The following is a 57,671-nucleotide window of genomic DNA, read 5'->3' as shown; positions in this document are numbered from 1 at the left end:
GTCGATCGCGCGCCGGCGATTGGCCCGTTCGGTCGTTGCTTGCTGCTCGATATCGGCAACGGCATCGCGCTGCGCCTCTAGCGTCTCTTGCCGCGCATCCTGAATCTGCGCGCGAGCTTCGATCACGCCAGTCCGCTGCTGTTCGTCAGCGCGCGCCGATTGTTCCCGCGCCTGCGCTTGCGCGTCGGCCACCGCCTCAGCCCGCTGCTGATCGCGTTCGGCGCTCGCTTCATCCACCTGCGTGCGCGCTTCAGCCAGACTCGCCTCCATCGCCGCCTGTTGCTGCTGATCGAAGGCGGTCTGCACCTCCGGCGGCAGGCCCAGCTCAAGGTACGCTTGCGGTTCGGCAGGCATTGCCGGCGCGGTGATCGCCGGTTGGGCCAGTTCACCCACCGGGTACGCTTCAGCGAGCGCGATCGGTTGGGCCTGTTCCGGCCCCGGCCCATTGATCACCGCCTGCGCCGCCTCGTCGCGCATCTGGCGCGACTGCGCGACGCCTTCGGTGATCTGTTCGTCGAGTTGCGCCGGGTCAGCCCCCTCGGTTAGCGGCACGCGCGGCGGCGCGCCGGGAGAGGTGATGATTTCACTGTCGCGGGTGTTCACCTCGCGCAGACGTTCGGCGAGATTAGCGGCGCGATCGTCGCTCTCGCCGCTCATCAACCGCGAAACATCAGCAGTGACGCGATCGTTGGCCGTGTAGCGACCGGGATCAGGGGTTGGCGGCAGTGCAACCCGCGGCACTGCGCCTGCAACATCGAGATCGAGCGGGCGGGCATCTGGCGAAACGACGGCCAGCGGCGGCGGCGTTTCAACCTGTGCCGTGAGTTGAGCATGCAGATCGGGCAGTCCGGCGCTAAACGCCGTCTGTTCCGCCTTCGCCAGCCGATCCGTCTCGCTGCCCAGCGTCGCGGCGTGCTGCGCTTTCACCGTCGGCGGCGCAGCAGCGAAGGCGGCCATGAAGGCTTCCGGCCCTTCGGCAGCGGTAAGCGCCGCTGCGGCTTGCGCTTGCGCGGCTTGTTGCGCAGCGACATCGGCTGCGCTCACGCCGGGAGCCGGTGGCGGCGGCAACTCGAACGGCGGTTGATCCGGTTCGATAGCCGGTGGCGGCAAGCTGGCCGGCGCAGGCTGCGATTCGGGGGTTGGCGGTGCAACGGTTTGCGCCGGTGGGGCCGGTTCGCGTTCGGCGATGCGGCGGAAGGTCGCCGCCGCCGGTTCATCGGTTGGTGGGGCCGGGGTGGTAGCGCGGCGCAAGGCGACGGCTGCCGGCGGCAAGGTCGTGGTCACGGCCAAGGGAGGGGTGAGCGGGGTAGAAACGCGCTGCGCCTGCGCGGCCAGCGTTGTCGCCTCGCGCTCGGCAGGTGCGGTGGCGGGGACAATCGGCGTCTCGTGCCGCACAGCGCCATCCTCCGGTCGTCCCACTCCCTCACCCGCAATCGCTGCTTCGGCGGGTTGTGGGCCAGTGGCTCGCGTTCCCCCCTTCATCTGCAACACATGCACCACCTCGTGCGCGACCAACTCCAGCGGCGGGTGCGGATCGGCGAGGAAGATTGCACCCTGATGGGTGAGCGCCTCGGCCTGCAAGAGGGCCAGCGCCGCTTGCGCCGGCGGCCCGGCGTAGACGGCGATCTGGTCAAGCTGGTGGCCAAAGCGCGCTGCGAGGGCATCCCGGTGCGGCAGCGCAATCGCTGGTTGCGCGGCGGCTTGCGCGAGCAAGGCCGCCACATCGGCAGCGCGAGCCGGCGCCGGTGGACGGCGAGCCGGTGCAGGAGCGCGGGTTGGTTTGCGCACGGCGATGTTGATCTGCATGGGAACCTCTCAACCTCACAACCACTACTGCCACCCCCGGTAGAGCGCCAACGCGATCTGCTGGCCGATCCGCTCAGGCCGCATCCCCGGCCCTAACCGGAACGCGCCGCCGTCAAGCGTCTCGATTGCGCCGGCGCTGCTCAAGCCCGCCGGTATGCCCTCTTCCGCCAGCAACCGGCTCAACTCAGCGACCAGCGCCGCTCTGACGCGCTCGCGGTCAATGGCCCCAAAGCCGATCAAGGCGATTTCCGCAATCTCTATCTCAATCGCAACCTCCATCGCACACCCCATCAGCAGCCGTCGCTAACACCCCCACCCTCGCAATTCTGTCTCGGTCAGCGGTTTGTCCAATTTGGCGTATTCGCTGTGCGCCGCGCTCAAGATATGGCGCATCCCGACCGGTTCGCCGGCATCAGCGGCAAGAAAAGCGGCATTCAAGGCGATGCTGCGAATGTTGCCGCCAGCCAGATTCAACTGCGCTAGCCGCACCCAATCCAACCCGGCCAGCGGCGTGGCAGGCGGGAAGACCCGCTGCCAGATACGCCGGCGTTGCGCCGCGTCAGGGAATGGGAAGTTGACAATAAAGCGGATACGGCGCAGGAAGGCGGTGTCAATCGCTTGCTTCATGTTGGTAGTGAGAATAGCCAAACCGCGGTACGCTTCCATCCGCTGCAAGAGGTAGCTCACTTCGAGGTTGGCGTACCGGTCGTGACTATCTTTCACTTCGCTGCGCCGGCCAAACAGCGCATCGGCTTCGTCGAACAACAGAATCGCGCCCCCGCCTTCGGCAGCGTCGAAGATGCGGCGCAGATTCTTTTCGGTCTCGCCGATGTATTTGCTCACCACCGCGCTCAGGTCAATCCGGTAGAGATCGAGCCGCAGCTCGTTGGCTAATACCTCGGCAGCCAACGTCTTGCCGGTGCCGCTCGGCCCCGCAAAGAGGGCGCTAATCCCCAACCCGCGTTCACCGCGCTGGCCAAAGCCCCACTGCTCGTACACCCGCGCCCGTTGGCGCACGTGCGCTACCATCTGGCGCAGCGTTGCCATGTGCTCGTCCGGTAACACCAGATCGTCCCAACCCGCCGCCGTCTCAATCCGCTGGGCCAACCCATCGAGGCGGAGGCGAGCCTGCCCGCGGCAGGCTTCCCACCAATCGGCGGCAGAATCGGTCGTGACCGCCAAGCCGGCAGCGCGGATGGCGTTGGCATTGAGGGTGAACTGGGCCAGCAGCGGTTCGAGTTGGCCTTTGAGGGCCAGACTGCGTTCACCCAATATTTGTTGCCAGAGCGACCGTTGCTCGGTACGATCGGGTTGCGGCACATCAACCCGCACGATCAGCCGGTCGCCGGACGGCAGCGGATCGGCGCTCGCCAGCAACACCATGCCCTGTACCCGTTCCAGCCACCCAAGCCACGCCCGCGACGTGTCGCCGTCGTCCACCGCGATCAGCGCCAGCGCGCCGCTCAACGCCGCTTCTCGCTCCCACAGGCGGGCCAACAACTCTTGCTCAGCGGGGCCGGCGGGCACATCTTCGGCCCGCAGCAGGTACACTGCCCGCCCCAGTCGCTCGCCAATCGCGGCGGCAATCGCCTGCCGGCTGAACGAATCGCTGCCGCAGATCTGCACCGGCGGCGCAGGTTGCTCTTCCCACAGCGCCGCAATCCGCTCCACGAGTTGCCGGTGCGAGGCCGGCAGCGCCACTGCCGGATCGAGCAGGCGCACCAGCGGTTGCAAGCGCCGGTCGAGCGTCGCCACACCGAGCAGGTAGTGCAGCACCCGCTCGTCGATCCGTAGCGGCGCAGTCGCAAGCGGCTCACCCTCGGCCAGCTCAATCAACCGCCAGTGGCGCAGCGGCGCCGTCGGCGTCACCGCGCTCCAGTGGGCAGCGGGCAGCACCGCCAGCGCCAACCCGATGGTTGGACGGAAGCGGTGCGGATCACCCTGCGCTGTGGCACAGAGCGTTGCCAAACCGCTATCGAGTTCCACCCCCGCGCAGAGCAGCAGCAGTTCAGTCTCGAAATCGGTCAAGCCAAAGATGATGCGCAACCGCTCGACCGCCGGCAGCGCAGGCAAGGCAGCGCGGGCAGCGGCAAGGGCCTGCCCGGCCTCGCGCAACCCAGCTTCGTCGCGCTCGCCGGCCAAGCGCCGCTTGATCACGTCAAGCGCCGCACTCAGATAACGCTGGTTTGCTGTCACCCAATCGATTGCCGTGGCCGTGCTCATGGGATGATCACCGTTGGCCCGCTAAACCCGCTTCCACTTACGTCAAGTTGACTTTCAGCTCCGTCTACCTGCACCCGCACCAGATAGGTTCCCGCCGGCACAATGTCCGTCGTGAGCGTGAGCGTCGCATCAGTATCGTTGGGTGGAGGCGCCGGCGCGCGCGCCGGCAGCGGTAACGCGAACGAGCGCGGTGGCCGGTTGGCCGGCGGCGGCGTCTCGTCGAGCAAGAGCGTCACCCGCTGCTGTTTACCCACCGGCGGCGTGAGGGCAAGGGTGAGGGTGACATTGCCGTTGCCATCACGCGGGCCGGCAGTGGCGCTGACCATTGGCGACAAGATGAACGCTGCCACATTTGATTCGACCCCACGGTGCGGAGTAGGTGGCGTGCCGAGGCGCAGCCGGTGAACCACCTGCACCACCTGCACGCCGGCCCGTAAGCTTGCCGGCAGCGCGACAATGATCTGCGTGCCGGTCATCTGATCCGGCGGTACCGCCACTTCAGTCTCGCCAAGCCGGATCACGACATCATCACCACGCAACTGCTGGCCGCGGATCACGAGCCGGTAACCGGGCAAGATCGGCTGCTGGAAGTTCACCGGATCGTTTGCGGTGCGTTGTGAGCCGAGTTGGGTGATGCGCGGCTGGCTGAGCGGCAGCACATAGAGATTGCGCCGGCGCACCGGCAGCGCCTGCCGGGTAGGCCGCCGGCTCTCGATCAAGACCACCGATGCTTGGTAGGCCACGGTAGGCCGGTACGGCGATTGCATGCTTGACCAGATGTGCGAGACCTGTTCGAGGCTCAGCGGTTCGGGAGTGATCTTGATCTGTTCGATCTGATCGGCGAGATCGGCAGCCACCAGACTGGCGCGGGCCGATCCCGGCAAGGCCACGCCGCTGACCGGCGCAGGCGGGGCCAGCGCAATGCGGATAGCATCGCGGGATAGCACCGGCGTCTCGTGCAAGAGCTGCATCGCATACCCTAGCAGCAGTTCGGCCAGATAGTCTTGGTCGGTGTAGGCGGTCAACAAATAGTGCAGATCGAGCGCCAGCGGCGGATCACTGATGAGTTCGCCGCGTCCCGAACGCGACGGCAAGCCATGGTTGCGCCAGCCGGGGTTGTAGCTCACGTGGTAGAGAAAGAGGTTGAGTTGGCCGCTATTGGGGGTAAAGGCGGCGAGGGCCTGCGCCGGCGCCAAGACGCTCACCGTCACATCACCGAGCGCGCCGGTGAGGTCGTGATCGATCAGACCGTCTTGCAGCAGATCGCGCAACACGGCGGTAACAGCGGCAATCGCCAGCGCATTGCTCATCGCGTTCCTCCCTCCCGCCGGCGCAGATACTCGTCAAGGCTGAGCCTCGGAGCCGGCGGTTGCGGACGGGGGCGCGATGACGGTGGTGGCGGCGGCACGGCGCGTACCTCCACCCGCCCGATGGTCACAGTGATGCGTGGCGGATGCGGTGGCGCTGCCGGTTCGCGCGGCGGCGGGGCCACCGGTTCGCGTGGCATAACCGGCGCCGGCGCAGAGAAGGGCCGGATCGCCGGCACTCCCGGTTCGCGCGGTGCATCCGGCACGCTAGCCGGCTGGAACGAAACGGCAGACGCCGGCGACACGGCGGCAACATCCGCCAGCCGCGGTGGATCAATGGCGTTGGCTGGCGCCGGCAACCCGCGCGGCTCGACGAAACCCGCCAGACTCGCCGGCGCAGTGCGCTCGCTGTTCGCCTCGCTCACGCCACGATCAGGCGAGATACGCTCCGGCGCAGCAGGCGGCATCGTCGATGGACGCCGCAGCTCGCTGGCGGTGGTTGGTGGTTGCCCCCACGCCGCCAGCGGGGCTACTGGCAACGGCGGAATTTGCCGGCGTTCAACCGGCGGGATCGCGCTAGCCAGCGGTGCGGGAGATGGCTCCACCCACACCGGCGGCGACCCCGGCGCAGCCTGATCACCCACCTGCACCGGCGGCGACCCCAGCGTGACCTGATCACCCACCTGCACCGGCGGCGACCCCGGCGCAGCCTGATCACCCATCTGCACCGGCGGCACGGCCACCTCACCGCCGAAGGGCGCAACCAGCTCGAACCGGGCCGGCAATCGCGGTTGCACCGCCCCAGCCAGCTCGCCAAAACTGCGCGCCAGCAGATTAGCCAGCGGATCGTTCATCGTTCACCATCTGCAAATACAAGGCGCGCCGTTGCGGGCTCAGCGCCAGAATCTCGCTCTCGCGCCAGCCGTAGGCGCGCGCCAGCGTATGCACATCGCGCAACAACCGCCGTGCCCACCGCTCCAATTCTTGCCAGACAAATCCCGCGACATCGAAGGGCGCGGCCCACGAGTGGCTGCAATCGGGACAAGCCAGCTCGATCCGCAGATCGAGCAGCGGATCGGCGTTCGCCATCGCGGTCGCGACCGCTGCCAATGCCTCATCGGACAGCATCGCCGGCGCATCGATCAAACAGCGTTCGATCAGGCGGCGAGTGGCAGCCGGGCCGGGTGGCAACCCCAGCAGATCGGCGCTGGCCGGCAGGCGAAAGGCAAGTTGTTGGCCGCCAACGTCAAGTGATTGCACCACCGTTGCCGGCGCTAACGCGCGCAGAGCTGTCGTCGCCAACGAAAACTCTAATCGGGTGGCGCAGGCCGGGCAGACCGCGACACACTCCATCTGCGCGCCAAACAGCCATTCCCGCACCAGTAACAGCAAACCATCGCGCGCGCCAACCGGCAACTCGGCGACGGCTATCTCTGGAAACAACGGCGCCAACAACGCCAGCACCCGCGCGAGCGGCGGTTGCGCCGCGCCTGCCTCCCAAATGTCGAGCAACGTCGCTGCGGAAATGGCCATCGTTCACCTCATGAACGCAACAGCGCCACATGCGGTATGGGCACTGAATCAGTGCGCCCCTTCCCTGCTTACTGCGGTTCAGTGAAGCTCGGCTCGTCCGGTTCGCCAAGGGCGTAATCGCGTTCCCAACCCTCATTCTCCAGCTTGATGCTCTGGATGGCGACCGCATTGGCGTTGGCGTCGAGCTCAGGCAGAGCCTGATACTCCGATACCCAACAGCGATAGACCCGGTAGGCGATAGCCAATTGGCCGGCCTCGTTGTAGACCTCGATAATGATGTCTTTGCGAAAATCCTTCAGCGAGACCTCGGCCCCTAGTCCAGAACCGTAATTCCAGACCTTATTCGCCCACTTCTCAAATTCGGTGTCGTGCGTCACACCCCGCTCAAGCGTGATCGGTTCATACTTGGTGCGGCCCGGCGACTTGCGCACATTGCTCGCATCACCGCCCTCCCGATGCTCGACCACCTCGGTGGTACGCTTCAACGCCGACACCTTGCTAATCCCGGCCACGTACCGGCCATCCCACTTGATCCGGAACTTAAAGTTCTTGTAGGGATCGAACCGCTGCGCATTGACGCTAAACTGAGCCATACGCTATTCCCCTTGTATGGGTGCAACGCTGTTGTGCCCTCTTTGCCCATCGTACAGGCCCAACGTGTTGCGCCCTCGCTTGCCTTACTCCACCTGCCCGGCCAACTGCTGAATCTTGATAATCACAAACTCAGCCGGCTTGAGCGGCGCAAAGCCAACCACGATGTTTACCACTCCCATATTGATATCTGTCTGGGTTGTTGTCTCGCGGTCACACTTCACCAGATAGGCTTCGCGCGGCGAACGGCCCTGAAACGCGCCTTGCCGGAAGAGGGTCTGCATAAACGCACCCACATTTAGCCGGATCTGTGACCACAGCGGCTCATCGTTCGGCTCAAACACCACCCATTGCAGACTGCGGTAGAGCGTCTCTTCAATAAACAACGCCAACCGGCGCACCGGGATGTACTTCCATTCCGAAGCCAACTGGTCAGCGCCGCGATAGGTGCGCGCTCCCCAGACCACATTGCCGCTCACCGGGAAGGTGCGCAGACAATTGACGCCGAGCGGGTTGAGTTGGCCTTGTTCCCGGTCGGTCAAATTGACCGCCAACGCCCGCACGCCAAACAGCGTCGCGTCCTGCCCCGCCGGAGCCTTCCACACCCCGCGCTGGGCATCGGTGCGAGCAAAGACGCCAGCCACCGCACCGCAAGGCGCAAACTCTTCCAGCCGGTTCTCGCGCAACGGGTCGGGAATCTGCACCCGCGGAAAATAGATCGCCGCATGATCGTCACGCGCCACCGCTGCGCTAAACGTGCCGATCCTCCCCACCGCCGCAGCGATGCTCCGCCAGCTCGATGGCGCATCGATAATCAAAAACGCCCGCTCGTCGCGACAAAAACGCAGCGCTGCCGTCCACACCGATTCGGTCACATCGGTATCACGGGTAAAGGGCGGAATGCAGAGCAAATTAAAGAGATCGGCCTTGCGCAACGCATACATGCCGGTCTTTGCATCGAAATCACCTGTATACTGGGTTTGGGTCAATGCGCTTCCATCCGTGCCATTCGTGGCCGGCGCCGCATCGGCCACGACGGCTGGCCGCACCGTGGGAAAGGCGCCGGGATGCGGATCAGGCACGCGCAACAACAGCGACTCTTGGGCCAGCACCGTACCGACATAGCGCGGCGCCACCGGATTGATCGACACATTGCGAAACGTCTCGCGCCGCGCCGCCTGCACCGGATTCGTCCCCGGAATAATCTCGACGACGGTCAGATTAAACTCATCGGGTTGCAATGGTTCGCGGGTCGCGTGGTCAATGCTGATCCGCAAATGATTGCCCCATGCGCCTTCGTTGCTGGCCTCCAGCGTCAGATTATCGGTTCCGCTCGCTGGCGAAAGGGTGAAACGGGCCGCAGTCGCGCCATTGATCAGGCGCACAATCAAGGCATCAGTGCCGCCGTTGAGGAAGAAATGCTGCACCGCATAACTCATCGTGCTCGCTTCCCACAACCCGCCAAAGAGCCGCTCGTAATCGCCAAAGTTTTGGATCCGCACCGGATCATGCACCGGCCCGCGCCGCGCCCGCCCGACAAAAGCGGTAATCGACGTCGCCACCCCGGTGATCGTGCGCACACCGCTCGGCACCTCCTCAATGTAGACACCCGGATACGACAAAGTGACCGGCATACTGTTGCTCCTTGCGATAGCCCGAAAGGTATCGTTCGTCCGGCGCCATGGATGATGGCAGCGCAACCCGATTGTGAGGACGGATCATGCCGCCGTTGGCAATGGCAGCCTACGCTGCATCGCGCCCGATCAGCACTTCAACCGTCACCGGTTGCGCCGTTGGATTGGAAAAAGCAAAATCGAGATTGGCCGTGCCCAGCAACGCTACTGCCCCAGCGCCAATCAGCAGATGAGGGCCGTCGAGTGTGATTGCGCTGCCGCCATCGACGGTATAGGTCAATGGCGGCGTTGCATCATACCGGCTCGCCGAAATCAAGACAAAACGCACCGTACCACCGCCCGACGGCGCGGCGAAATTGGCTTGGCCCGGCGTAGCGCCGCTAGCCGCCGCGATCTGCACTTGGCCTTTCAAATAGACATCAACCGGCAGCGTCTGGGATTCGGTCTTCCGCGGCCCTCCGGCCACAGCCACGCTCAGCGTCCACTGAATACTTTCCGGCATACGCAACCCTCCTCGCACACACGTCACGGCGGACCATAAGGCATCGGCGGGCACTGCCTGAAATGTATCAGGCGGATATCAATTTGGCTGAAGCGTGACCGAGAAAAGGAGAAGGAAGGAGGATGGTGAGAGTGTTGTATCAGCAGCGAACTTTCTCGGTGGGTAAGATCGCTCTTACATTATAGCTATGCTGTCAAGATATCAAACTTCAGTACGTGCGCCTTATTTCAAAGAACGTCACCTCAGCGACTATTTTGCACCAAGGTGCTGTCATTGCGAGCCACAGAAGGGCAATGCTGCGCATTGCCTAGCGCGGCGAAGCAATCTCCCGCGAGCACGGGAGCGATACGCTCAGACATGCTTGCCGCTGAAGCAGGAGATTGCTGCGGGCGCTGCGCGCCCTCGCCATGACATGAAGTGAGCGCGCCCCTCACTATAACAGCCGGGCTGCGTCAACCCGCTCGCTCGCCCCTCACCCCCTACCCCGCTCCCGCCGTCAGATTGAGAGGCAGACAGCACATCTGATTGAGTACAACGGTTGATCGCTGTGCAATGCCTCAACGCCTAGTGCTACACTCCCCTCTCCCGCGCCAGTGGGAGAGGGTCTGGGGGTGAGGGCGAAATGGCGCTTCCCAACACCATCAGCCGTATCTGTGCTCATCCGTGCTGTCCGCCCTTGAACGCCGTCAGGTGGGAGAGGGACCGGGGGGTGAGGGCACCAGCCCGCGCAGCGGGCTTCGTAAGCCTAGCCCGGCCCTTCAGGGCCGGGTTACCTGCACGGCGGATCCATAAGTTGCAACGTTCAACATCTCGCAATATAAGCTCCTAAATGTTACGTCTATAAACGAAGCTCTACCGATGACGATTGTGCAAAGCTACAACATATATTTCCGAATATTATCCGATCTCGTCTAATCTTGCTTGATCCCACGCCTGCATCGCCCCATGTGCCCAACAGTGGTTCACCACCTGACAGTTGAACAGGGAACTTTCACTCTGCCGGTTTTGTGAGAAAAACCACAATTTTATTCAAAATTGTGCGTTTCATCACAATTATTTATTGATGAATCAGACGCTCTATCCAACCAAATTTGTACTTTTTTGCCCAGTATTGCTGTGCAGCGAATGGACAAAATGTGGTATGATAGAAATCGGAGGTTTCAACCTTCGAGGCAATCACTAATCGTACAAATTCGATCACGTTTTCAAAAGGAGCAATCAGCAATGCCCCGCCGACACGCTGTCCGGCCGGCTAATCTGCCGGCTATCGAGCCGACAACTGCTGCGGAGGAAGCAACGACGCTGCCCGCAACCGACGATCCGATGGCCGTACTACGCTACGAGCCGCTCCCCGATCTCGACCCGGAACAGGCGCGCCGGCTGCTCTCCACCCCTGCTGAGCAGCCTGTGGCCGAGACGAAGAAGCTGCCGGCTCGTCTTCGCCCCAAGACCACCAAGCACAAAGGGATTACCCGCATCGATCACCCGGCTAAGCGCACCTTTGGCTATTTTGTGCGCGTGACGTGGAACAAGCAGCGCCGGAGCAAGTTTTTCTCGGATTCGGTGTATGGCGACCGGCTGGCCGCTTTGGCTGCCGCTATCGAGTGGCGCAACGCCACCGAGCGCGAGTTAGGCAAGCCGCGCACCGAGCGGCAAGTGATTGGCGTTTCCCGCACCAGCACTGGTATTGTTGGCGTGCGCCGCACCATCAAGGATGGCCGCGAGGTCTACGAGGCGACGTGGCGCGACGGCAACCGCATCCGCCGCACCTCGTACTCGATCGCCAAGCACGGCGAGCGCCGCGCCCTCGCCCTTGCCCGCCGCGCCCGCGAGAAGTATGAGCGGATGCGCCAGCGCACCCCCACCGGCGACTGATCGCGCGCGTCTTTGTTGATTGCTTCCCAGACCCCTGCGCCTTGCACTGGCGCAGGGGTTCTGTTTACGCCGATAACTGTTACTAGAATGCAACCAATTTAATGGGTGACAAATCGTAAATTTGTCTTATAATAATGAACAGATCAAGCGCAACCGGAAGGAGAGAGCCGTGCGTTCTGAGGTTGAACTTGCCAGTGCTACCCACGGCATCGGTGAAGATGCGAGCGTTGATGTTGGCAATCGTCTGCGCGCCCTGCGCGAGCAGCGCCGGATGTCGATCCGCGCGCTGGCCGAAGCGAGCGGGTTGGCCGTGAATACGCTCAGCCTGATCGAAAATGGCCGCACCTCGCCGAGCGTCAGCACGCTTCAGCGCCTCGCTATGACGCTGCAAGTGCCGATTAGCGCCTTTTTTACGCCTGATGTGCCCCAACAGCGCGTTGTCTTCACCCCTGCCGGTCAGGCGACAGCGACCCTCTTCCCGCACGGCGCGCTCACCGATTTAGCACCCGGTTTGGCCAACCGTACCCTCGAACCGCTGTTGCTCACCCTCGATCCCGGCGCCGGCAGCGGTCCTGAGTCAATCGTCCATACCGGTCAAGAATTTGTGTTTGGGTTGAGCGGCAACATCCTTTACACCGTCGCCGATCATACCTACACCATCGGCCCCGGTGATAGCCTGTTGTTCGAGGCGGTGTTGCCCCACCGCTGGCACAATCCCGGCCATGCCCCGGCCCAAGCGTTGTTGGTCTTGTGTCCGCTCGAATTACCGCGCAGCGCTCTCGAGCGCCATGGTCGTGTTTAAGCGAAGGAGTTGGTGGTATGCAGATCCGAACCTTGCATCTAAGTGAAGATGGCGTGAGCCGCACTGATGACGCGATCGCCTTGATCCGCCATGCACCCGGCCAGATTACGCTCAACGACCGAGAGGTGTTGGCGATCCGCCCGCTTGACCGCTGCACGCTGGCGCTTGAACTGCTCGGCGAAACGCGCTATCTAGCTTCAGCCGATTACTGGCACGCCCTCTTCGGCCAGCGCACTGCCGAAGCGCGCGAAGCTGGCTGTCTGCTCGGCCATCTCGATAGCCTTGCGATCGCCGCCAATCGCGTGCTCGAAACGGTCGCCAGCCTCGATCAGCTCCCACCTGAGGCGCGCGTCGCGCTTGACAACCTGCGCACTGCGCTGAACGACCTGAAGGTGACGATGCCGCGGTGAAGAAGATGGCAAATGAGCCGGTAGTACGGCTGTGGCTAAGCCGCACTACTGGCTTGTTATGATCCGGTGCGCCTGCTCGCCCCCGGAGCGCGAGCCGCTGGCCCGCCTGCCCGCTCACCGCACGGGGCGCGGGCCGCTGGCCCGCCGGCCCGCTCACCGCACGGAGCGCGGGCCGCTGGCCCGCCTTTTCTCTCTCGGCCCGGAGCACGGGCCGCTGACCCGCCGGCCCGCTCACCGCACGGGGCGCGGGCCGCTGGCCCGCCTTTTCTCTCTCGGCCCGGAGCGCGGGCCACCGGCCCGCCTTTTCTCTCTCGGCGCGGAGCGCGGGCCACCGGCCCGCCTTTTCTCTCTCGGCGCGGAGCGCGGGCCACCGGCCCGCCTTTTCTCTCTCGGCCCGGAGCGCGGGCCGCTGGCCCGCCTTTTCTCTCTCGGCCCGGAGCGCGAGCCGCTGGCCCGCCTTTTCTCTCTCGGCGCGGAGCGCGGGCCGCTGGCCTGCTCGCCGGACAGGAGCCGCCCAGCCGTGTGGCTTTACCAGAGGGCTACTCTGGGATCAGTGGCGGCGGCAGCAAGCCTGATACCTCTAACCCGATTTTCCAGCGCGCCAGCACGGCCAGCAACAGCAACGCCACCAGAAATCCGGCGATTCCCGGCAAGGCTAATTGCCGCACGTGCCGCACTCGCCCGCTCAGACCGGCAAAGGCGCTGATCGGCAGCGCCACGGCAAAGGTCATCACCCCCGTCACCCCAATCACGCTGAGCAAGACCAGCGGCCATGCCAACACCGCTTGGTTGGCGGCGATCGCTGCCACCACAAGGCCCAACGCGCCGATCACGATCCCCAGATCGCGCCAGCTCCCGACGGGCGCTTGCTCGGCAGCCAGCAGATCGGGCGATAGAAAGGTATGATTAGCGACCAATAACAGCCCTATCGCCAACGCCGCACCAAACCCCAACCCAGTCACAAGGCGCAGATCGTCGCGCGGCGGGTACGCCGGCGGAAAACCCAGCTCGGCAACGGTTGAATTCAACCCATCAATCCCCATCACTGCCATCAGGCCAATCAGCGTCAAGCCGATCGGCAGCGGCGGCAACCTCCCGGCCCGCATCCTCCCCAACGCGGCCATCACTCCCAGCGTCACCATCAGCCCGAGATAGATGCCGCTATCGCGAGCGCAGAGCGGAAACTGCACTCCACCAGCGATCAGATTATGGCTCTGCGCGCAGATGCCATGAACTGCAAAGAAGAGCCGTCGCTCCCAATCCAATGCCGTTGCAATCGCCGGGAGCAACGCGAACAGGATGATCAAACCAAGCCCGACCACCGGCCCACGCCAATCGAGTCTACGCTGTACTGTTGTGGTTGGAGCCATAACGCCCTCTTGCCCTCATCTCTCCAACTCGATAATCGCTGCGCTCGCTTGGCCATTGGCCACCGTCAACCGCGCCACCGACAACCCCGCCCCCCGCGGCGCGCCAGCAGTGCCCGGATTGAGAAAGAGCACCCCATTGTACATTTCGTACAATGGCCGGTGGCTGTGGCCGAAAATATAGACCCGCGGCACCCGGCCATCAGCCGTCTTCGGTAACGATTGCACAAGATGGCGGGGCTGGCCGCCAATGTGGGTCAGATAGATCATAACTCCCTCGCGCTCGATCCAGCGGTGCGCCGGATAAGTGCGGGCCAGCGCCGTGCCCTCATCGGTGTTGCCATGAATAGCCAATACCGGCGCAATAGTCGCGAGCCGGTCGAGAATGGCTTCATGGCCGATATCGCCGGCGTGTAAGATCAGCTCAACCCCGGCTAATGCCGTCAGCACCGCTGGCGCCAGCCGGCCATGCGTATCCGAAACGACGCCGATCTCCATAGTTTCCCTCACATGTGGTAGCCGGTACGCCTTGCGTGCGTCGAGCGCCAGTATGCTCGCTCTCACACCACGCGGATCGCGCGCATGTTGCCACCCTCTCCCAACGGCCCGCGCCTAACCCGCCGGTTGCCAACGGCTCAGTTCCGCCACTAATTCAGCCACTCCCGCCTCGATCCGGCGAAACGCCTCAGCGGCGGGCAAGAAGGGTACGTCGGGCGTTTGCCAGTACCGGATCCGATCCTCCCACCCCGGAAAGCGTTGCTGCATCAACGGGCGATGCTCGCGCTCATCCAAGGCAATCGCGACGGTTGCGCGCCGCAGATCGGGTTCGGTCAAGGCTATTGGCAACCGGATTTCGGAAGGCGGCGGAAAGCCGCGTTGTTGTAATTGCACCAGAACGTTGGGCCAGATCGGCCCCTGATTGGAAGCCGAGAGCCGCAACCCGCGTGAGTCGGCTTGCCAACCCGGTACCCGCATGGCGTTGAACAGCAGCTCGGCGTAGCGGCTGCGGTAGTAGTTGCCGGTGCAGATAAAGAGAACCGTGCGCATTGGTTGCCTTTGCCTCGTGCATGATTGCGAGCGCGAGTCTGAAAACGCATTGACGATTGTTTATGCAACCCACACTTGTATCGTCACCACGCTATGACTCCTCCGCCCCAGCCGCCAACCGGTACTGCCCATATTCGCGCTCGCACGGCGGCCCATCAGTAGCATACAACGTTTGGGCCGTCACATCCATGATGATCGAAGCGACCGATTCGTAATATTCATCGGGCGGATCGGCAGGATCAATATGGAAACAGACCGAATAGGGATGGCGATCATGGTCGCGCAATGCCGCTTGCACGCTCGCCAGCGATTGCGGACGCGGCGCCAGCAGCGCTTGCAAGCGCGCTTGCCGCCATTGCGAATGCGGCACCCGCTCGATCGCGCGTTCGACGATGCCCAAGGCCGCCGGGTCGTTGAAATGGTTCGCGTGGATCAGGCAACCGCCGGCGCACCCGCTCACGGCCACCGTTTCCGGCGCCGCCTCGATATTGATCACCTGATCGGGCGTTTGGGCAATGAGGAAATTGGCCGAACCGGCCCGCGCTTCCGCTGTGATCACCGCCTGCGCCTCGGCAAGGGTGCGCGCGCGCAAGATTTCATAACAGCGCACGTGAAACGGTCGCCGCAAGCTGGCCCAATCGTCAGCCGTACTGCTGAGTCCGTTAATCAACAACGCCAACCCCGCCGAGTTTAGACCGATCTTGCCGCCGAAAATACCGGCTTCGGTAAAGGCCAGTGTGCGCAGGCCATCAGGTTCAACCGTCGCCACAATTGCGCCGCGCACACCGGTGATCCAATCCCAGTTTTCGCCTACCAGCAGATGGCCATCACTTGTCTCAGCGGGCAAGAGGGCAAACGCCGTACATCCGTCAGGCTTGGCGGGCGGACGATCATACTCGCGGAAATATTGGTAGAACAGTTCGTAGCGCACATTCAACGCCGCAATCGCCGCTAGCTCTATCCCGGCGCCATCGGCAATCCCGCGCATCCCGGCGGCATACGCCGGATTTTGCCCGGCAATCGCGTCCGCATACCGCAGAGCGCGCCGCCATACTTCAGCGAGCGGCATACGCAATTCGCGCTCAAAGCGTGCGGTATAAATACGCAGGTTGGCGGCAATCGCCTCGCGCAAGACGCGCCCGTGCCGCCAACCCTGTGTGTAGGCATCGCCTGCCAACTCAACCAACGGCAACCCGTTCACGTCACCTCCTCGGTCTGTTCACGCCGGCGCAGCACGATCCACACCGGCCCGCGTTGAAAGCCTAACCGTTGATTAATCTGCCACATCGGCTGATTGGTGCTGTCGTTGTCGGTACGAATCCCGGTCACACCCATCGCTTGGGCATACGCGATCGTACACAATTTTAGCGCCAGCGCAATCCCGCGCCCGCGGTAGTCGCGCCGCACCGCCGTAAAGCCCACTTCTAGATCGGTCTCGTTATCGATCGTCTCAAGGGTGCTAATCCCGACCACTTGCCCATCAGCCATCGCCGCAAAACTACCTTCCCACACCGCGCCATTGTCAGGCTGATAGAACTTCATCCATTGCTCGTAGGCGGGAATGGCTACTGGAAAGGCCGATGGAATATCACGAGTGGTTTGCTGTTCAAATGCGTACAACTTGCGCCAGAAGCCGGCATCGGCAGCGGCGAGAGCAGCAAAGCTATGAATTTCAATCTGCTGCGCTGTCACCCGCTCGATCGCGCCGCTGAAGGGAGCGGGATCAAAGCTCGCCACCTCCAGCCGCGAGAGCCACACCCGCCGGTCTTCCTGAAAACCGCGCCGCACCGCAAAGGCGAAGCCGGCCTGCCAATCTTCGCGCACTTTTGCCAATACGTGACGCGGCTGCAACGCCTGCCACGCCTGCCGCACATGCTGCCAGAGCGCCGCGCCTAACCCGCGCCCTTGATACGCCGGATGCACGTAGACCAACGTCTCAATATGGTATGAATCGGCGCACCACGTCGGCTGATAATATTCGGCATAGCCTGCCGCGACGCCATCAAGCTCGCCGATCGCCCGGTAGAGCGCCAATTGCGGGTTGTGCAACTCATCACGCACTCGCCACTCGGTTGCATTGAGCGGTGCGTCTGGCACGAGCGCGCCGTACACCGTCGCCATCGCATGATAATCGGTTTCATCCCACCGAAAGGGTCGAATCGTCATCATAAAACAAGTATTACCCGTCATCAGAGGGACATTGCGCTGCAATGTCCCTCCCGTTTCCCTTACCCCACATCCTTCACAAATTCGATCCACGCCGGTTGCTTCACGAACCCCAATGCTTCGTTGATGCTCAACATAGCCCGGTTGGTGGTCGCGTTATAGGTGCGCACCTCGCGGTAGCCGGCGGCTTTGGCGAAGTTCAACGCATGCACCTTCAGCGCCAGCGCCAACCCGCGCCGCCGGTAATGCCGGCGCGTGGCGGTAATGCCAGTCATCAACACATCCGGCTCAGCATGCTTCCAGAGCTGGCTCACCGCCGCGATCTCATCACCGTCGAGCGCCAAGAAATAGCCTTCCGGGTAGAGGTGCGGATCGTCAAACACCGTCCGCTCCCACGTCGCCATATCAACCGGCGTGAACGGTTCGGGTTGCGGCACATCGGCCCGCATCTCGATCATCGCCTCGTAAAGGCGCTGGCGGGCATCGGGCAGGCGCGCTAGCCACTCGTTGAGGTTGCAGATTGTAAACCCCTGCCCAACGGCGCGCGCCAGCCCATCGGCAAACGGAGCCGGGTCAAACGCGCGCAGATCGAGCCGAGACTCCCACGTGCGCATCTCTTCGCGGAAGCCGCGATCGGTGAGAAAGCGTACGCTGCGCGCCTGATCTTCGCGGCAGTTGCTCCGCACCTGCAACGGCTGATGCCGGTCGGCCAGCTCGCGCATCAGCTCATCATAACAATAGCTGCCGATCCCCCGCCCTTGCCATTCCGGCAGCACTGCAATGCTGATAAAGAATTTGCGCGGGTGGTACATCCATGCGGCATGAAAATATTCAGCCGCCGCCACCACCGTCTCACCCACCTCTGCCAGCCACCGCGCTATCACGCAATGGGCAGGACGGATCGCATCCCAATGTTGGATCTCTTCCGCTGTTTCGTGGCTATCAGGAAAAGCCGCATTGGCAATCGCTGCCAGCGCAGCGTAATCGGCTGCCGAACCAGCGAACGGTCGCAGACGCACCGATTCTGCAATATTACTGAGCATATCCAGTCCTCCGGGGTAAAGCTGCGCCGTGTTTATCGTAACCGATCCAACCGGCGCCCGCCATCAGCCCAGAGGCGCAATTGCCCCCGCTAACACCATGGTATGATAATACGTAGAGCCGCACGGCCGTGGAGCCGCACGGCTGTAGAGCCGCACGGCCGTGCGGCTCTAACCCATGGTTCACCAATAAGGATCTATCATGCCCATTCGCGCCCTGATCTTCGATTTCGACGGCCTGATGGTCGATACCGAAACCCCAGCCTTGCAGAGCTGGCAAGAAATATATGCCGAATACGGCGTTACCTTGAACGTTCACGATTGGGCGGCGACGTTGGGGGCAAACGCCGGCTTTGACGCTCATACCCATTTAGTCAGCTTGCTCCGTGAGCGCGATCCCTTACTGGCCGAGCGCGTCATCGCCGAGCGCGACACGATTCTGGCCCGCCGGCAAGCGCGCAAAGATGAGCTCAGCGCCGATCAGCCGCTCTTGCCCGGCGTCGCCGAGTTGCTAGCCGAAGCGCGCGCCGCCGGCTTGCCGTGCGCTGTCGCTAGCAGCAGCAGCCGGCGTTGGGTTGAAGGCTGGCTGCGGCGGCTCGAGGTGTACCACGCCTTTGCGACGGTCGTGACCGCCGATGATGTGGTCGCCACCAAACCGGCGCCCGATCTGTTTCTAACCGCCGCGGCCCGGTTGGGCCTGCCACCTGCCGGCTGTCTCGTGCTGGAAGATTCGCCGAACGGCATCCGCGCTGCCCGCGCCGCCGGCTGCCCGGTGGTCGCCATCCCCGGCGCAATTTCGAGGCAGGTGCCGTTGCCGCCTGCCGATCTCACCTTGCCGAGCCTCGCTCATACCAGTCTTGCTGCGCTGCGCCAACGGTTTGGGTAGGTAGCGAGCCGCGAGCGGTAAGAGCGGGTTGCCAGAGAGATTATAAGGGCGGGTTTGAAACCCGCCCTTACTACTCGATATGGTGTCGCGTTGATCCCGCTCTGCCTACGGCAACGGCCCGGCCTGCGGCGGCCAGCCGCGGGCCACATAATCGCCCATTGTAATCACAAACAGAATGATCAACCAGACAAACGCGCCGGCAGCGTAGACCTGCGTCATCCGGCTACTGATCTTGACGTGCATAAAATAGAGCACAATCAAGACCGTCTTGGCAATCGCGATCGACATGGCAATCGTTACCGCCAGCCATCCCGGTATCTCAAGCAGGTTTTTCTCAACCCACCACGCGGCGACGGTCAACACCATCAACACCATCAGCGCCGCAAAGACGCGGTAATAGGTTCCCCGCGAAATATGGGTATGCTTCTCGCCGTGGTGATGCGCATGAGCATGTGCGTGCTGTTCAGCCATCGCGCCCTCCTAAACCAGATAGAACAGTGGGAAGAGAAATACCCAGATGATATCGATCAAGTGCCAATAGAGACCGCCAATCTCAACCGGCGTAAAGTAGGTTGGCGAGAAGCGGTCACGCAAGGCCATCACCAAGATCGTCGTCATCACCCCTAAACCGATGATCATGTGGATCGCGTGCAAGCCGGTTGCGCTGAAGTAAAGCAAGAAAAAGAGCTGGTGGCCGGATTGCGTCGCCGTCTTTGCCGCGCCGTGCCCGCCGCTCGTTGAGCCATGCTCATCAGGGAACATAAACCCGCGGCCCGGCACCAAACACTCGTGGCTCTCGTGCAGGTCGCTGCCGGTAATCCAACTAATCGGATCCTTCGCGCCGGCGCAATGAGCAAACTTCTCGCTGTACTCGTACCCCTTAATCACAAGGAAGGTCACACCCAGCACGATGGTCAGCACCAGCATCGTGATCAGGCGCCGCTTCCTCCCCTCTTCGGCGGCATTCACCGCCAGCGCCACCGTCAACGAACTCACTAGCAGCACCACCGTATTGACGGTCGCAAGCGGCGTATTGAGCAGCGCCGCCGATTCTTCCCACGCCTCCGGGAAGGCCCAGCGGTAAGCGATGTAGGCCATAAAGATGCCGCCGAAGAGCATGATTTCAGTGACGAGAAAGGCCCACATACCCAGCGTGGCCGCCTCTTTCTGCTGCTCCGGCGTCTCGAACTGGTGTTGCAGTTCGGGGCCGTGCGTATGCGCATGCGCTTCTTCGTGTGTGATGGTTGCCAACGCTCTCTCCTCTGCGTCCAATTGCGATGTATGTTCTCTGACCAATTGACAAATGTATGCGAATGCGGAGCGACGTTACGCGAGAACGTCGCTCCCTGCCATCATCAGCACGATTTACAACGGCGAGCCGGGCCGCCACGCCGCCGCATCGCGCTCAGCCGCCTCTGGCGGATAGGCATACGCTTCTTCGGTCACAATCGGCGTCTTGTCGAAATTGAACGTCGGCGGCGGCGACGAGGTCTTCCATTCGAGACCAGTCGCGCCCCACGGATTATCGCCGGCAATCGCTCCCTTGCGCAACGAAATGCCAAGGTAGATCAGCGGCACGATGAAACCGATCGCCAAAATGCTCGCCCCGGCGGTGCTCATCACGTGCAGGATCTGGAACTCGGGCGGATAGACGTGGTAGCGGCGCGGCATGCCCAGATAGCCAAGGATGAACTGCGGGAAGAAGGTCATGTTAAAGCCAACGAAGATGATGAGCGCCGCAATGCTGCCCCACGTCTCGTTGTACATCCGGCCAGTCATCTTGGGCCACCAGAAATGAATGCCGCCCAAATACGCCATAATCGTGCCACCGACCATCACGTAGTGGAAGTGGGCCACTACAAAGTAGGTGTCGGTCACGTGCAGGTCAACCGCGGTCACGCCAAGGAAGATGCCGGTCAACCCGCCGATCACGAACAGACCGATAAAGCCGAGCGCATAAAGCATCGGCGTGCGATAGCTGATCGAACCCTTGTAGAGCGTTGCTGTCCAGTTAAACACCTTAATCGCTGACGGAATCGCCACCAGCATCGTAATGAACGAGAAGACTAAGCCAGCGTAGACCGACTGGCTGCTGACGAACATGTGGTGGCCCCAGACGAGGAAGCCCAAAATCGCGATCGCAATGCTCGAAAAGGCGATGAACTCGTAGCCGAAAATACGCTTGCGCGAGAAGGTGCTAATCAGTTCGCTAATTACACCCATCGCCGGCAAGATCATAATGTAGACCGCCGGGTGCGAATAGAACCAGAAGAGATGCTGGAAGAGCAGCGGGTCGCCGCCGAGCGCCGGGTCGTAAATCCCCACGCCCCACAACCGCTCGACCACAACCAGCAGCAGCGCAATGCCCAACACCGGCGTCGCCAGAATCTGGATGATGCTAGTTGCGTAGTTGGCCCAGATAAAGAGTGGCAGCCGGAACCACGTCAAGCCGGGGGCGCGCATCTTGTGGATGGTGACGATAAAATTCAAACCGGTCAGAATGGACGAAAAGCCCATAATAAAGGCGCCGGTGATCGTCATCACCACATTCGAGTTAGAGTAGGTCGAGCTAAACGGCGTGTAGAACGTCCAGCCGGTATCGACGCCGCCAAAGACGGCAGCGATCAAAGCAAACAGGCCGCCGATCATATAGAGATACCAGCTCAGCAGATTCAGGCGCGGGAAGGCCAGATCACGCGCGCCGAGCATCAGCGGCACCAAAAAGTTGCCCAACACCGCCGGGATTGACGGGATCAGGAAGAAGAAGACCATGATCACGCCGTGCAAGGTGAAGGCCCGGTTGTAGACATCCGACGACATCAGATCGCCTTGCGGCGTGATCAACTCGACTCGCACCAGCGTCGCGGCTAACCCGCCGAGCAGGAAGAAGAAGTTGATCGACAACAGGTAGAGGATCGCGATCCGCTTGTGATCGACCGTCAACAACCACGACTTCAACCAATCGGTGAAGGTGCGTGAGTTGTCGCGAATATAGCTGCTCTGTGGAAGCGAAAGCGTGCTCATAGGCTCAGTTCCCCGTGTCGGCAAGCGACTTAATATAGGCGATCAGTTGGTTGAGCTGGTCTTCGGTAATCTGCCCCTGATACGATGGCATCACTGCGGCGTAGCCGGCCACGACCTTTGCGTTCGGATTGAGGATCGATTCGCGCAGATAATTCTCATCAGCCACCACCGTCGAACCATCGGCCATCTTTTCAGTCGCCCCATAGAGACCCTGCAAGCTCGGCCCGACGCCACCACCGGCCATCGCGTGGCAGCCAAGACAACCGAGGCTGGTGAACAGGCGCGCGCCGGCAGCCGCCATCGGATCGCCGATCGTTGGCGCAACCACCGGCTGGCCGGTATCGATCGTACCGTCGGGCAACACCACCGGGCCGGGGGTCGCCAGCCAGCGCTCGTAGTCGGCCAACGGCAACGCTACCACCCGCCCGATCATCAGCGAGTGCTCGGTGCCGCAATACTCGGCGCAGAAGAGATGATACTCGCCGGGTTTGGTCGCCTCAAACCACATGATTGTATAGCGACCGGGCAGCACATCTTGCTTGACGCGGAAGGCCGGCACGTAGAAGCTGTGAATGACATCTTGCGAGGTCATAATCAACTTCACCGGCTGGCCAACCGGGACGTGCAACTCGTTATTTTCCCGCTTGCCATTCGGATGTTGCACGTGCCACATCCACTGCTTGCCGATCACGTACACATCAAGCGTGCGGGTTGGCGGCGTGCGCATCTGCACATAGAGAAACGCGCCCCAGAAGAAGACCACCATCACTAAGCCCAGCGGGATCAGCGTCCATGTTAGTTCGAGTTTCAAGTTCGAGTCAACTGGATTGCTGCGATCAACCTTCTGGCTGCGATGATAGCGAACGATCAGATAGAGAATGACAAACGGCAGCACCCCGGCAAAGATCAGGCTCAGGGCCACCAGAAAGAAGTAGAGTTGGTCAACCTGTGTCGCAAAGGTTGACGCCTGATCAGGAAACAACGGAAAATCGCGCATACCTCGTCCTATCTGGGGGCAAAACCGCCCCGGTCGCTACTGCCGCTAGGCCGGCGCCGCCTCACGCGGCGGCGGTAGATTGCCGCCGGGAGTCGAGCGGCTTAACATGACAATCATCGTGATAATCCCAATGACCGTGAGCGCCCCGGCGATGCGCAAGATCGTCATAATCGCCGGCGTATAGCTGCCGGAAGCGGGGTCATACTGGTAGCAGAGCAGCAAGAACTGGTCAATCGGATTGCCCACCTTGCCGGCTGAAGCCTCAACGATGCCTAACCGCACGTCCGACACGTTAAACTCAATCCCAAAGAAATAGCGCGCGGTTTTACCTTCCGGCGTCAGCACGACCATCCCGGCAGCGTGGGCATATTGATCGATCGTCTCGTCGTAGAAATACTTGAATCCGATCGCGTCTGCTACCCGCCGGATCTGCTCTTCGCTGCCGGTCAGAAAGTGCCAGCCGCTCTCAGCGCCGGGCCGGGCATAACGCTGCATCGTCAACGCTTTCACGTTCGCCGCCAACATCGGCGTCTCAAGCGGGTCGATACTAATATTCACCACCTGAAAATCGCGTCCCGCCGTAAGCGTTACCTGTTGCAGCGCCGCCAACACCCCTTCGCGCACGAACGAGCAGAGCATAGGGCATTCGTAGTAGTTCATCACCAGAATGACCGGCTGGCCAGCGGTAAAGAACTGGCCGAGCCGCACCTCAGCCCCCTGCTCGTCAACGAATATGGCATCGAGCGGCACCTGCGAACCCATGCGCTGCTCAAAGCCAACGTTATCAGATGGGTTCGTCTTGCCACCCTGCGCCAACGCCGTCGCCGGCGCTACCAGCAGAACAGCGAGCCACCCAATCAGCGCGAACGAAAACCAGTGTCGCATACTTCCTGCTCTCTAGTGATGCAGCGGGCTATTTCACCGCATCGAGGCCATGTTCGAGCAAGAGTTCCATTGCCCGCTCGATCGGAATATGCGCCCGTCCGGCCCGCTCATTGACCCAGCCATAACTTTCGAGCCGCTCGGTCGCTTCGGCAATGATCCGATCACCGTCAACCCGTGGATTTTGCTCAAGCCGTGGCGCCGGCGGCAATTGCAGTTGCGTTACCTCGTCATTCGAGAGGGTATTGCTCTGATCGGCCACCGGCCCCACCCAAACCACCAACAACACCATCGCTAGCACAAACGCCAACACCATGGTGCCGGCAACCATGACGACCCCCCAAATCACCGGCTGGGCGCGTGCGTCGCTAACTTCGTGATTGAGGGCCAAACTCTCAGCAGAAGGGCCTTCACTCTGCGCATGCGCGTGACTCATGATCAACTCTCCTCTAGCGGTGGCACACGAAGCAGTTGGTCAACCGGCCATCGGTGGGGATTTGATACTCGATCACCAGTTGCTGCCGTTGGGCCAGCGACAACGCATTCACATCCCACTCCATATTGAAGACCTCTTCACGCGGACGAATGTAATCTTCCGGCGCGCGATGGCATCCCAAGCACCATCCCATATAGAGTGGTTGGGCCTTGGCCGCTAACTGTTGCTGGTCGATCCGGCCATGGCACGAGCTACAGCCGATCCCTTTCGCCACATGCACCGAATGGTTGAAATAGACAAAATCGGGTAGGTCGTAAATCCGGTTCCACACCACCGGCTCGCCAGTCTGGTAGCTGGTGCGCACCACCTCTAGCAACGGGCTAGTCGTCCACACTTGCGAGTGGCACGACATACAGGTCTCGGTCGCCGGAAAACCGGCCGTTGCCGCCTTCTCGACGGTCGCATGGCAATAGCGACAATCGATCTTCAGCTCACTGACGTGATGCTTGTGGCTAAACGGCACCGGCTGGGCCGGGGCAATCCCGACATCGGTATACCACGGCGAGAGATAAAACCCGACCATGGCGGCAACGATGCCGACCACCAGCATCACAAGGCCGAAGAGGCTGGCCAGAAAGATCGCGTTGGCATTACGCGGAAAGATTTGGGCAGACATAGGTTGCGTCTCTCGCTCTCTAGCCTAGCGGCCGGCTCTCACTTGTTGCAGCTCAGCCTCGGTCAACAAGGTGACATCGGCATTTTGGCTCAATTGCAGGGCGCGCACATACGCCGCGATTGCCCAGCGATCTTCGGGCGGGATGCGCGCTGCATAGCTGTACATCTTGCCAATGCCGTTGGTGATCACATCAAAGAAATAGCCGATCTGCACCGTGCGCAACCGGTCGTTATGCAGACTCGTCACCGTCATAGGGCCGCGATAGGCAATCACGCCATTCCCATCACCGACCAAGCCGTGGCACGGCGCGCAGAAGGCGTTATAGCGCGACTGGCCGTGGGCCAGCAGGGCGGCATCGAGCTTGATTTCCGGCGGCAATTGATCGGCCAACTGCCCTTCGATCCGCCCGGTCATTAACGGCGAATTGGGATTGTAGCTATTCAACGGCACCGTATTGGCCGGTGGCGGCTGCATTGCCCGGCCATCAGGAAAGAACGAACTCACATCGTTCGGCTTATATTTCGGCTGGTCGTACATATCAACGTGACAGGCGACCAGCAGCAGGCAGAGCGGCAGCCACGCCAGCCGCGCGATACGGGTGAAGATCGATCTGCGAACAGATTGCACCATACGCTACTACTCATTTCTAGCGCCGGCCACACAAACCGGCCTGCTGCTACCCTTCGCCATGGCCGCCCGCAAGCGCCTCATCGGGATTGCGCACCCGGGCCAGATAGCTCGTGCGCGGCTTGAGATTCAGCTCATCGAAGACGGTATAGTTGTGCGGCTGCTGCTTGATCTGGGCCACCCGGCTATTTGGATCGTTGATATTGCCAAAGATGATCGCCTCAGTTGGGCAGACCTGTTGGCAAGCCGTGACGACCTCGCCATCGCGAATGGGGCGGTTGCCTTCCACTTTGGCTCTGATCCGCGCGGCGCTGATCCGCTGCACGCAGTAGCTGCACTTCTCCATCACACCCCGGTTGCGCACCGTCACTTCCGGGTTGCGCATCAGCTTCAGGCTCTCGCTGGTCAAGTCGCTGTACTGCAAGAAGTTAAACCGGCGCACCTTGAAGGGGCAGTTGTTCGAGCAGTATTTGGTACCGACACAGCGGTTATAGACCATATTGTTGATGCCTTCGGCGTCATGCACCGTCGCCGCGACCGGGCAGACCAATTCGCACGGCGCCTGCTCGCAGTGGGCGCAGGTCATCGGCATCATGTAGGCTTCGGGGTTGTCGAGATCGCTCCCGGCATAATAGCGGTCGATCCGGATCCAGTGCATCTCGCGACCACGCGAAACCTGCTCCTTACCAACAACCGGAATATTATTCTCAGCTTGGCAGGCGATCACGCAGGCATTGCAGCCGATACAGGCCGAGAGATCGATCACCATGCCCCACTGGTTGCCGGTGCTGTAATCAAACCCCGGCAGCAGCGACTGGTACTTCGGCTTCTGCTCAGGCGAACCGTATTTCTCGGTGTAGACCTCTTTGGCAATGTACTTGGGGTCTTCCTTAAAGCGGGCAAATTCCCCGGCCCGCACCACATCACGCCCTTCCAATGTCCAGTGACTTTGGGTGCTGACCAGCAGATAGCGCTCGTTCACAGCAGTTGCACTCACGCCGGCCACTAACCAAGGATCAGCGCTCTGGCGCAGGCGATAGACATTGAACCCAGCGCCTTCGGCCACCTGCCCGCCATGGGTGCGGCCATACCCCAGCGTCACCGTGATCGTATCGTCGGCATGGCCGGGCACGATCCAGATCGGCAGCCGCAACGTCCCCACTGGCGTATTGACATCGATCATGCGGCCATTCTCGCCGGCCAACCGCTCAAGCGCCTGATCGCGTGCGCGGCCGGGAGCAGCGAGGCTGGCCGGATCAAAGGGCAAGTTCAGCAAGCGAATGGCGGTGCGCGGGCTGACTAGCGCGGCGTTATCCCACGTCAGTTTGGTCATCGGGCGAGGCAGCTCTTGCAGCCAGCCGTTATTGGCAAAGCGGCCATCCCAGATCGCCGGATCGGGGCGGAAGATCAGCTCTAGCCCAGCCGAAGGCGTCGGCGCTTGCAGACGCAGACCGGGTTGCAAGGTGACTGCCACCGGCGCGAAGCGCGAACCATCGATCACGCCAGTGCTGAGCGCCCGCTTGAAGAAATCGTCGAACGCAGCGCTCTCAAGCCCGGTTTGCTGCTGCCAATAGCCACGCACGATATCGTAATCGGTTGTGCCGATCGACCCATTCAACACTGCCAGCAGCTCGTGGGCGGTACGCGCGCCATAGAGCGGCATAATCAGCGGCTGAATAATGCTAGCTGTCCCATCGTAGGCGCGCGCGTCCGACCACGACTCGAGCGGATGGGCGAGCGGAATAAACCACGTCGCCAGCGCCGCCGTCTCGTCTTCGTAGGGATTGAGCACGACGATCTGCTTGGCCAGCCGCATCGCTTCGGCAAACCCAAGATCGGCCGGCGCAGTAAAGGCCGGATTGCTATCAATAATCACCAGCAACTCAACGCTACCGGCGCGCAAATCGTTCACCAAGGCAGCCAAATCTTGCGGATCAGACGGCTGGGCAACCGGCTCGGTATACTCAACGGTCGTGCCAACAGCGCCAAGCTGCACATTGATCGCGTGGGCAATCGCATGCACCACCGGCGGTTGGGCTTCACCCACCACCACCACCGCCCGATTGCCAGCGCGGCGCAGATCAGCGGCGACGGCAGCAACCCACTGCTGCTGCGCCTCGTTGAGGCCAGTGGCCGGTGCAACAGCCGCCACCCCCAACTCGTTGGCCACCGCCGCGGCCAATTGGCCGATCAAGCCGGCCTGTACCGCCAGCCGGTGATCGGCCAACGCGCCGGTCGGCGAAAAGACCGGCTCGGCGGCGTACAACCGGCTCATTGATTCGGTGTTGGCGCGGACGCGGCGGCGCTGCATGAGATCGCGGGCGTAGCGCACGCGGCCCGGCCCCTCGCTGACGAAATCGGCATCGAGCGCCACGACCACATCAGCCTCGGCAAAGTTGTAGCGCGGCTCGTAGGGCGCGCCGAAGGCCAATGCCGCACCCGCATAGGTATTGCTGCGTCCGACCGGATCGTACTGCACCCAGCGCGCCGCCGGGAAATTCGTCAGCAATTCAGCAATCTGAGCGCGCAACGTCGGCGAGGTGATAGCCGGCGTCAGCAACCGCATCCCTTGGCCTTGCAAGGCGCGCTGCACCTGCAACGTCTCGGTAATGGCAGTCACGAAACTCTGCCACGTACTCAGCAAGCCGCTCCGGCGCACCGTTTCAGGCCGGTCGGGATCGTACAACGCCAACAACTCAGCCTGAGCAAAGACATCAGTCGCACCAAGGCTGGCCGGGTGGGCCGGATTGCCCTCGATCTTAACCGGACGCCCCTCGCGGCTCTTGACCGTCACACCAAGAGCAAATCCGTCGAGCGTCACAGCGGTGGCGTAATAGTTGGGAATACCGGGAATCTGATCGCGCGGCGCGCGCGCGAAGGGGGCCACCTTCTCTTGCGGTTGCTTGATGGCGAACGTACAACCCGACAAACCGGCAAGCGCCAGCGATGCCCCCATCAGCTTGAGGAAGGTGCGGCGCGACACCGGATCAGCCAGCTCGCTCGCGCCCTGTGGAAATTCGCGCGCGACTAGCTCACGGAAGGCAGGGGTGTCGACCAGTTGGTCGAGCGAACGCCAGAACTGCTTGCCGCGCGCCTGTTGCAATTGGGCGCGCACAGCCTCGATCTCAGGCGCGGCAGGGTGAAGATTGATCTCACTCATTGGCGTGGCCAGACTAGATACGGGGCGGATCCAATAACCCGCACGCAAACTTGTGAATTTGGGCACACTTTATCGCGTTCGATTATAGCAGAAGAACGGCTCGTCAATGCTGCCAGCCTTATACTTCTTGCATCTACGTTTCGTATCTGTCAGGAATAACAAGCGTTTATCCCCTGTTATCCCGGCAGCTTACCGCAGCATTGAGCACTGCTCTCAAATGGGATGATTCGGCGTCATGACCAGTACAGGCGCGATATTTGTGCCGATTGGTGCAATTATAGTAGCATAGGTCAAAGCGAACGCGCAACATGAACAAGCCCTGTGCAGCATACATTCGGCTGCACAGGGCTGTTAAAAATCACTTGCTTAAATTGTCAGGCAGGGGTTTCAACTTTTCGATACGCGGCATCGAGCAATTCGATAATATACCGCACCTCGACCTGCTTGCCGCGCCGGCGTAGTTCGCCGGCCAATTGCAACGCGCAACCGGGGTTGGCCGTGGCGATAATTTCAGCACCGGTGGTCAGCGCATTGTCGATCTTGCGCGCGCCAAGACTCATCGCCATCTCAGGCTGGGTGACGTTGTAGATACCGGCGCTGCCGCAGCACAACGACGACTCAGGCATCTCTTTCAAGGTCAAGCCGGGGATGGCGGTCAGCAATGCCCGTGGTTGGGCGCTGATGCGCTGGGCATGCACAAGGTGGCACGGCTCTTGATAGGTGACGGTGAGATTAAGCCGGCCCAAAGCGGCCCGGTTCAGCTCAATGCCGGCCAGAAATTCGTGTACATCCTTGACTTTGGCGCTGAAGCGTTCGGCTCGCTCGCGCCACGCCGGATCGTCGTGCAAGAGATGGCCGTACTCTTTGAGCGTGCTGCCGCAGCCGGCGGCATTGACGATAATCGCATCTACTCCCAAGCCTTCAAACGCGGCGATGTTCTGCCGGGCCAGCTCGCGCCCGCCGTCGAGATCGCCGCCGTGGGTGTGCAACGCGCCGCAGCAGCCTTGATCAGGCGGGATGATCACTTCGCAGCCATTCTTACGCAACACGTGAATCGTGGCTTCGTGGACATGCGCGAACGCCGTGCTCATAATACAGCCGGTGAGCAGCGCGACACTGTAGCGCCGTTCGCCTTCCGCCGGCAACATCTGCCCCTGCGGCACGGCAAAGCGGTCGCTGATCGGCGGCAGCATCGCTTCGGTATCGGCCAACCCCAACAGCTTGAGGAGGCCGCTCTTGCGGGCCAGCCACTGCGCGCCGCTGCGCTGGTAGAGGCGCATCATGGCCGAAAAGAGGCGGAAGACCTCCATCCGCTTAAACAATACCCCAAAGACCGCGCCGCGCAAAGCACGCTGCCAGAGCGGGCGCGGCGGCAGTTTCGGCTCCGGCGCACCGGGAGTCGCCGGCGGGCCGGCCTTGCCAGCGCGGGCCTGCTCGATTTGGGCCCGGCTCGCTTCAAGGATTGCACCGTACTGCACCCCCGACGGGCAAACCGCTTCGCAGGCCCGGCAGTTGAGACAAAGGCTCATCTGCTCTTGAAAGACCTCGCTGGCAAGGCTGATGCGACCTTCATCAACCGCCTTCATCAGATAGATCCGGCCCCGCGGCGAAGCCATCTCAAGACCGGTCTCGCGGTAGGTCGGGCACGACGAGAGGCACAACCCGCAGTGAACGCAGGTGTTGATAATGTCAGAGCTGGGTTTATCTTTGGCGCTAAAGCCGATCACGAGCGGAATGACCGGCTGCGATGCGGGTGACGAAGGTTGAGTCACTGTCACAGGCGCTTCTCCTCTGGATTATGAAGGCTGATTGGTAAACCAAAACGCGGCTGGATGCATCCGGCCATAAGGATCAATCGCAACTTTGAGCGCGCGCATCCGGTCAAGCGCCGCCGGCGGCTGGCCCCACACCGGCGCCTGCGGGACGAGCGCAGGCGGGGAGGCGAGCAGGTGAGTATGCGGAAACGCAGCGACCAACTCGGCGTGATAGGCAGCCACCTGCGCCGGATCGCCGGCAACTTGCAGGTAGATGATGCCGTTCAGAGCATGAGCGGTGACGGCAACCGCCACCTGCCGGCGCTGAGCCGCTTGCTCGATGGTGTGGAGCGCGGCGGCAAAACGGGCCGGCCAGACGCTCAGACGCAGCAGTGCCTGATCGGCAACCGGCGCATAACGGCTGACGGTCTGCTGCCAGAAGGCGGCCTCATCGGCGGCGCGGACAACCGACACCGCGCCGCCCCGCTGCTGGGCTAGCGCCGTCGCCTCGCGCAGATGGCGCTCGACCGCTGCCGGATGGCCTTCGGCCCGCATCGCAACCATCACGCCATTGCGATCGGCCAGATATTCAACCGCCGTAGGCAACAGCCGCGAGGCGGCCAGTGCGTCGAGCAGGGTGCATGCCGTCGCCGCATCAGGCATCTGCGCCAGCAAGGTGGCGCTGGCCGGCGGCTGGGGAAAGAGCCGCAGCGCCACCGCCGTGATCAGGCCGAGCGTACCGGCACTGCCCACGTAGAGTTTCACCAGATCATAGCCAGTGACATTCTTGACCACCTGCGCGCCAAGCCGCACCAGCTCGCCATCGGGTTCGAGCACCTCGAGCGCCAGCACCCAATCCCGGAACGAACCGTACCCCAAGCGGCGCGGGCCATCAGTCGCCGTCGCCACCAGACTGCCAATACTGCGCTGTGGATCGGCAATATCGAGCGGCAGCATCTGGTTATGCGGCGCCAGCAACGCCTGCAACTCGGCCAGCGTGGTACCGGCGGCCACCTTGATCGTCAGATCGTCCGGCTCGTAGAGCAGCGGCCCGTGCCAGCGCAAGGTAGAAACCGTCACCGCGTCTGGTGAACGCGCCGCCGTGCCACCAGTCGGGATCACCGCTACCCCAGCGTGATGGCAAGCATTGATCAACTCGGCAGCGGCAGCCGGCGTTTCCGGCGCAACGAATGTACCGGGAGCCGGCGCAGCGGCGGCGCGGGCCGGATCATGCTGTTGCAAGCGAGCCGCGCGCGCAGCAGCTAACTCGGCGGGGGTCGTGTCAGCCGGAAAGATCTTGGCCGGGTTAAAACAGCCGGTCGGATTAAAGACCTGATGGATCGTGGCGTGCAACTGCAACTCAGCGGGCGAGAAGAAGCGCGGCAGATACTCGCACTTCTCCAGTCCGATGCCGTGCTCACCGCTCACGACCCCACCATGTTCAATGCTCAGTTCCAGCACGCTCGCCGCCAGATCGTGCGCCCGCCGGCGCTGATCAGGGTCACGCGGATCATAGAGCACGAGCGGGTGCAAATTACCATCGCCGGTATGGGCAACGTTGCACACCTCAAGCCGGTACTCAGCGCGCAACCGCTCGACCTGCTCCATCATCAGCGGCAATTTGGTGCGCGGCACCACCGTATCAACCAGATAGTACGCCGGAGCAAGGCGACCGATCGCGCCAGCCACCGACTTCCGCGCTGTCCAAACCCGGGCCTGCGTGGCCGGATCGCGGGCCGGACGCAGATCGAAGGCGCCGTGCGCGCGGCAGATGGCGATAATCTGATCGAGCTGATCGTCAAGACCATCATTGACGCCATCGACTTCGATAATCAGCGCGGTGGTGCCAGTTGTTTCAGGCAGACCCAGTTCATAGGCTTGATTGACGGCCCGGATTGCGTTGTGATCCATCAATTCGAGCGACGTCGGCAGCGAACCAGCAGCGATCACGGCGCTTACCGCCGCCGCCGCCGCCACCACCGACGGGAAGAGGGCCAGCACTACCCGCACCGATTCGGGCAACGGCGTGAGGCGGACGATTGCCGCCGTCACAACGCCGAGCGTGCCTTCGCTCCCAGCAATGAGACCGGTCACATCATAGCCAACCGGATCAAGCACGCCATCACCAGTCCAATAGCGTTGGCCGGTATGATCAACCACCTCGACGGCCAACACGTGATTGCTGGTTACGCCATACTTGAGGCAATGGGGGCCGCCGGCGTTGGTGGCGATATTGCCGCCGATGGTGCTAGCGCGTTGGGAAGAGGGGTCAGGCGCAAACTGGTAGCCACGCGGGGCAAGATAGGCATTGAGATCAGAGTTTACTACACCGGGTTGCACCACTGCCAACCGCGAACGCAGATCGACCGATAGGGTTTTATCCATGCGCGCAGTGCTGATCATCACGCCGCCACGCAACGGCACTGCACCACCGGCAATGCCAGTGCCAGCACCGCGGGCCACGATCGGCATCCCGGCGCGGGCAGCCAAGCGCACTGCCTCAGCAGCCTGCTCGGCGGTGGCCGGCAGCACCACCACATCCGGCGGATGCGAGACCAGCATACTGCCATCGGAGTCATACGTCAGCAGCGCTTCGGGAACGGCGACAACGGCATCGGCCCCCAGCGCAGCGCGGAGATCATCGATCAAGGTTGCCGGTGTAGCAACAGACACTATAAATACTCCTTATGCTCAGCTTGTGTACCCCTATGCGATCGTTTTGGCCCCACCCAATGGGCGGGTTGTGCGCCCGACCCTTCAGGGCCGGGCTAGGGTTAAGAAGCCCGCGGCGCGGGCTGAAGGTGCGATGAGTTGTGTACGTGCTCGCGTGCATAGCCCGGCGCGGTAGCCGGGTTTGCGGCCCGGCCCTGAAGGGGCCGGGCTTGCCTGACGAAGCCCGCTGCGCGGGCTGGGTATGCCATTAGGTGGTTATGTTCAGGCGACCTGACCAACAACAAACCGGCCCGGATTGAGCAGATCGGCCGGATCAAACTCCTGCTTGATCCGGCGCATCAGATCAAGGTTCGCGATATGCGTGCCGAAGGCCGGCAGTTCAGCGATCAAGGCCGGCGGCGCGGCGAGCAGCATCGTCTGCGGCGCGGCTTTGAGCAGGGCAGCGTGCCACTCGCGCAAGGCTTCCGCGGAGCCGCGCACCCGCAGATAGGCCACACCGTTCAGCGCGCGCGCCGTGACTTGCAGCGGCAGATTGGCGCGTTGGGCCGCCGCGCGCGCCGCCGCGATCGCATTGCTCAAATCGGCGGGCAAGCAGGTCACGCGCACCACCACTTCATCAGCGGCGAGCGTTGCTGTCTGCGGCGCATCATTGATCGCGTTCCAGAGCTGTTCATGGGCAGCGTCGCGCAGCGGTTCGGCGCTAACGCCGGCCTGCTGCGCAAACGCGGTGACATCGCGCACATGGCGTTCAACCGCCGCCGGCAAGCCCTCGCTGCGCACCGCCACAGCACACGGCGCACCGGCGACATCAAACCCCTCAAGATACTCGACGGCCACCGGAACCAGTTGGCTCGCGGCAATCGCATTGATCAATTTCCACAGCGGGGCCGGCGTCGCGGCGCGGCAGAGGATGCTGGCAGCGGCCCGTGGCTGCGGAATCAGCTTGAAATTGGCCGAGGCAATGATCGCCAACGTGCCGAAGCTGCCAAGGTAGAGCTTCATCATATCGAAGCCGCTGACATTCTTGACCACCATGCCGCCAGCTTTCGAGATGCGTCCGGTCGCTTCAACCACACGAATGCCGATCAGCAAGTCACGCGCCGAGCCATACCCCAACCGGCGCGGGCCATCCATTGCCGTGGCGAGCAAACCGCCAATCGTTGCCTGAGCCGGCAACGGGCAATCGAACGGCAACATCTGGCCGTTAGCGGCTAAAGCGGCGCTCAATGCGCCCAAAGTCATCCCCGCCTCGACCGAAATAGTCAAATCGTCAGGGGTATAGTCAAGAATACGGTTCAGACGGCTCGTTTCCACCACCACAAACGGGCGCGCCGGCGGACGGCCCCACGTCTGCTGAGTGCCGCCACCCCACGGCACGATCGCCACCGGTTCAGCCGCGAGACGGGCCACCGTCTGGGCCAACTCTTCGAGTGAACCGGGAGCGACTGCCAGCAGGGGTGTTTGGCCATAGATGTGGCGATCGACGGGATGCTCACGGACGTACTGCTCACCGCTTATCGCTGTTAGATCGGCGCGCAACAGTGCGAGATTCATGGGCTTAACTCGACTTCAAAGCACTCCACGCCACCCCCGACCGGCGCAAGGCGGCCAACTCGCCGCAACCGCGCCCCTTGGGGAACACTTTACCGGGATTAAACAGATCGTGCGGGTCGAAACTCTGGTGCAGACCGGCCATCGCCGCGAGATCATCCGTCGTAAAGAGCAAGGTCATGTAATCTTGCTTCTCGACGCCGATACCGTGTTCGCCGCTGATGACGCCGCCGAAATCGATACTCACCTTCATCACGCCAGTGGCGGCTTCGAGCGCGCGCTGATTCTGCGAGCGATCGCGGCGATCAAAGAGGATAATCGGATGCAAGTTGCCATCGCCGGCGTGGAACACATTTGCGATCGGCAAGCGGAACTCGCGCGAAATCCGGCCCACTTCATCCATGGTCTGCGGCAGTTTGGTGCGCGGCACCACCGTATCAACCAGATAGTAGGTCGGCGCAAGGCGGCCCATCGCGCCGAAGGCATTCTTGCGCGCCGCCCAAACCTGATTCTGCTCGGCCAAAGTGCGAGCCGGGCGGACATCGATCGCGCCGTTGCGCCAACAGATCGCGGTCACATCGTGCAGCAGCTCGTCGAGCCCATCTTCGACGCCATCAACCTCGATCAGCAACGCAGCGCCGGCGGCTTCGGGCAGCCCTAACTTGTACATATCATTGACGGCCTTAATCGCCAGCCGATCCATAATCTCGAGCGCCGCCGGCAACAACCCGCTCGCGATCACTTGGGAGACCGTGTTGGAAGCGCCGGCAATATCGGGGAAGAGCGCCAACACCACCCGCACCGCTTCGGGCAGCCGGGTCAAGCGCAACCACGCCGCCGTGACGAAACCGATCGTCCCTTCCGAGCCGGTGATCACGCCGGTCAAATCGTAGCCGGGGGTATGCGCACTGCCGTCACCCGTCCACACAATCGAGCCATCAGGCAGCACGACCTGCACGGCCAGCACGTGGCTGGCAGTAATGCCATACTTCAGACAGTGCGGGCCGCCGGAGTTGTTGGCGATATTGCCGCCGACAGTGCAGGCTTTTTGCGACGAGGGATCAGGGGCGAATTGGTAGCCAAACGGCTTGAGATACTGTGACAACTCCCAATTAATCACGCCGGGTTGGCACAGCACGCGACCATTGGCGGTATCAACCTGCAAAATCTTATCCATGCGGGCGGTAGAAATAACAATGCCGCCCTGCATCGGGGTTGCGCCACCCGATAGACCAGTGCCGGCGCCCCGCGGCACGATTGGCATACCGGCGCGAGCGGCTAGCCGGACAATCGCTGCCACTTGCTCGGCGCTGGTTGGCAACGCTACCACATGCGGCTCGTGGGTATCCATCACGCAACCGTCGGCATCGTAAGTCAGCAACGCATCGGGTGTGGCAACCACGCCGCGCGGGCCAAGAATGCGCTCAAGCTCTGCGATCAGTTCAGCACGGTTCATTCCGTACTCCTGCGGCTAGCGGGCCGCACCTTTGGTTTTTGATAGGAGATTCTTTTGTAAGTGGACGCTATGCCTTTAGTATACCATGAAATGAGCAGGGAGCAGCAGCACACCGTTCGCGCTGGTTGTGGCAGAAAGGGGGCGTACCCCCACTTGCCTACTGTCCTTGCGAGGACGCGCAACGCCCGCAGCAAACTCCTGCGTAGGCGAACAGGATGCGGGCAGTGATGGTTCCCGTGCTCGCGGGGGATTGCTTCGCCGCGTGGGACATCGCACCGCCATGCCCCTACGCGCGGCTCGCAATGACATCAGGGGCGCGCGAGGGGCGACTCCCTCCCCCAGCGGGGGAGGGCTGGGGTGGGGGCATCAGCCCGCGCAGCGGGCTTCGTACCTCTAGCCCGGCCCTTCAGGGCCGGGTTCCGGATCAGATGTGCTGTCCGCCCTGCAACGCCAGTGGGAGAGGGGCGCTGCTACCTTCGCGGGAGCAGTGCCTGTCCCTTCCCCTCCGCGGCTCCCCCGCTCCCGCCGTCAGGTGAGAGCGGGGGCTAGGGGGTGAGGGTTCCAGCCCGCGCAGCGGGCTTCGTACCCCTAGCCCGGCCCTGAAGGGCCGGGTGCCAGACCGATGTTCTGTCCACCCTTGAACGCCAGTGGGAGCGGGGCGCTGCTGCCTTCCGCGGGAGCAGTGCCTGTCCCTTCCCCTCCGCGGCTCCCCCGCTCCCGCCGTCAGGTGGGAGCGGGGGCCGGGGGGTGAGGGGTCCAGCCCGCGCAGCGGGCTTCGTACCCCTAGCCCGGCCCTTCAGGGCCGGGTGCCAGACCGATGTTCTGTCCACCCTGCAACGCCAGTGGGAGCGGGGCCGGGGGTGAGGGTACATCAGCGCATCTCACAGCCTTCAACTATAACCTGCCCTCAGGTGTTCTGTCCGCCCTTGAACCAATAGTATAGAGAGGAACGAACTGGCTCGACCTTGCAGAGATTCGGTTACGTCTTGGGGTATGCAATAAAATAGAGAGACTTACCAAAGCAGTCAAGGAACGAACTATGCAACTACCAGCTTCGTTACAGCGCGCACTTGAGCGCGTGATCGCCACCCAGCCGGCGGCGGCGCTTGAGCAAACCGCCGCCGCGTTATCGAATCGCTACCGGGAAGCGAGTGCCGGCAGCGCGCCGGTCATCACGTCACCGCTTGAAGCGGTGGCGTATGCGGCATGGCGCATGCCGGCCACCTACGCCGCATTACGAGCGGTATTCAAGCGATTAGCCGAGGCGCAACCCGATTTTGCCCCTACCCGCATGCTCGATGTGGGCGCGGGGAGCGGCGCCGCGATCTGGGCCGCCGCCGAACAGTGGCCATCGCTGCGCCGGATCGTCGCGATCGAACGGCAACCGGCGATGGCGCGCCTCGGCGAGCAATTGGCCGCCGGCGCCGATCTGCCGCCAGTTATGTGGCAACGCAGTGATGTGCTTGCGCTTGACCGGCTGCCAGACAGCGATCTGGTGGTCGCCGGGTATGTCTACGGCGAGATCGAGCCGGCAGTGCGGGTACTGTTGCTCAGCCGGCTTTGGAAAGCCACAAACGGCGCATTGGTACTGGTTGAACCGGGCACCCCGATAGGCCACGCAACTATCTTGAACATCCGCAGCGAATTGATCAAACGTGATGCCAGCATTGTAGCGCCGTGCCCGCACACCAGCGAGTGCCCGCTCGCCGCTCGCAATGACTGGTGTCATTTTGGGCAACGGATTGCGCGGCCTGCTTTCCAACGCCGCCTCAAAGGCGCAGCCGCGCCGTTTGAAGACGAAAAGTTCGCGTACCTCATCGCCGCCCGCCACGGTGTGCCGCCGGCCAACGGGCGGATCGTACGCCATCCCATCATCCACAGCGGTCGGATCGAACTACAGGTTTGCACGGCGCAGGGCCTGCAACACATCACCGTCACCCGCAGTCAAGGCGAGGCATGGCGGCGCGCACGCGACAGCGCGTGGGGTGATGGGTGGGAGAGCGAACATCCGTCTCAGGATATAGGCGATAGCGAAGCGGAGTGATATAATACTAGATACCCGGTGCGATCTGTCGCCTCGGTGTACACACAGGATACCACCATGGCCGGCACTCGCACCCACCTCCTTCTCTTCGCCGTTGACGATCTGCGGGAGTCGATCATTCAAACACTGGTTCCCTTTCCCCAGATCAGCTACTCCTTTGCTCCTACGCTGAGCGACCTGATCACGCACCTCGAAACCCAACCGCCGGCCTTGATTGTCTGCCGGCCAACCGCACGCTACAGTATGCCGGTGGGCATCGCGCTCGTGCTCATCTGCACCTTGGCAGAATATGATGTCACGCATTTTGCCAACGAGCAGGCCATTGTCGATCTCTTGATCGAGAGCGATCTGGCTCGCTTGCCATTGATCGCGCAGCGCGAGGAGCGGATGCAGCGCTGGGCTGACCGCGAAACGCGCCGGTTGCGCACCGTCGTCGAACATGCGCCGCACGGCGTGATCGAAGCCGAACTAGCCAGCCGGCAGGTGCGGTGGGCCAACCGGGCAATGCACGTCCTCTTCGGGTATTCGGCAGCGGAAATGGTCACCCTGCTGATCGAAGATTTGCACCCAAACGAATCCCGGCCAGCGATCATTGACGCCTTTCAGCGCATGAGCGCCGGCGATGACGCACCACTGCTCAATATCATTTGCCGCCGGCGTGATGGCTCAACGTTCTATTGCAATATCGCGCCGGGAGGCGCGTATAGCAACGGCCAGACCTTTATTTTTGTTTTTTTCACCGATGTCACCACTGAATACGAAAGTTTACAAACGCTTCAGATCAATGCGCGCCGGCTCGAATTAGCGTTACGTGCCGCTAATCAAGGGTTGTACGATCTCGATCTGCGCAACGGGCAGGTCGTGGTCAATGATGAATATGCAACCATGTTGGGGTACGATCCGGCTACGTTTACCGAAACCAACCAGCAATGGCGCGACCGATTACACCCCAGCGATTCGACCGCAGTCTACCAGACCTATCTCGACTACATCAACGGGCGCATTCCCGAATACCGGGTTGAATTTCGCTCGCGGATGCGGCAAGGCGGGTGGAAATGGATTCTATCGGTAGGGTCGATTGTCGAGCGCGATACCGATGGCAAGCCGGTGCGCATGCTCGGCACCCATACCGACATCAGCGCCTTGAAACGGCTCGAATTGCACGAACGGCTCCGGGTCCAACTCTTCACCAGCCTGTTAGGAGGTGAAAGTTTGCAAACCCTCATGAACACCTTAATCCAAGCCTTTGAAGAAGAGCAACCAGACGCGCGCTGCGCGATTGTGCTCTTCGACCCCGCCACCCGCCGGCCACACCACGTCATTGCCCCCAACCTGCCGTCTACGCTCAGCCAGATGCTAGAACAGAGCCTTCAGCCGGGGCAGGAAGCCATCTGGCATCCGCTGCTCGCGCAGCAGCGCGTGATCGTGCCGGAATTACACACTGATCCCAACTGGGCGCATTTTGCGTCCGTCGCGCAAGAGAGCGGCTTGGCTACGCTGTGGACGGAACCGATCCTCGGTGCTGGCAACGCGGTGATTGGCGCGTTTACCGTTTGGTCGGCGCGGGCTGCGCCACCGCTCAGCGAGGATCTCACGCTTCTCCAATTTATCAGCCATCTCGCCGGGCCGGTGATCGAGCAGCATGTGATCGCGGAACGGCTCCGGCTAAGCGAAGAACGGTACGCGCTGGCCGAACGCGCGGTGCAAGATGGGGTCTGGGATTGGGATATTCTCGATGGCGTAACCTATCTCTCGCCACAGTGGAAGGCGCTGTTTGGGTTTGGCGAGAATGAGCTGCCCAATGCCATCACCACCTTCTTCGAGCGCATCCATCCCGATGACTGGCCAGAAGTGACGAAGGCGCTTGATCGCCACTTTGCCGGCCGCGAACCATTCAACATGGAATTTCGCATGCGCTACCGCGACGGCAACTATCGCTGGATCTTGGCGCGGGGCGAAGCGTTGCGCGACGCTGACGGCAAAGTGACGCGCATGGTCGGCGCCTTGAGCGACATTACCGAACGCAAGCAGATCGATGAACGCATCCGCGAAACGCAGAAGCTTGAGGCGCTCGGTTTGCTTACCGGCGGGTTGGCCCACGATTTCAACAACCTGCTCGGCATTATCATCGGCAACCTTGATCTCTCGCTCAGTGATTGGCAAGGCGATGAAGCGACGCGGCAGATGATCGAAGCCTCATTGCATGCGGCGCTGCGCGGCGCCGAACTGACCAAGAGTCTCTTGGCGGTGGCCCGCCGGCAACCGCTGGCGCCGACCACGATTGATGTCAATCAAGTGTTACGCGAATTTCTGCCGCTGATCCAAGTGACTGTCGGTTCGGCGATTAAGCTTGAGCTGATTGAACAAACCAACCAGCCGGCCCGCGCCGACCGGGCCGGGCTTGAGGCAGCGATCCTCAATCTCGTTATTAACAGCCGCGATGCGATGCCAAACGGCGGCAACTTAACGATCAAAATCAGAGAGCAGCGCGTTATCAGCGAAGACACGATGTTGCTGGCCATTCTGGCACCCGGCTGCTATATCGTGATCGACGTGATCGACACCGGCACCGGGATGCCGCCAGAGGTAGCCGCGCGCGCGTTTGAACCCTTCTTTACCACCAAAGAGCGCGGGCGCGGCACCGGTTTAGGGTTGGCGATGGTCTACGGCTTTGCCCGCCAATCAGGCGGCACCGCGCAAATCTATTCCACGTTAGGCCGCGGCACGACGGTACGGCTGTATCTGCCGTGCGCCGACCAGCAGATAGTCGAGGAGCCGGTTGTGATTGAGCCAGCATCGCGCCGCGAGGCGCGGATACTGGTAGTAGATGACGATCCTGATCTGCTGCGCATGACCGTCACCACGTTGCGCAATCTTGGCTACACCGCTTTTGCCGCCCAAGATAGCAAGACGGCGCTAGAGATTCTGCACAACGAGCCGGTCGATCTCCTCTTCACCGATGTGGTGATGCCAGAGACAGACGGGCGAACCTTAGCCATGCAAGCGCGGCAGATGTGGCCGGCGCTTAAGGTGCTCTATATGAGCGGGTTTGCCGCCTTGCAAGGCGTTGAGATTACCGATGCGCCGCTGATTGAGAAGCCGTTTCGGGCCAGTTCGCTAGAGGTGGCGGTGCAACAGGCGTTAGAGGGGTGATGGGCGTGTGATGTGCGGCGTCGTGATTGGCCCCACCCCTTGCTCCTCAACCCCGCTGGCGGAGGGGTGCCCCCACCCCTTGCCCCTCCCCCGCTGGGGGAGGGGTGCGGCAGGACAGCAAAGGAGCGTTTGCGCCGTGTCGCACGCAACAGCAGGATCACACACCCCTCAGCGCGCCGCGCAGGTTTGCAAGACGGCCAGTGCCGCTGCGGCCAGTTGCCGGCGATCGAATTGCTGTTCAGCCAATGCCCGCGCCTTGCAACCGGCTTGGCGGGTGAAGTCAGGATGATCGCGCAAATAGATGATCTGCGCCGCCAGATCGGCAGGATCACCGGCGCGAGCGTAGCGACCGCACTGATGGGTTTCGACTAATTGCTGCAACCAACCCGGCGTGTTGACAATGGCCGGCTTTCCGGCAGCCAACGTATCGAAGAGTTTGTTGGGCGAACAGGTGGCTAGTACCGGCACCGCCTTGAAGATGGTCAAACAGACATCGGCGGCGGCGACCAGATCGGCGACCTCGGCTTTGGGCAACGGATCAAGAAACCGCACATTGCGCAGGCCATACTCATGCGCTAACGCCTCAAGTTGCGGGCGCTGGCGACCTTGCCCGGCCAGTGCAATCAACACATCATCATACCCCCGCTCCTGCAATACCCGCGCCGCCTCGATCACTTGTCGCAGATCGTTCGCTTCGCCCATGGTGCCAAAGTAGAGAGCGAGAAAGGGTGGATTGCCCAGCCGCACGCGCCACCCGCCGCCATCGCGCTGCGGGTGGAAGAGGTCGAGATCGGCGGCGTTGGGAATGACGCTGATTTTTTCTGGCGCGACGCCGGCGTCGATGATTCCCTGCCGCATGCCGGGCGAGAGTGCGATAATGTGGCATGACCGGCGGTAGATGGCGCGTTCGAGCCAGCGTGCAGCCAGAATCAGCAGCGGATGGCGCAGAGCACCCATCTGGATCGGCGCTTCCGGCCACAGATCGCGTACCTCGAAGACCAGCGGCGCGCGATGCCAACGGCTGGCCACCATACCGGGAATGCCAATCGTCAGCGGCGTGCTGGTGGCCAACACCACATCGGGCCGTTCGACTCGCAACACGGCCAGCAAGCTGGCCAGCGCAAAGAGAATGAAGGCGATGATGCGTTGGCCATAGCCAATCGCCGTACCGCGGCTGTAATCAGCATAACCGGCCCGCACTTCGACGACATGAATGCCGTCAACCTCACACTGGCGCCACCATCCGCCGGGCCACGGCGTTTGGCGATCGGCGGCGGTGACGATCGTCACCCGATGGCCCTGCTGGATAAAGAAGCGAGCAAACTCATACGAACGGGTGCCGCCAACGCCGGCGCGGGTGGTGAAGTATTGGTGCAGGTAGAGAATGTGCATCGGGTTGCCTGCGTTACGACGGTATTTCACGCACGACATGGCGCAACTTGCCGGCGCGGGTGCGCGGCAACCGTTCGACCAGCTCCCATTCGATCTGCATCGTGGGGCCGAGATAGCGGCGCGCAGCTTCAATTACCGCCTGCATCGATTCAGGCGCAAAATCTGGCGCTGGCACTACCCGGATCACGATCCGGTCAAGCGCAACTTGAGCAATCTGGCTCTCTTTGATCCCCACCCCCGGCTTGGTCACGTGGCTAAGTCGCCCGATCCAGCGCCCATCGGGAGTCTTGATCCGGTCATCAATCCGGCCCTCGATCGCCAGCCACGACGGGCTATGCCGGCCACACGGGCAATCATCGGCGGCTAGCGTAGCGAGATCGCCGGTCTGGTAACGGATAAACGGCGTCCCCGAACTAGCAAAGGTCGTGACCACAATCTGGCCGGTCTCGCCGGGAGCGACCGGCTGGCCAGCATCATCAACCACTTCGGCGATCGCGGCCCGGCTGAGCACGTGATAGCGGCGATGCTCACATTGCCACGCGATCTGCCCGATCTCGCCGGTGCCATAGGTTTGCACCATCGGACAACCAAATGCCTGCTCAACTACAGCCTGTTGCTCAAGCGAAATCCCTTCGCTATCGGTAATAATTGCGCGCAAGCGCGGCGGCTGGTCGCCGCTTTCCAAGATGTAGGTTGCCAAAAGGTGCCATGCCGTCGGGTAGCCGGTGCCATACACCACGCCGCGCTCGCGCAAGACGCGCAGGTAGTGCGGGTAGAACGCCGGCGCCAGATGGTAGGCCGAGCACTGCAACTGGCGGTAGAGATCGATCCAGATCCAGAACGGCGGTTTCGTGCGGGTGTAGGGAGCAACATACGCGCCGGAGAAACGGGCGCGTGGTTCGCCAAACCGGCACCCCAACACGGCCAGCATCGCATCGGCAGGCGCCTGATGGTTGCGCGTCGCTTCGCGGTCGAGGTAGAACGTGAGCGGCGTGCCGGTCGAGCCGCTCGTTTTGCGCGGCCAAAGGGTGCGGCGGTCGCGATCCGCGGCGACGAGATCAAACGGGTTGCGCCGGATCTGTTCCTTGCTCAGCATCGGGAGACTCGGCAATTCGGCCAAGCTAGCGAGCGTGCGGTCAGGCAACACGCGGCGATAGTGCGGCACGCGCTGGCGGGCCTCAGCCAGCAAACGGTTGAGTCGGGCAAGCTGCCATGCTTCTTGTTCAGCGCGCGGACGATAGTACCACACCGGATCGTGGGCGGCCACCAGTTGTTGATAATCACCGTAGCGGCGAAACCACTCGCGGCGCACCGCTTCGGCATTAACCAGCACGCGCTGGAGCCAACGCGGCGCGGTGTCGTAAATCTGCTGTTGGGAAGGCAAGCGCAACATGTTCATACCACTGCCTCGAAGCCTACGGTCTGCACACCGGCAGCCGCTAACCGCCGGGACAGCGCCGGATCGCGGAAGACCTCGTATTCGCGCAGGCGCGATTCGGTCAATTCGCCGAAGAGTTCTGGCACCATCTGGGTAGCGGGATGGATCACGAGTTCGGCTGGGCCGTGGCGTGGCCACGGTACCCGCGGTACAATCTGCTCGACCGCCGCCTTACCCGGCCCATACCCCGGCGTACTCACTACGCCAGCCGGCATCCGCATGCCTTGGCGGGCCGCTGCCGCGGCCCAGCGCGCAATCATCCGCCCTTTCAGCCAGTAGACCGGATGGGTCAAGTGGTACGTCAACGCCGAGCCATTGCGCGGCGCGGTAATGCGGCGGTGCGATCGCATCGCCGGGATGCCGAGCCGGTGGGCCAGCGCGACAGCGAGCGCAAACAGGCCGGGCAAGACATGCACGTTCTGATGGGTATTCCAAAAATCGGGTTGGCCGGCCACGGCCACGAATCGATCATATTGGGCGCGCAACTCGGTTTCGATCTGGGCCGGCGCGATCCGGCGGGCCAGCCAGCGCCGGCGCAATTCCGGCGCCGGCCAGAACTGGCCATCCGGCGCCAACAGATCGGGTACCTGCACCGGATCAGCCGCCGGTCTACCGAGCGTCAGCGTCCAGTGAATCCCGATCGAGGCATGTGGGAAGGCGCGGCGGAGCTGCACGGCGTCAGGATAATCTGGCATATTGGCCATTACGCAGGTCGCGCGCAGCGCGCCGGCAGCTAGACACTCTTCGATCGCCCGATTGACCGAGGGGCACATCCCGTAATCATCGGCGGTGATAATCAGTTGGTGAACAACGCCATTCCGATTCATAGCAATTCTGCATATAACGCCAATAAATACTGCGCTTCGCGCTGCCAATTAAACTCGTTCATCACGCGCGCGCGGCCCTCGGCCCCCATTGCGCGCCGCAAGGCTGGATCATCGAGCAAGCGGATAATCGCCTCGGCATAGGCCTCGCTATCATCAGGCGGTACCATGATGGCGCAACGGCCATCACCAACAAAGGGCCGGCTGGGAGGCAAATCGCTCAGCACGGCAGGCATGCCTAGCGCCATAAACTCGAACAGCTTGGTGGGGATGTTGTGCTGAAACTTGGGCAGATCAGGCAGAGGGATAAAGCCGATCTTGGCTTGCCGCACCCGCGCTGCCACCTGCTCGTGCGGCACCAGATTGGCATCGAGCACAATGTCATCTTGCAAGCCGCGCCGCACAATTTCGGCCTGCGCCCAAGCCGCTTCGGGACACTTGCCAAAAAAGAGCCAGCGCACCTGCCGGCCACGCCGGTGCAACGCCTCGGCCACGGCAAAGGTCACTTCAAGGTGGTAACGCGGAATAGTGCCGTGGTAGACTAGATCGAACGGCGCATCGTCAGCGGGAGGCGGCTGTTGCAAAAACAGATCAAGCTGGGGAAAATTATGGATCGTCACCACCCGGCGCGCGCCAAACCGGCGCAGATAGAGATCGGCCACGCCGCGATCGGCGGTAATGATCGCATCGAATGAACGGGACGCCAAGCGTTCCAAGGCCTCCATGCCAACAGCCAACCCACCGCGCAGAAGAGCCGGCACATGGTGTTTCTGCCGGATATAAGCCGCATTATTCTCGTGACAATCAAACACCACGCGTGCTCGCGTTTTCGCCTTTAACCATAGTCCAAGCGGGATGAGTTCCGGATCGTGCAGGTGATACAGATCGGCCTGCAACCGGCGCGCCAAGATGGCCGCTTGCCGGATACGTTGCCAACGCCGCTTGAGCACCAAACCCAGCCGCTGATCGGCTGGAGCACCAACACTGTGCAGGTACACCCCTTGCCGTTCAAGCTCAGTCACCGGCAACGGCGCCAACAAATGCGTCTCATAGCCGGCTGCTGCCAAACTGGCGCATTCACGATAAAAGATGCGCTGATCAAATGGCTGATGCACCGTCGAGATATGCACAATCCGGCGCTCAACCATCAGAGACCGCTCAGCCGGGCGCGCAGCCGTTCGGGCAGCAGCGGCATAACTGGATAGATGAGTGTGCGGTTGAGCCATCGCATCCCCCCAAAGATGGCTTCATAGAGGCGCAATTCCTGTGGCGAATAAACGGTGGCTAATGCGCGAGCGCGCTCGGCATCACGGCGCGGCGAAGACTTTGTGCTGACACCGCCGCCATCGAATATAGCAACTTCCTTGGCCAAATGGACATAGCGCACCCGCTGGCGCAGGATCATATCGAGCAGATAGGCATAATCAGCCAGAATGCGGTAATCAGTGGCAAACGGCTGCGCCGCATAGATCGCGCGGCGCACAAACCACACCTGATGGCAGATCATCTTACGATAGAGCCAGAACCGATTGAGGCGATCGGGGTAGCGGATCAAGCGACCTTTACCGGCGCGTCCAGTACCGAGATGGGGATGGTCAACAAACGAACGCACATCGCCATAGAGAAAATCGGGTTCACCGCGCTGCGCCAGCGCCGTAGCGACGGCTGACAACACATCAGCACCAGCAAATTGATCACCGGCATTGAGGAAGCAGATATACCGGCCTTGCGCATGGGCAATGCCCTGATTCATCGCATCGTAAATACCGGTATCGGGTGAAACAATGACCCGCACCCCCAACGCGCGCAACCGTTCTGGCGTGCCATCGGTCGAGCCGCCATCTTTCACCAGATACTCGACATCGGCGAAATCCTGCGCCAACACGCTGCGCGCCGTCTGCTCGGCATCAGCAGCGCAGTTCAGAGTCACGGTAATAATGCTGAAGAGGGGTTGATTCACGCGGCATCTCCCGATCGAATAGACTGCTGGTAACGCGCTAATTGCTCTTGATACCGCCGGCGATGCTCAGGAATGAACTTACGCTGGATTGCGGGAGGCAACCGTTTCACCAGCGCCGGCGGCGTCTGTTCGCGCACTAGTTGGATCAGGCGCGCCCGTGGTCGCCACCAGAGCAGATACATCACATAATCGCGCCAGACCCGCAGCCGCTCGCGCCGGGCCGCTGCCTGCACCATCTGCGCATAGCGCGGATCGGCAAGGAGCCGTTCGATATCATCGGTACGGCGCAGTTCGGTTGTCACTTTGCCGGACGCAAGATCGGCGCGTAGATCGAGAATCGGTTGCGGATGCTGGCCGGTAAAGCGGGCCAGCCAATTCTGCGTACCGTACTGATCCATAATTCGCAACCCATTAGCGAGATGCACCTCGTCGAGCAAATCGAGATTTTTCCGCAACCGCTCACGTTCCCGCTCCCATGGCTGATTTTGATAGTAGGCGCCTTTACGGGCGAATTGGTGCGGAAAGACCATAAAGTAGTGGTACATCCACACACCAAAAGCATCGGCGTGATAGATACGGCGGCGCGTAATATCGCGCCCACGCTCATCAACAATCGTCGGCGGGCGATGGCTATCGTAGCGATAGCCCGATCGCCAGCGAAAGACGCGCCGGTAACGGCCCCATGGTTCGCCTTGGTACTGGCGATGCCAAAAGAAGCCGCCATCGGTGAGATAATCGAACCCGCCCCAGAAGTGGTAAGCGCGAAAACAAAGACAAGTAGCGTCGGGATGCTGGGCTAAAAAGGCTGCTACCCGCTCGATATCAGCCGGATGGTAGAACTCATCAACATCAATCTGCCACAGCCAGTCGCCGGTGGCTCGCTCGGCATACGCCCGGCTCTGCTCATCCTTTTCGCCCGGCCAGAAGCCATTAGGATGGCCGCACATTTCGGCGGTGACGATGATCAGTTTATCGTCAGGATCCTCTTCGGCCTTAAACCGATAGAGCGCTTGCAAGGTGCCGTCAATCGAATGGCCATCAGGGGTAGCGGCATGGGCAGCGCGCGGGCTCGCGCCCTCGGCGACGATGATCTGGTGGGCGAAAGGGTAGATGGCGCGCAAGTTGTAGCGCAGAAATGGCTCGCCATTGAGCACAATCATGCCAAACGTAATGCGCGGTTTGCTGCTCATGACCGTCCTCCTGCCGGCAAGGCGCGCAAACGAACGCGCGGCGGGGTTGGGAAGGGCTGGCGGGCAGCGGCAACCACCACACCGTTGCTTAGCGCCCATACGGCCCACAATGGCCAGTGGAGATGAGCAGTAGACATGGTGTTGCCCGACGCTTGACCATGAACCAGCGCAAACACAAACAGCGCAAAGAAGGTCACCCGCCAAACTGAACGATCATCATCAGGCGTCTGCGCCCATACCACCGGCAAGCGCCGGCCAGCCCAAACAAGATAGCCGATAAAGAAGAGCATGCCAACCAATCCTTGATCGGCGAGGGTTCCCACAATAAGGTTGTGCGACCACAGCTTGTATTCGAATCCCCACCCCCACACTGGCGAAGCAAGGAAGTAGTTCCAGCCGATAGACCACAACCCGCCACGATCCTCGAAGACATTGAACGACTCTTCGAGACCGCTCTCTCCTTCGCGCACCACGAGATGCGGCGCCACTTGGTAGAGCGCAACCACAACTATCACAATCGCTGCGATGGCCAACGGCGCCCGCCGCGGCTTCTTGCCAGCGCGGCTCAGCGCCCAACCGAAGATCAACGCGGCGGCAACTGCTGACCCGCTCAACGACTGGCGCGCACCGGTGAGAAATATGCCGTAGCCACACCAAAGCGCTAACACTATAAATAATGTCATTGACCATAGCCGGCGCGCCTGCAAAAAGAGGCCAATGCCCAGCAAAAAGGCGATGCTTAAATGGTGCGAGAAAAGATTGTAGTAGGCAATGCCTAGATTACGGTATGGCAATGATGAGAGACCGGGATCACTCAGCAGATAGCTTAACGGCACCTCAATAAACCGCAGAGCCACATAGAGCCCGTAGACCCCGGTAAGCAAATAGGCGATGGCAAAACGACGGGCGGCAGCGGCATCACGAATCGCTATCAATGCAACCAAAGAACCAATGATAATGAACAGCAAGAGAGGGCGCGCAATCGACATCTTATCGCGCAACTCGAACTGAAAGAGCACACACAGCGCCCATGCCCACCACAACCCCATCCACGGCACGATCCACGCATCGCTGCGCGGAAAGAGCTGGCGCGTCGTCAAATCAAGCCGCTTGGGCAACAACGACCATGGCCGGACGACGTGCAGATACCGGATCAGAGCCAGTCCTATCACTGTCAAGAGCGGCCATGTAGCAGAGCTCGGCCCGACAAAGACCGTGCGCGTCCACAGCGAAACCGACAAATAGATTGCCAGTGGAATTTCAGGCTGGCCGCGCCAGACCGCGTACAGACAGATCAAGCCCAGCACAGCCAATTCCAGTGGATTAAGAATAATCGGCCCGCTAACGGTCATAATGCCGCCTTGCTAACATTCAACGCCATACGCGCGATAGAGCCGGTTGCGCACACTGGCGTGCTTTTGCCACAACCACCAAAGCATGCGCAACCCGGCATACTGGTAGAGATTCAGCGGACGCCCGTAACGACGCTGCAACAGCGCATGTTCGTGTTGCCAAACCTTATGTAAGGTGGCCGTCTTCGCCTCTTCGTGCAAGCGAAAATCACCCAGCGGCGGCCCCGGAATGCGCCGGCTTGGCCCGGCGGCACTGAGGCGAATAAAGAGATCGCGATCCATGCAGAAACGCAGGCTCCGATCAACGCCGCCAGCCTGTTCGTAGACGCTGCGCCGCCAGAAGCATCCCTGTTGCGGCCAACGATGGACACCGAGCAGCGCCGTGAGCGTGGCGTTCGGCGGCAGGGCAAAGATTCGCGCAGTCACCCGGCCATCAGCGTCGATAAAATGCACGTCGCCATTAGCGAACGCCAGCCATGGCCGCTCGGCAAAAAATTGCCCCACCCGTTGCAAGGCTCCCGGCTGCAAGCGATCATCGGAGTTGATCCATGCCAAAATCTCGCCGGTGGCGCGAGCAAAACCATCGGCCAGCGCAGCCGACTGGCCGCCATCCGGCTGCGATTGCCAATAACTGAGCCACGGCGCATAACGTTGAATGATCGCGACGCTGCCATCGCGGCTGCCGCCATCCATCACGATATACTCAAGGTTGGGATACCCCTGCAACAACACCGAACGGATCGCCTCTTCGAGGTATTGCGCCTGCTGGTACGAAGGCGTCACGATGGTGATGCGCGGCCACGGCCGGTTATTGGCCATCACTGGCGCCGCCGGCGGCGTGGCGACCGTCCACGGCCACCCTTGCCGTCCGGGTAGCGGCGGCGGTAGGTCGGTGATTGTTGGCATCATTCGGATCGTCGTTGCCATATTATGTTGCCCCACCCACGGCGCGCATGGCGATCGCCGGTTCACGATTGGCCCGATACCATTCGATCGTGGCCCGCAATCCTTCGGTAAATGTCGTCTCAGCCCGGAACCCAAACCGCTCCCATGCCCGCGACACATCGAGCTTGCGACGGGGTTGGCCGTTCGGTTTCGAGGTATCCCAAACGATCCGCCCGCGAAAACCGGTCAATTCGGCGATCAGCGTGACAAGATCGCGGATGCTGATTTCGTAACTGCTGCCAATATTGACCGGATCGGGATCGTTGTAGCGTTCAGTCGCCAACAGAATGCCTTCGGCAGCGTCAGCGGCGTAAATGAACTCGCGGGTGGGTGAACCGTCGCCCCATACCACAATTTCATCAGCACCGCGCTCAGCGGCCTCGATACACTTACGGATCAGCGCCGGAATCACGTGCGATGTTGCGAGATCAAAATTATCGCGCGGCCCGTAGAGATTCACCGGCAACAGAAAGATCGAGTTAAAACCGTACTGCTGGCGATACGCCTCACCCTGAACCAAGAGCATCTTCTTGGCTAAGCCATACGGCGCATTCGTCTCTTCGGGATACCCGTTCCAGAGGTCGTCCTCTTTGAACGGCACCGGCGTATACTTGGGGTAGGCGCAGACGGTGCCGATCGTTACGAATTTGCCGACGCCAAACTGCCAGCTCTCGTGCAGCAACTGCACCCCCATCATGAGGTTGTCGTAAAAGAACTCGGCGGGATGGTCGCGATTGGCGCCGATCCCACCCACCCGCGCTGCCATGTGGATCACAATATCGGGCCGCGCATCGAGCAGCAATTGGCGGATGGCATCCACGTGACGCAGATCGTAATCACGCGAGCGAGGTACAAAGACCTCACGAGCGCCGCGCTCGTGCAGCTTTTCGACTACATACGAACCAAGAAAACCGGCGCCGCCGGTCACAACGACGCACTTGTCTTGCCAAAACTGACGGCTGTCGGGCCAGCGTTGCGTGTCGAGTTGCATAGAAACCTCGCTGGATGGATTGAGAGCCTTGTTTGCCGGAATGGGCACAGCCCGGAATGGGCACAGCACCGCTGTGCTTCCTACGTTGGTGGTTGGGGCGGGCACAGCACCACTGTGCCGCTACTGGACGATAAACTGCGCGTTGCGATATTGGCTATCGAGCGCGTCTTTGATCACGCCATTCAACAACACGCTGGCCACCTCGCGAATACCTTGTTCGACGCTGATACGCGGTTTGAAACCGAGCCGCTCGCGAATCTTAGCGAACGAGACGCGAATATCGCGCATATCGCCGCCGAAGGTCAGGTCTTTGTATTCGACCACCGTCCCCTCGATATAGCGCTGCACCAGCGCCACAATTTCGTCCTTGGTGTAGTTGCCCTCGTCACTGCCGACATTAAAGATTTCGCGGTTGACAATCGCAGGTGATGCTGTCAAGCCAAGCAGGATCGCGTCACAAACATCGCGCACATGCACAAATGAGCGGGCATAACCGCGCTGATAGATGATCAACTTGCGGCGCGTCATTGCTTCCAGCACAAACTGATTGACAATCAGATCGAAGCGGGTACGTGGCGAAATGCCAAACAGCGTAGCAAAGCGGAAGAGGATCGGCATCGTGGTTGCGCCGGCCGTCTGTTCACGCAGATATTGCTCGGCGGCAATTTTGGTTTCGGCATAGAGCGACTGCGGGTTGAGCGGTGATTCTTCAGTGACCGGCTTGCCATCGGCTGACAAACCGTAATTGCTGTAGGTCGAAGCAAAGACAAATCGCTCAACGTGCGCCGCATCAGCCACTGCAAAGACCCGCTTGGTGCCCTCGAAGTTGTAGCGCCATGCCACCTGCGGCCCTACCATCTGGCAGGCTGGGAAGCCAACGATGGCGGCCAGATGGATCACCGCATCGAACCGCGCCGGCGGCAGATCACCGGCCGCAATCTCACCAGCGCTCGCCCGTAATGTCGCCGGATCACAGACATCGCCTTTGGTAAAGCGGAAGCGGGGATGGTGCCAATAGCCAAGCAGCGATGTGCCGCCAAAGAGCAGGTCATCAACTACCGTGACCGACCACCCTTGATTGAGGAGCACACCGGTTAACAGTGAGCCAATATAACCAGCGCCGCCAGTAATCAGAGCATGGGGAGCAGGTGTAGCCGTCATTGCGATCCCTCCTGAGCGTTTGACACTCTGTGAACCAAATAAACCGGTGTGCAAGTCATCAGCAGGTTGCTCTTGCGTTGCTATTGCGCCGGGGAAACACCCCCAGCGTCACTGTGCGCTGGCACAGTCTCGCAATGATCGGAGATACGCGCCAACAGCCAGCCAGCAGCGCCATTAGCTGCCTGCCGAAAACGTCACTTGCGCATTCATATTCCAGCGCAAGCGCGGATCCCAGCTATCGGGCGTAATGCGCACCGTATAGATCGTGCCAATCCCACTCTCTTGGCCAACCGGCTCGATGTAGCTCACCCGCCCGCTTAAGCGCACATCAGGCAAGGCAATGAAGCTGATTGTCACCGGATCGTTCTCTTGCACCAAACTAATGTGGATTTCGCTGAGATTGGGCACCACAATCTGCCACTGATCGAGGGTAGCGATGGTAATAACTCGCTGGCTAGCCTCAACCGTCTGGCCGGGTTGGGCATTGACACTCACCACAGTTGCGTTAATCGGAGCGCGGATCTGATAGCGTTCGCGGTTGAGTTCGATCTTGCGCAACTCGATCTCGGCGCGCTCGATGCGCGCTTGGGCGATCGCAATCTGGGCACTGGCTGGTCCGGCTGTCAAGCGTGCCAAATCAGCCTCGGCTTTGCGCAACTCAGCTTCGTAGACTGCCACTTCATTCGGATGATTGATGGTCAGTTGCGCCAACCGCGCCTCTGCTTGTAAGATGCGCTTTTCAGCAGCGGCAATTTGGTCAGGGGTGGCCGGACGCGAGGCATCAGCCAACAACGCTTCAGCCTGCTCAACTTCAGCCCGATACGCAGCAATTTCGCTAAACTCGTTTTGGCGCACCGTCTCAAGCGCAACCCGCGCTTCTTGCAACCGTCGCTCAGCATTTTCGACCGCGCGCAGCAGACGCGTTTCATTGTCGATCTGCGCTTGGGTCAATTGACCGCCGCCAGCCACAATCTGCTCGTTTGCCCACTTGGTGCGCGAATAGTCATCTTGTGCATTACGCAGGTCGTTGGCCAATCGCTCGATCTGCGACTCAAGCTGGGTCTTTTCCCCGGCTAGGTTATTAATCCGGGTCTGCAAACGAGCCTTGGCCTCGGCGATAGCTGCCTCCAACCGCGCCCGATCTTCGGGTGTAATCCCTTTACGCAGCCGTTCCAGCACAGCGCGGGCTTCGCGTAATTCAGCCTGAGCTGCGGCAATATCGCTCTGGGTCACATTGGTGCGGCCATCGGCCAAGCGCGCACGGGCGCGGGCAATCTCGGCTTGGGCCTGTTCGATTTGTTCCGGCGTCGCCCCACTAATCAAGAGCTCGTAATTGGCCTGCGCTTCAGACAACGCTACCTTCGCCTCAGCCACCGCCAAATCGAGCGTGCGAATATCAAGGCTCGCGATAATATCACCGGCACGCACCCGATCACCCGGCTTGACCAGCACTTCAGCCACCGAACCGGCGCTAACAAAGCTCAGATCGAGCACCGTGACTGGCTGTACCCGGCCATTTGCGATCAATGTTCCATTCACAATCGCTGGAGCAGCCGTTGGCGCAGGCGAGGCGACAGCCGTTGGCGCAGGCGATGCAACAACCGGTTCGGTATCGGTGGCGGCTGGTTGGCTACACGCATTCAGCAGCAACACCCATATCGCAATCACCAAGAGCCAAAAACGTTGCATGGTTCAATCTCCTGCATCACCCACCGTCTCGCTCCGATTAGACACCGGCAACGAGACAACCGGTCGGGTGCGTTGCTCTTTGGGAAATGGCAATCGTCGCGGGCGCTTGTTCACGTTGTTCAGCACCACACCCATGCAACCGATTTCCGTTTGGCGCAACAGATCGAGCATTTGGCGCAATTCGCCCTCAGTGGTGCGATTGGCGCGCACAACGGCCAGCGTGGTGTCAACCGCCCGCAGCAGCAAGGTCGTATCGGCAAACAGCAGCAACGGCGCTGTATCGATGATGATCACATCGGCGTGCTGGCGCAACCCGTTGAGCACCCGCTCGAGTTGCGGCCCACCCAACAATTGCGCCGGCAACCCCGCCATATTCCCTGCCGTCAGCACATAGAGATCAGGCTGAACGGTCACGCGCAGGAACGGCTCGATCGCTTGCGCTGAACCACCCAGCAGATTCGACAGCCCGCCTTGATTGGCGAGATCAAAGAAGGTGTGAATGGTTGGATGGCGCAGATTAGCATCCACCAAGACCACGCGCCGTCCAGTTTGGGCTAACGCCATCGCCAAATTAGCCGCCGTCAGGCTACGCCCTTCGCCGGCTGCTGCGCTAATGACGGCAATCACCTGCGGGCGCTCGGCAGCGGCCAGCGCATCGAGATGGAGCCGAAACATCCGGTAAGATTCGGCATCCAGCGAGGTTGGATCGGTCAGCGTCACCAATTGCGCCGCCGGTGTATTGCCCTTCAGTTTGCCCACAACTACTAACGGACGCCCGCCGCCGCGCCGCTCAAGATCGCCCTCATCTTTAATCCGGGTGTTGAAATAGTCGTAGAGAAAGCCGATCACTATGGCAATTAAAACAGCGATAAAAACGCTCAGAATAATATTGCGGGCATAATCAGGGCTAACCGGATTGCGCTTGGCATAGGCCGGATCGACGACGATCAAGCTCGATCCCTGCGCATACGGATTATCAAGCAGGTCACGCTCAAGCGCGCGGAACGAAGCCACGATCGCATCGGCTAACACTACTGCACGCTGGCGATCGGTATCCTGCACCGTCAGCACAAACAGTTCTGTCTTGCCGACATCAGCCGTGCTTGCGCGGGCTGCCAGTTGGGTAGCGGTCACGCCATCCACCATCTCAGCCGCCCGTTGCAACACTGGTCGCACCAGCAAGAGCTGGCGCACCGTCAGCGCGTACCGTTCGCGCGCGCGCAAATCATCGAAGGTGGGGGAAGGCCGGGCAAAGTTACCCTGATCCTGATTCACCATGAGCATGGTTGAGGCGGCATACAGGCGAGGTTGGGTTTGGGAATAGGCAAAGCCAATGCCTGCGCCGATTGCGGCAAAGAGCAGGATCAACCACGCCCAACGCCACACAAAGAGGAGATAGTTTCTGAGTTCCAAGCGACCCTCCACGCGATGCACGCAATGTCGCTAGCCATTACGCACCAGAAAGAAAGGCTAAACCGGTAACGAACGCTGGTCTGTAAGCGTGGAGCATTGTGAGCCAAGAGGACAGACCTAAATGGCGAATAGTATCATTATTGCACACTAGTTGTAACCGGTTGACGTGACAGTGAGATGTCACCTACAGAACATCGTTATGACAAAACGTTCACCTTCTCCGAGACAATGTCCTCATAACTGGCTTCACCGTGATCTGGCGGTAGAGTTCGAGATAACGCTGAGCTTGTAGCTCTTGCCGGTACTCGGCCAGCGCAATCTCGCGGCCCCGGCGCCCCATCGCCAGCCGTTCGTCATCGTTGCGTAGCAAGCGGCGTAATGCCTCGCGCAGGCCTTCGACATTCCCCACCGGCGCCAGCCAACCAGTTTGGCCGGGCCGCACCAACTCGCTAATGCCGCCGGTATCAAAGCCCACCACCGGCGTGCCACATGCCAACGACTCAAGAACCGTACTTGGCATATTGTCTTGCAACGAGGGAATAACAAAAAGATCAGCCGCGCTATAAATCAAGGCCAACCGGCTATCATCCTCGACCACGCCGAGCGGATGGTGGGCAATCGGCGCGGCCAATGGCGGCGGATTTTTACCAATCGACACTAACACCAAATCCGGCTCGTCGCTGAGACCTGCTAACGCCGCTGCCAATTGGGCAAACCCCTTGCGCCGGTTGTCAACCGACACAGCCACAAAGAGCACAATTTTGGCTTGCAAGGGCAAGCCGAGCACAACCCGCGCATGGGTGCGATCGGCTGGCGAGAAGATGGTCGTATCCAATCCGTTGGGAATAATATGCACCGGCAAATGGCCAAAGAGCGAACTACGCTGCACTTCAGCCGCTATCCACCGATTCAACGCCACAATATGCAACCGGCCGGGAGGCACCGCCGCCAGCGCATCCCGCTTGCGCGCCCAAATCTGGTGCGAGAGGTCACGTTCGTCATGCGAACCGAGCTGCGGGCAGGCGCCACAAGCGGCAGTATAGCGCCCGCACCCTTCATCATAATGGCACCCGCCGGTAAATGGCTGCTGGTCTGACAGCCGCCACACCACCGGCACCCGGCGCGGTACGGTGCGAAAGAAGGAGGGATAATCGACGAATCCGGCCACCCAATGCAGATTGACGACATCACACGGCGGCAGCGCCTGCACCAACTCGCTGCCATACCGGCTCCGATCATCGCTAAACGGCTCTAACCCAACCGGACGGGTTTGCCGGTACGGCTGCATTGCCCGCCGGATTTGCCACCCACGCCAGCGCCGCCGCCAATATCCGATCAGATCGTCCGGCGCTGGCAATGCTTGGACCGTTGGATCATGGCTGCGCCGGTTCGCAACCAGCATCGTCGACGGACAACCGAGCGTGAGCAATGCCCGGTGTAGGCGATACGCCGCCCGTGCCGCACCGCCACTGATGTCGTTGGTGCTGAGGTGAACAACCCGCATCGCTTCACCGCACCGCTAGCCGGCGGCGCGCTAACGGCCCAATCGCCGGCAATGAATAGATAATCTCTGGGATGGCGCGCCGGTAGTAGGCGGGAATGAAGGGCAACGCAAAGCCGGCGGTTAACCATTGCACATACGCCTCACGGCCACGGTAGAGATTACGCCACCGCCCGTAATAGGTCGTCCAGAT

At 61.5% G+C, this 57,671-nt stretch carries 48 protein-coding genes (2 of these 48 cut by a window edge); 6 read left to right on the top strand and 42 right to left on the bottom strand.

Annotated elements, in window-relative coordinates; all coding sequences use genetic code 11:
• The 9 genes from A6A03_RS18620 to A6A03_RS18580 all read right to left on the bottom strand — a co-directional run.
• Positions 1-1,806 carry the 5' end (the start) of a DNA/RNA non-specific endonuclease gene (locus A6A03_RS18620; RefSeq protein WP_066791266.1) on the bottom strand. The gene continues 2,514 nt to the left of window position 1, outside the view, so the window shows 1,806 of its 4,320 coding nt (coding positions 1-1,806); the start codon lies at positions 1,804-1,806; its stop codon lies beyond the left edge, outside the window.
• A 24-nt stretch (positions 1,807-1,830) separates the two neighbouring features.
• Positions 1,831-2,085, bottom strand: a complete 255-nt coding sequence (locus tag A6A03_RS18615; protein ID WP_066791263.1) for a hypothetical protein — start codon at positions 2,083-2,085, stop codon at positions 1,831-1,833.
• 24 nt (positions 2,086-2,109) lie between these two features.
• Entirely contained in the window at positions 2,110-4,029 is a 1,920-nt protein-coding gene (locus tag A6A03_RS18610) for an ATP-binding protein (RefSeq protein ID WP_066791261.1), read from the bottom strand.
• A complete protein-coding gene (locus tag A6A03_RS18605) occupies positions 4,026-5,339 on the bottom strand; it encodes a Pvc16 family protein (RefSeq protein ID WP_066791259.1) in 1,314 nt (437 codons plus the stop codon). Before A6A03_RS18605 ends, A6A03_RS18610 begins: the two co-directional genes overlap by 4 nt.
• Positions 5,336-6,190 carry a hypothetical protein gene (locus A6A03_RS18600; protein ID WP_066791255.1) on the bottom strand — a complete coding sequence of 285 codons (855 nt, stop codon included), beginning with the start codon at positions 6,188-6,190 and terminating at the stop codon, positions 5,336-5,338. The genes A6A03_RS18605 and A6A03_RS18600 overlap by 4 nt, the downstream gene beginning before the upstream one ends.
• Positions 6,171-6,869, bottom strand: a complete 699-nt coding sequence (locus A6A03_RS18595; RefSeq protein WP_066791254.1) for a hypothetical protein — start codon at positions 6,867-6,869, stop codon at positions 6,171-6,173. The genes A6A03_RS18600 and A6A03_RS18595 overlap by 20 nt, the downstream gene beginning before the upstream one ends.
• Positions 6,870-6,937: 68 nt before the next feature.
• Positions 6,938-7,462, bottom strand: a complete 525-nt coding sequence (locus A6A03_RS18590) for a phage tail protein (protein WP_066791253.1) — start codon at positions 7,460-7,462, stop codon at positions 6,938-6,940.
• An 84-nt stretch (positions 7,463-7,546) separates the two neighbouring features.
• Positions 7,547-9,094 (bottom strand): phage tail sheath family protein, encoded by a 1,548-nt coding sequence (locus A6A03_RS18585; protein ID WP_066791251.1) that lies wholly within the window; start codon positions 9,092-9,094, stop codon positions 7,547-7,549.
• Positions 9,095-9,203: 109 nt separating this feature from the next.
• Positions 9,204-9,596: a hypothetical protein gene (locus A6A03_RS18580; protein ID WP_066791249.1), complete on the bottom strand. Its 393-nt coding sequence runs from the start codon at positions 9,594-9,596 to the stop codon at positions 9,204-9,206.
• A 1,224-nt stretch (positions 9,597-10,820) separates the two neighbouring features.
• Between A6A03_RS18580 and A6A03_RS18575 the strand changes: the two genes are divergently transcribed.
• From A6A03_RS18575 to A6A03_RS18565, 3 genes are all read left to right on the top strand, one after another.
• Positions 10,821-11,471 carry an AP2/ERF family transcription factor gene (locus A6A03_RS18575; protein WP_066791247.1) on the top strand — a complete coding sequence of 217 codons (651 nt, stop codon included), beginning with the start codon at positions 10,821-10,823 and terminating at the stop codon, positions 11,469-11,471.
• A 169-nt stretch (positions 11,472-11,640) separates the two neighbouring features.
• Positions 11,641-12,273 carry a cupin domain-containing protein gene (locus A6A03_RS18570; RefSeq protein WP_066791245.1) on the top strand — a complete coding sequence of 211 codons (633 nt, stop codon included), beginning with the start codon at positions 11,641-11,643 and terminating at the stop codon, positions 12,271-12,273.
• A gap of 17 nt (positions 12,274-12,290) precedes the next feature.
• A complete protein-coding gene (locus A6A03_RS18565; RefSeq protein ID WP_066791244.1) occupies positions 12,291-12,683 on the top strand; it encodes a hypothetical protein in 393 nt (130 codons plus the stop codon).
• 539 nt (positions 12,684-13,222) lie between these two features.
• Here A6A03_RS18565 and A6A03_RS18560 read toward each other — a convergent pair.
• The 6 genes from A6A03_RS18560 to A6A03_RS18535 all read right to left on the bottom strand — a co-directional run bounded on the left by A6A03_RS18560 (position 13,223) and on the right by A6A03_RS18535 (position 18,306).
• The gene (locus tag A6A03_RS18560) at positions 13,223-14,053 is read right to left on the bottom strand and encodes a DUF2085 domain-containing protein (RefSeq protein WP_066791243.1); all 831 of its coding nucleotides are present in this window, start codon (positions 14,051-14,053) and stop codon (positions 13,223-13,225) included.
• A gap of 15 nt (positions 14,054-14,068) precedes the next feature.
• Positions 14,069-14,548, bottom strand: a complete 480-nt coding sequence (locus A6A03_RS18555; protein WP_066791242.1) for a metallophosphoesterase family protein — start codon at positions 14,546-14,548, stop codon at positions 14,069-14,071.
• A 114-nt stretch (positions 14,549-14,662) separates the two neighbouring features.
• Positions 14,663-15,097 carry an arsenate-mycothiol transferase ArsC gene (locus A6A03_RS18550; protein WP_066791241.1) on the bottom strand — a complete coding sequence of 145 codons (435 nt, stop codon included), beginning with the start codon at positions 15,095-15,097 and terminating at the stop codon, positions 14,663-14,665.
• 91 nt (positions 15,098-15,188) lie between these two features.
• Positions 15,189-16,298 carry a C45 family autoproteolytic acyltransferase/hydrolase gene (locus tag A6A03_RS18545; RefSeq protein ID WP_066791239.1) on the bottom strand — a complete coding sequence of 370 codons (1,110 nt, stop codon included), beginning with the start codon at positions 16,296-16,298 and terminating at the stop codon, positions 15,189-15,191.
• Entirely contained in the window at positions 16,295-17,266 is a 972-nt protein-coding gene (locus A6A03_RS18540) for a GNAT family N-acetyltransferase (protein ID WP_066791310.1), read from the bottom strand. Before A6A03_RS18540 ends, A6A03_RS18545 begins: the two co-directional genes overlap by 4 nt.
• Positions 17,267-17,325: 59 nt before the next feature.
• Positions 17,326-18,306 (bottom strand): GNAT family N-acetyltransferase, encoded by a 981-nt coding sequence (locus A6A03_RS18535; protein ID WP_066791237.1) that lies wholly within the window; start codon positions 18,304-18,306, stop codon positions 17,326-17,328.
• 199 nt (positions 18,307-18,505) lie between these two features.
• Between A6A03_RS18535 and A6A03_RS18530 the strand changes: the two genes are divergently transcribed.
• Complete coding sequence (locus A6A03_RS18530) at positions 18,506-19,189, top strand: HAD family hydrolase (RefSeq protein WP_066791235.1); 684 nt, start codon at positions 18,506-18,508, stop codon at positions 19,187-19,189.
• A gap of 105 nt (positions 19,190-19,294) precedes the next feature.
• Here A6A03_RS18530 and A6A03_RS18525 read toward each other — a convergent pair whose 3' ends face one another.
• The 13 genes from A6A03_RS18525 to A6A03_RS18465 form a co-directional block, all read right to left on the bottom strand.
• Positions 19,295-19,660 carry a cytochrome C oxidase subunit IV family protein gene (locus A6A03_RS18525; RefSeq protein WP_066791234.1) on the bottom strand — a complete coding sequence of 122 codons (366 nt, stop codon included), beginning with the start codon at positions 19,658-19,660 and terminating at the stop codon, positions 19,295-19,297.
• Between the two features lie 9 nt (positions 19,661-19,669).
• Positions 19,670-20,440, bottom strand: coding sequence for a cytochrome c oxidase subunit 3 family protein (locus tag A6A03_RS18520; protein WP_066791233.1), 771 nt, complete (start codon positions 20,438-20,440; stop codon positions 19,670-19,672).
• Between the two features lie 114 nt (positions 20,441-20,554).
• On the bottom strand, positions 20,555-22,213 hold the full coding sequence (ctaD, locus tag A6A03_RS18515; protein WP_066791232.1) for a cytochrome c oxidase subunit I: 1,659 nt from the start codon (positions 22,211-22,213) through the stop codon (positions 20,555-20,557).
• Positions 22,214-22,217: 4 nt separating this feature from the next.
• The gene (coxB, locus tag A6A03_RS18510) at positions 22,218-23,210 is read right to left on the bottom strand and encodes a cytochrome c oxidase subunit II (protein ID WP_066791231.1); all 993 of its coding nucleotides are present in this window, start codon (positions 23,208-23,210) and stop codon (positions 22,218-22,220) included.
• Positions 23,211-23,255: 45 nt separating this feature from the next.
• The gene (locus tag A6A03_RS18505) at positions 23,256-24,095 is read right to left on the bottom strand and encodes an SCO family protein (protein ID WP_066791230.1); all 840 of its coding nucleotides are present in this window, start codon (positions 24,093-24,095) and stop codon (positions 23,256-23,258) included.
• Positions 24,096-24,123: 28 nt separating this feature from the next.
• A complete protein-coding gene (locus A6A03_RS18500; RefSeq protein WP_066791229.1) occupies positions 24,124-24,528 on the bottom strand; it encodes a hypothetical protein in 405 nt (134 codons plus the stop codon).
• A gap of 13 nt (positions 24,529-24,541) precedes the next feature.
• Positions 24,542-25,204, bottom strand: coding sequence for a cytochrome c3 family protein (locus A6A03_RS18495; protein WP_066791227.1), 663 nt, complete (start codon positions 25,202-25,204; stop codon positions 24,542-24,544).
• Between the two features lie 24 nt (positions 25,205-25,228).
• The gene (locus A6A03_RS18490) at positions 25,229-25,834 is read right to left on the bottom strand and encodes a c-type cytochrome (protein WP_066791225.1); all 606 of its coding nucleotides are present in this window, start codon (positions 25,832-25,834) and stop codon (positions 25,229-25,231) included.
• Between the two features lie 46 nt (positions 25,835-25,880).
• A complete protein-coding gene (locus tag A6A03_RS18485) occupies positions 25,881-28,991 on the bottom strand; it encodes a TAT-variant-translocated molybdopterin oxidoreductase (RefSeq protein WP_066791223.1) in 3,111 nt (1,036 codons plus the stop codon).
• Between the two features lie 374 nt (positions 28,992-29,365).
• Positions 29,366-30,769, bottom strand: a complete 1,404-nt coding sequence (locus tag A6A03_RS18480) for a (Fe-S)-binding protein (RefSeq protein ID WP_066791221.1) — start codon at positions 30,767-30,769, stop codon at positions 29,366-29,368.
• A gap of 18 nt (positions 30,770-30,787) precedes the next feature.
• Positions 30,788-33,418, bottom strand: a complete 2,631-nt coding sequence (locus tag A6A03_RS18475) for an FAD-binding oxidoreductase (RefSeq protein ID WP_245669060.1) — start codon at positions 33,416-33,418, stop codon at positions 30,788-30,790.
• 261 nt (positions 33,419-33,679) lie between these two features.
• The gene (locus A6A03_RS18470; RefSeq protein ID WP_066791215.1) at positions 33,680-34,972 is read right to left on the bottom strand and encodes an FAD-binding oxidoreductase; all 1,293 of its coding nucleotides are present in this window, start codon (positions 34,970-34,972) and stop codon (positions 33,680-33,682) included.
• Between the two features lie 4 nt (positions 34,973-34,976).
• A complete protein-coding gene (locus A6A03_RS18465) occupies positions 34,977-36,425 on the bottom strand; it encodes an FAD-binding oxidoreductase (RefSeq protein ID WP_066791213.1) in 1,449 nt (482 codons plus the stop codon).
• A 1,039-nt stretch (positions 36,426-37,464) separates the two neighbouring features.
• Here A6A03_RS18465 and A6A03_RS18460 point away from each other — a divergent pair.
• Positions 37,465-38,469, top strand: a complete 1,005-nt coding sequence (locus tag A6A03_RS18460) for a small ribosomal subunit Rsm22 family protein (protein WP_066791211.1) — start codon at positions 37,465-37,467, stop codon at positions 38,467-38,469.
• Positions 38,470-38,526: 57 nt separating this feature from the next.
• Positions 38,527-41,622: a PAS domain-containing protein gene (locus A6A03_RS18455; RefSeq protein ID WP_066791210.1), complete on the top strand. Its 3,096-nt coding sequence runs from the start codon at positions 38,527-38,529 to the stop codon at positions 41,620-41,622.
• A gap of 168 nt (positions 41,623-41,790) precedes the next feature.
• Here the strand turns inward: A6A03_RS18455 and A6A03_RS18450 are convergent, their stop codons facing one another.
• From A6A03_RS18450 to A6A03_RS18385, 14 genes are all read right to left on the bottom strand, one after another.
• Positions 41,791-43,014: a glycosyltransferase family 4 protein gene (locus tag A6A03_RS18450; RefSeq protein WP_066791208.1), complete on the bottom strand. Its 1,224-nt coding sequence runs from the start codon at positions 43,012-43,014 to the stop codon at positions 41,791-41,793.
• A gap of 13 nt (positions 43,015-43,027) precedes the next feature.
• Entirely contained in the window at positions 43,028-44,413 is a 1,386-nt protein-coding gene (locus A6A03_RS18445) for a phenylacetate--CoA ligase family protein (RefSeq protein ID WP_066791206.1), read from the bottom strand.
• Positions 44,410-45,279 carry a carbohydrate deacetylase gene (locus A6A03_RS18440; RefSeq protein WP_066791204.1) on the bottom strand — a complete coding sequence of 290 codons (870 nt, stop codon included), beginning with the start codon at positions 45,277-45,279 and terminating at the stop codon, positions 44,410-44,412. The genes A6A03_RS18445 and A6A03_RS18440 overlap by 4 nt, the downstream gene beginning before the upstream one ends.
• Complete coding sequence (locus A6A03_RS18435; RefSeq protein WP_245669059.1) at positions 45,276-46,502, bottom strand: glycosyltransferase family 4 protein; 1,227 nt, start codon at positions 46,500-46,502, stop codon at positions 45,276-45,278. Before A6A03_RS18435 ends, A6A03_RS18440 begins: the two co-directional genes overlap by 4 nt.
• Complete coding sequence (locus A6A03_RS18430) at positions 46,424-47,236, bottom strand: glycosyltransferase family 2 protein (RefSeq protein WP_066791306.1); 813 nt, start codon at positions 47,234-47,236, stop codon at positions 46,424-46,426. Before A6A03_RS18430 ends, A6A03_RS18435 begins: the two co-directional genes overlap by 79 nt.
• Positions 47,233-48,426, bottom strand: coding sequence for a glycosyltransferase family A protein (locus A6A03_RS18425; protein ID WP_066791202.1), 1,194 nt, complete (start codon positions 48,424-48,426; stop codon positions 47,233-47,235). Before A6A03_RS18425 ends, A6A03_RS18430 begins: the two co-directional genes overlap by 4 nt.
• Complete coding sequence (locus A6A03_RS18420; protein WP_066791200.1) at positions 48,423-49,778, bottom strand: O-antigen ligase family protein; 1,356 nt, start codon at positions 49,776-49,778, stop codon at positions 48,423-48,425. The genes A6A03_RS18425 and A6A03_RS18420 overlap by 4 nt, the downstream gene beginning before the upstream one ends.
• A gap of 12 nt (positions 49,779-49,790) precedes the next feature.
• Positions 49,791-50,705, bottom strand: a complete 915-nt coding sequence (locus A6A03_RS18415; protein ID WP_066791198.1) for a glycosyltransferase family 2 protein — start codon at positions 50,703-50,705, stop codon at positions 49,791-49,793.
• A 1-nt stretch (position 50,706) separates the two neighbouring features.
• The gene (locus A6A03_RS18410) at positions 50,707-51,714 is read right to left on the bottom strand and encodes a GDP-L-fucose synthase family protein (protein WP_066791196.1); all 1,008 of its coding nucleotides are present in this window, start codon (positions 51,712-51,714) and stop codon (positions 50,707-50,709) included.
• A gap of 120 nt (positions 51,715-51,834) precedes the next feature.
• On the bottom strand, positions 51,835-52,875 hold the full coding sequence (locus A6A03_RS18405; protein WP_066791194.1) for an NAD-dependent epimerase/dehydratase family protein: 1,041 nt from the start codon (positions 52,873-52,875) through the stop codon (positions 51,835-51,837).
• Between the two features lie 174 nt (positions 52,876-53,049).
• Positions 53,050-54,564 carry a putative HlyD family type I secretion protein gene (locus A6A03_RS18400; protein ID WP_066791192.1) on the bottom strand — a complete coding sequence of 505 codons (1,515 nt, stop codon included), beginning with the start codon at positions 54,562-54,564 and terminating at the stop codon, positions 53,050-53,052.
• Between the two features lie 3 nt (positions 54,565-54,567).
• Positions 54,568-55,977, bottom strand: coding sequence for a tyrosine-protein kinase domain-containing protein (locus A6A03_RS18395; protein ID WP_066791190.1), 1,410 nt, complete (start codon positions 55,975-55,977; stop codon positions 54,568-54,570).
• A 211-nt stretch (positions 55,978-56,188) separates the two neighbouring features.
• Entirely contained in the window at positions 56,189-57,481 is a 1,293-nt protein-coding gene (locus tag A6A03_RS18390; protein ID WP_066791187.1) for a glycosyltransferase family 4 protein, read from the bottom strand.
• A 4-nt stretch (positions 57,482-57,485) separates the two neighbouring features.
• A protein-coding gene (locus A6A03_RS18385; RefSeq protein ID WP_066791185.1) for a glycosyltransferase family 2 protein crosses the window boundary here: on the bottom strand, positions 57,486-57,671 show its 3' portion. Its footprint extends 795 nt past the window's final position; only the last 186 of its 981 coding nucleotides appear in the window; its start codon lies off the right edge, out of view; its stop codon occupies positions 57,486-57,488.

It is taken from the genome of Chloroflexus islandicus (genome assembly GCF_001650695.1).
GTDB classification, from domain to species: domain Bacteria; phylum Chloroflexota; class Chloroflexia; order Chloroflexales; family Chloroflexaceae; genus Chloroflexus; species Chloroflexus islandicus.
The sequence above is the reverse complement of the archived record's forward strand: the minus strand, read 5'-3'. Positions and strand labels throughout refer to the sequence as shown.

Bases quoted from the DNA above. Each gene is read 5' to 3' on its own strand.
- A6A03_RS18605 (WP_066791259.1), bottom strand. From the start codon at position 5,339: ATGAGCAATGCGCTGGCGATTGCCGCTGTTACCGCCGTGTTGCGCGAT.
- A6A03_RS18525 (WP_066791234.1), bottom strand. From the start codon at position 19,660: ATGGCTGAACAGCACGCACATGCTCATGCGCATCACCACGGCGAGAAG.
- A6A03_RS18580 (WP_066791249.1), bottom strand. From the start codon at position 9,596: ATGCCGGAAAGTATTCAGTGGACGCTGAGCGTGGCTGTGGCCGGAGGG.
- A6A03_RS18460 (WP_066791211.1), top strand. From the start codon at position 37,465: ATGCAACTACCAGCTTCGTTACAGCGCGCACTTGAGCGCGTGATCGCC.
- A6A03_RS18595 (WP_066791254.1), bottom strand. From the start codon at position 6,869: ATGGCCATTTCCGCAGCGACGTTGCTCGACATTTGGGAGGCAGGCGCG.
- A6A03_RS18550 (WP_066791241.1), bottom strand. From the start codon at position 15,097: ATGCGCACGGTTCTCTTTATCTGCACCGGCAACTACTACCGCAGCCGC.
- A6A03_RS18505 (WP_066791230.1), bottom strand. From the start codon at position 24,095: ATGCGACACTGGTTTTCGTTCGCGCTGATTGGGTGGCTCGCTGTTCTG.
- A6A03_RS18565 (WP_066791244.1), top strand. From the start codon at position 12,291: ATGCAGATCCGAACCTTGCATCTAAGTGAAGATGGCGTGAGCCGCACT.
- A6A03_RS18415 (WP_066791198.1), bottom strand. From the start codon at position 50,705: ATGGCAACGACGATCCGAATGATGCCAACAATCACCGACCTACCGCCG.
- A6A03_RS18495 (WP_066791227.1), bottom strand. From the start codon at position 25,204: ATGTCTGCCCAAATCTTTCCGCGTAATGCCAACGCGATCTTTCTGGCC.
- A6A03_RS18555 (WP_066791242.1), bottom strand. From the start codon at position 14,548: ATGGAGATCGGCGTCGTTTCGGATACGCATGGCCGGCTGGCGCCAGCG.
- A6A03_RS18390 (WP_066791187.1), bottom strand. From the start codon at position 57,481: ATGCGGGTTGTTCACCTCAGCACCAACGACATCAGTGGCGGTGCGGCA.
- A6A03_RS18540 (WP_066791310.1), bottom strand. From the start codon at position 17,266: ATGATGACGATTCGACCCTTTCGGTGGGATGAAACCGATTATCATGCG.
- A6A03_RS18530 (WP_066791235.1), top strand. From the start codon at position 18,506: ATGCCCATTCGCGCCCTGATCTTCGATTTCGACGGCCTGATGGTCGAT.
- A6A03_RS18500 (WP_066791229.1), bottom strand. From the start codon at position 24,528: ATGAGTCACGCGCATGCGCAGAGTGAAGGCCCTTCTGCTGAGAGTTTG.
- A6A03_RS18445 (WP_066791206.1), bottom strand. From the start codon at position 44,413: ATGAACATGTTGCGCTTGCCTTCCCAACAGCAGATTTACGACACCGCG.
- A6A03_RS18405 (WP_066791194.1), bottom strand. From the start codon at position 52,875: ATGACGGCTACACCTGCTCCCCATGCTCTGATTACTGGCGGCGCTGGT.
- A6A03_RS18440 (WP_066791204.1), bottom strand. From the start codon at position 45,279: ATGAATCGGAATGGCGTTGTTCACCAACTGATTATCACCGCCGATGAT.
- A6A03_RS18535 (WP_066791237.1), bottom strand. From the start codon at position 18,306: ATGCTCAGTAATATTGCAGAATCGGTGCGTCTGCGACCGTTCGCTGGT.
- A6A03_RS18615 (WP_066791263.1), bottom strand. From the start codon at position 2,085: ATGGAGGTTGCGATTGAGATAGAGATTGCGGAAATCGCCTTGATCGGC.
- A6A03_RS18435 (WP_245669059.1), bottom strand. From the start codon at position 46,502: ATGGCTCAACCGCACACTCATCTATCCAGTTATGCCGCTGCTGCCCGA.
- A6A03_RS18610 (WP_066791261.1), bottom strand. From the start codon at position 4,029: ATGAGCACGGCCACGGCAATCGATTGGGTGACAGCAAACCAGCGTTAT.
- A6A03_RS18560 (WP_066791243.1), bottom strand. From the start codon at position 14,053: ATGGCTCCAACCACAACAGTACAGCGTAGACTCGATTGGCGTGGGCCG.
- ctaD (WP_066791232.1), bottom strand. From the start codon at position 22,213: ATGAGCACGCTTTCGCTTCCACAGAGCAGCTATATTCGCGACAACTCA.
- A6A03_RS18410 (WP_066791196.1), bottom strand. From the start codon at position 51,714: ATGCAACTCGACACGCAACGCTGGCCCGACAGCCGTCAGTTTTGGCAA.
- A6A03_RS18585 (WP_066791251.1), bottom strand. From the start codon at position 9,094: ATGCCGGTCACTTTGTCGTATCCGGGTGTCTACATTGAGGAGGTGCCG.
- coxB (WP_066791231.1), bottom strand. From the start codon at position 23,210: ATGCGCGATTTTCCGTTGTTTCCTGATCAGGCGTCAACCTTTGCGACA.
- A6A03_RS18420 (WP_066791200.1), bottom strand. From the start codon at position 49,778: ATGACCGTTAGCGGGCCGATTATTCTTAATCCACTGGAATTGGCTGTG.
- A6A03_RS18600 (WP_066791255.1), bottom strand. From the start codon at position 6,190: ATGAACGATCCGCTGGCTAATCTGCTGGCGCGCAGTTTTGGCGAGCTG.
- A6A03_RS18400 (WP_066791192.1), bottom strand. From the start codon at position 54,564: ATGCAACGTTTTTGGCTCTTGGTGATTGCGATATGGGTGTTGCTGCTG.
- A6A03_RS18425 (WP_066791202.1), bottom strand. From the start codon at position 48,426: ATGAGCAGCAAACCGCGCATTACGTTTGGCATGATTGTGCTCAATGGC.
- A6A03_RS18465 (WP_066791213.1), bottom strand. From the start codon at position 36,425: ATGAACCGTGCTGAACTGATCGCAGAGCTTGAGCGCATTCTTGGCCCG.
- A6A03_RS18490 (WP_066791225.1), bottom strand. From the start codon at position 25,834: ATGGTGCAATCTGTTCGCAGATCGATCTTCACCCGTATCGCGCGGCTG.
- A6A03_RS18590 (WP_066791253.1), bottom strand. From the start codon at position 7,462: ATGGCTCAGTTTAGCGTCAATGCGCAGCGGTTCGATCCCTACAAGAAC.
- A6A03_RS18455 (WP_066791210.1), top strand. From the start codon at position 38,527: ATGGCCGGCACTCGCACCCACCTCCTTCTCTTCGCCGTTGACGATCTG.
- A6A03_RS18575 (WP_066791247.1), top strand. From the start codon at position 10,821: ATGCCCCGCCGACACGCTGTCCGGCCGGCTAATCTGCCGGCTATCGAG.
- A6A03_RS18450 (WP_066791208.1), bottom strand. From the start codon at position 43,014: ATGCACATTCTCTACCTGCACCAATACTTCACCACCCGCGCCGGCGTT.
- A6A03_RS18470 (WP_066791215.1), bottom strand. From the start codon at position 34,972: ATGAATCTCGCACTGTTGCGCGCCGATCTAACAGCGATAAGCGGTGAG.
- A6A03_RS18485 (WP_066791223.1), bottom strand. From the start codon at position 28,991: ATGAGTGAGATCAATCTTCACCCTGCCGCGCCTGAGATCGAGGCTGTG.